This window comes from Mesorhizobium sp. ES1-4 (assembly GCF_020164745.1).
In the GTDB taxonomy this organism is placed as follows: Bacteria; Pseudomonadota; Alphaproteobacteria; order Rhizobiales; family Rhizobiaceae; genus Mesorhizobium.
Genome location: NZ_JAIUGV010000022.1, coordinates 1 through 57,671, shown reverse-complemented (window position 1 = coordinate 57,671; position 57,671 = coordinate 1). Strand labels below are relative to the sequence as shown.

The 57,671-nt window shown below is 59.7% G+C and carries 42 protein-coding genes and 1 pseudogene; 17 read left to right on the top strand and 26 right to left on the bottom strand.

The features are described from left to right. Nucleotides 1-181: 181 nt before the first annotated feature. A complete protein-coding gene (locus LB556_RS28650; protein WP_224570928.1) occupies nucleotides 182-424 on the top strand; it encodes a DUF982 domain-containing protein in 243 nt (80 codons plus the stop codon). Between the two features lie 432 nt (nucleotides 425-856). On the opposite strand, the gene LB556_RS28645 is transcribed toward LB556_RS28650, so the two are convergent. After that, nucleotides 857-1,132: a hypothetical protein gene (locus LB556_RS28645; protein WP_224570927.1), complete on the bottom strand. Its 276-nt coding sequence runs from the start codon at nucleotides 1,130-1,132 to the stop codon at nucleotides 857-859. A gap of 11 nt (nucleotides 1,133-1,143) precedes the next feature. After that, on the bottom strand, nucleotides 1,144-1,272 hold the full coding sequence (locus LB556_RS28640; RefSeq protein WP_224570926.1) for a hypothetical protein: 129 nt from the start codon (nucleotides 1,270-1,272) through the stop codon (nucleotides 1,144-1,146). Between LB556_RS28640 and LB556_RS28635 the strand changes: the two are divergent. Further along, nucleotides 1,258-2,049, top strand: a pseudogene (locus tag LB556_RS28635) (IS110 family transposase); the annotation flags it as partial. The gene LB556_RS28640 and the pseudogene LB556_RS28635 overlap by 15 nt on opposite strands. A gap of 649 nt (nucleotides 2,050-2,698) precedes the next feature. Here the strand turns inward: LB556_RS28635 and LB556_RS28630 are convergent. Next, nucleotides 2,699-3,283 (bottom strand): glutathione binding-like protein, encoded by a 585-nt coding sequence (locus LB556_RS28630; protein WP_224570925.1) that lies wholly within the window; start codon nucleotides 3,281-3,283, stop codon nucleotides 2,699-2,701. Between the two features lie 446 nt (nucleotides 3,284-3,729). Between LB556_RS28630 and petA the strand changes: the two genes are divergently transcribed. The 4 genes from petA to LB556_RS28610 all read left to right on the top strand — a co-directional run bounded on the left by petA (nucleotide 3,730) and on the right by LB556_RS28610 (nucleotide 8,199). Continuing rightward, nucleotides 3,730-4,206, top strand: a complete 477-nt coding sequence (gene petA / locus LB556_RS28625) for a ubiquinol-cytochrome c reductase iron-sulfur subunit (RefSeq protein ID WP_224570924.1) — start codon at nucleotides 3,730-3,732, stop codon at nucleotides 4,204-4,206. An 11-nt stretch (nucleotides 4,207-4,217) separates the two neighbouring features. Then, nucleotides 4,218-5,522 carry a cytochrome b gene (locus tag LB556_RS28620; protein ID WP_224570923.1) on the top strand — a complete coding sequence of 435 codons (1,305 nt, stop codon included), beginning with the start codon at nucleotides 4,218-4,220 and terminating at the stop codon, nucleotides 5,520-5,522. A gap of 140 nt (nucleotides 5,523-5,662) precedes the next feature. Further along, entirely contained in the window at nucleotides 5,663-7,231 is a 1,569-nt protein-coding gene (locus LB556_RS28615; protein WP_263485588.1) for a mechanosensitive ion channel family protein, read from the top strand. Beyond that, a complete protein-coding gene (locus LB556_RS28610; protein ID WP_224570921.1) occupies nucleotides 7,228-8,199 on the top strand; it encodes a pirin family protein in 972 nt (323 codons plus the stop codon). Before LB556_RS28615 ends, LB556_RS28610 begins: the two co-directional genes overlap by 4 nt. On the opposite strand, the gene LB556_RS28605 is transcribed toward LB556_RS28610, so the two are convergent. From LB556_RS28605 to LB556_RS28570, 8 genes are all read right to left on the bottom strand, one after another. Then, complete coding sequence (locus LB556_RS28605) at nucleotides 8,184-8,507, bottom strand: DUF1810 family protein (protein WP_224570920.1); 324 nt, start codon at nucleotides 8,505-8,507, stop codon at nucleotides 8,184-8,186. The two genes, LB556_RS28610 and LB556_RS28605, sit on opposite strands and share 16 nt — an antisense overlap. 42 nt (nucleotides 8,508-8,549) lie before the next feature. After that, a complete protein-coding gene (locus LB556_RS28600; protein WP_224570919.1) occupies nucleotides 8,550-8,831 on the bottom strand; it encodes a GNAT family N-acetyltransferase in 282 nt (93 codons plus the stop codon). A gap of 51 nt (nucleotides 8,832-8,882) precedes the next feature. Next, the gene (locus tag LB556_RS28595) at nucleotides 8,883-9,605 is read right to left on the bottom strand and encodes a sensor histidine kinase (RefSeq protein ID WP_224570918.1); all 723 of its coding nucleotides are present in this window, start codon (nucleotides 9,603-9,605) and stop codon (nucleotides 8,883-8,885) included. 209 nt (nucleotides 9,606-9,814) lie between these two features. After that, complete coding sequence (locus LB556_RS28590) at nucleotides 9,815-10,252, bottom strand: CBS domain-containing protein (protein WP_224570917.1); 438 nt, start codon at nucleotides 10,250-10,252, stop codon at nucleotides 9,815-9,817. Nucleotides 10,253-10,310: 58 nt separating this feature from the next. Then, nucleotides 10,311-10,958 carry a hypothetical protein gene (locus tag LB556_RS28585; RefSeq protein ID WP_224570916.1) on the bottom strand — a complete coding sequence of 216 codons (648 nt, stop codon included), beginning with the start codon at nucleotides 10,956-10,958 and terminating at the stop codon, nucleotides 10,311-10,313. Between the two features lie 69 nt (nucleotides 10,959-11,027). Continuing rightward, the gene (locus LB556_RS28580; protein WP_013896611.1) at nucleotides 11,028-11,429 is read right to left on the bottom strand and encodes a cupin domain-containing protein; all 402 of its coding nucleotides are present in this window, start codon (nucleotides 11,427-11,429) and stop codon (nucleotides 11,028-11,030) included. A 71-nt stretch (nucleotides 11,430-11,500) separates the two neighbouring features. Then, on the bottom strand, nucleotides 11,501-12,259 hold the full coding sequence (locus LB556_RS28575; protein ID WP_224570915.1) for an SDR family oxidoreductase: 759 nt from the start codon (nucleotides 12,257-12,259) through the stop codon (nucleotides 11,501-11,503). A 63-nt stretch (nucleotides 12,260-12,322) separates the two neighbouring features. Beyond that, nucleotides 12,323-13,111: an alpha/beta fold hydrolase gene (locus LB556_RS28570; RefSeq protein ID WP_263485581.1), complete on the bottom strand. Its 789-nt coding sequence runs from the start codon at nucleotides 13,109-13,111 to the stop codon at nucleotides 12,323-12,325. A 398-nt stretch (nucleotides 13,112-13,509) separates the two neighbouring features. On the opposite strand from LB556_RS28570, the gene LB556_RS28565 reads away from it, so the two are divergent. Beyond that, on the top strand, nucleotides 13,510-13,734 hold the full coding sequence (locus LB556_RS28565) for a DUF680 domain-containing protein (protein ID WP_224570914.1): 225 nt from the start codon (nucleotides 13,510-13,512) through the stop codon (nucleotides 13,732-13,734). A 209-nt stretch (nucleotides 13,735-13,943) separates the two neighbouring features. On the opposite strand, the gene LB556_RS28560 is transcribed toward LB556_RS28565, so the two are convergent. After that, entirely contained in the window at nucleotides 13,944-14,693 is a 750-nt protein-coding gene (locus LB556_RS28560; protein WP_224570913.1) for a glucose 1-dehydrogenase, read from the bottom strand. A 174-nt stretch (nucleotides 14,694-14,867) separates the two neighbouring features. Then, on the bottom strand, nucleotides 14,868-15,845 hold the full coding sequence (locus LB556_RS28555; RefSeq protein WP_224570939.1) for an alpha/beta fold hydrolase: 978 nt from the start codon (nucleotides 15,843-15,845) through the stop codon (nucleotides 14,868-14,870). 661 nt (nucleotides 15,846-16,506) lie between these two features. Between LB556_RS28555 and LB556_RS28550 the strand changes: the two genes are divergently transcribed. Next, on the top strand, nucleotides 16,507-17,373 hold the full coding sequence (locus LB556_RS28550; protein ID WP_224570912.1) for an alpha/beta fold hydrolase: 867 nt from the start codon (nucleotides 16,507-16,509) through the stop codon (nucleotides 17,371-17,373). Between the two features lie 141 nt (nucleotides 17,374-17,514). Here the strand turns inward: LB556_RS28550 and LB556_RS28545 are convergent, their stop codons facing one another. The 7 genes from LB556_RS28545 to LB556_RS28515 form a co-directional block, all read right to left on the bottom strand. Then, nucleotides 17,515-18,243, bottom strand: a complete 729-nt coding sequence (locus LB556_RS28545) for a response regulator transcription factor (protein ID WP_224570938.1) — start codon at nucleotides 18,241-18,243, stop codon at nucleotides 17,515-17,517. Between the two features lie 2 nt (nucleotides 18,244-18,245). Continuing rightward, entirely contained in the window at nucleotides 18,246-18,623 is a 378-nt protein-coding gene (locus tag LB556_RS28540; protein WP_141906326.1) for a response regulator, read from the bottom strand. Continuing rightward, nucleotides 18,620-19,267 carry a response regulator transcription factor gene (locus LB556_RS28535; RefSeq protein ID WP_224570911.1) on the bottom strand — a complete coding sequence of 216 codons (648 nt, stop codon included), beginning with the start codon at nucleotides 19,265-19,267 and terminating at the stop codon, nucleotides 18,620-18,622. Before LB556_RS28535 ends, LB556_RS28540 begins: the two co-directional genes overlap by 4 nt. Then, nucleotides 19,264-23,061 (bottom strand): PAS domain-containing protein, encoded by a 3,798-nt coding sequence (locus LB556_RS28530; protein ID WP_224570910.1) that lies wholly within the window; start codon nucleotides 23,059-23,061, stop codon nucleotides 19,264-19,266. The genes LB556_RS28535 and LB556_RS28530 overlap by 4 nt, the downstream gene beginning before the upstream one ends. Nucleotides 23,062-23,498: 437 nt before the next feature. Beyond that, a complete protein-coding gene (locus tag LB556_RS28525) occupies nucleotides 23,499-25,079 on the bottom strand; it encodes an MFS transporter (protein WP_224570937.1) in 1,581 nt (526 codons plus the stop codon). Continuing rightward, nucleotides 25,079-26,173, bottom strand: coding sequence for an HlyD family secretion protein (locus LB556_RS28520; RefSeq protein WP_411908626.1), 1,095 nt, complete (start codon nucleotides 26,171-26,173; stop codon nucleotides 25,079-25,081). Before LB556_RS28520 ends, LB556_RS28525 begins: the two co-directional genes overlap by 1 nt. 518 nt (nucleotides 26,174-26,691) lie before the next feature. Further along, nucleotides 26,692-26,940, bottom strand: a complete 249-nt coding sequence (locus tag LB556_RS28515) for a helix-turn-helix domain-containing protein (RefSeq protein ID WP_140659794.1) — start codon at nucleotides 26,938-26,940, stop codon at nucleotides 26,692-26,694. A gap of 132 nt (nucleotides 26,941-27,072) precedes the next feature. On the opposite strand from LB556_RS28515, the gene LB556_RS28510 reads away from it, so the two are divergent. The 4 genes from LB556_RS28510 to LB556_RS28495 all read left to right on the top strand — a co-directional run bounded on the left by LB556_RS28510 (nucleotide 27,073) and on the right by LB556_RS28495 (nucleotide 31,358). After that, complete coding sequence (locus LB556_RS28510) at nucleotides 27,073-27,645, top strand: hypothetical protein (RefSeq protein ID WP_224570908.1); 573 nt, start codon at nucleotides 27,073-27,075, stop codon at nucleotides 27,643-27,645. A 140-nt stretch (nucleotides 27,646-27,785) separates the two neighbouring features. Continuing rightward, nucleotides 27,786-28,061, top strand: a complete 276-nt coding sequence (locus tag LB556_RS28505) for a hypothetical protein (RefSeq protein WP_224570907.1) — start codon at nucleotides 27,786-27,788, stop codon at nucleotides 28,059-28,061. Further along, complete coding sequence (locus LB556_RS28500; RefSeq protein ID WP_224570906.1) at nucleotides 28,058-29,704, top strand: recombinase family protein; 1,647 nt, start codon at nucleotides 28,058-28,060, stop codon at nucleotides 29,702-29,704. Before LB556_RS28505 ends, LB556_RS28500 begins: the two co-directional genes overlap by 4 nt. Nucleotides 29,705-30,950: 1,246 nt before the next feature. Continuing rightward, nucleotides 30,951-31,358 carry a histidine kinase gene (locus tag LB556_RS28495; protein WP_224570905.1) on the top strand — a complete coding sequence of 136 codons (408 nt, stop codon included), beginning with the start codon at nucleotides 30,951-30,953 and terminating at the stop codon, nucleotides 31,356-31,358. A gap of 33 nt (nucleotides 31,359-31,391) precedes the next feature. On the opposite strand, the gene LB556_RS28490 is transcribed toward LB556_RS28495, so the two are convergent. Then, nucleotides 31,392-33,722 carry a response regulator gene (locus LB556_RS28490; protein WP_224570904.1) on the bottom strand — a complete coding sequence of 777 codons (2,331 nt, stop codon included), beginning with the start codon at nucleotides 33,720-33,722 and terminating at the stop codon, nucleotides 31,392-31,394. A gap of 136 nt (nucleotides 33,723-33,858) precedes the next feature. Beyond that, nucleotides 33,859-34,521, bottom strand: a complete 663-nt coding sequence (locus tag LB556_RS28485; RefSeq protein ID WP_224570903.1) for a response regulator — start codon at nucleotides 34,519-34,521, stop codon at nucleotides 33,859-33,861. A gap of 680 nt (nucleotides 34,522-35,201) precedes the next feature. Between LB556_RS28485 and LB556_RS28480 the strand changes: the two genes are divergently transcribed. The 4 genes from LB556_RS28480 (at nucleotide 35,202) to LB556_RS28465 (ending at nucleotide 49,205) form a co-directional block, all read left to right on the top strand. Then, on the top strand, nucleotides 35,202-43,721 hold the full coding sequence (locus tag LB556_RS28480) for a peroxidase family protein (RefSeq protein ID WP_224570902.1): 8,520 nt from the start codon (nucleotides 35,202-35,204) through the stop codon (nucleotides 43,719-43,721). Between the two features lie 77 nt (nucleotides 43,722-43,798). Beyond that, on the top strand, nucleotides 43,799-45,598 hold the full coding sequence (locus LB556_RS28475) for a type I secretion system permease/ATPase (protein ID WP_224570901.1): 1,800 nt from the start codon (nucleotides 43,799-43,801) through the stop codon (nucleotides 45,596-45,598). A 9-nt stretch (nucleotides 45,599-45,607) separates the two neighbouring features. Continuing rightward, nucleotides 45,608-47,890: a cadherin-like domain-containing protein gene (locus tag LB556_RS28470; RefSeq protein WP_224570900.1), complete on the top strand. Its 2,283-nt coding sequence runs from the start codon at nucleotides 45,608-45,610 to the stop codon at nucleotides 47,888-47,890. Between the two features lie 16 nt (nucleotides 47,891-47,906). Then, nucleotides 47,907-49,205: an HlyD family type I secretion periplasmic adaptor subunit gene (locus LB556_RS28465; RefSeq protein ID WP_224570899.1), complete on the top strand. Its 1,299-nt coding sequence runs from the start codon at nucleotides 47,907-47,909 to the stop codon at nucleotides 49,203-49,205. Between the two features lie 362 nt (nucleotides 49,206-49,567). Here LB556_RS28465 and LB556_RS28460 read toward each other — a convergent pair whose 3' ends face one another. From LB556_RS28460 to LB556_RS28450, 3 genes are all read right to left on the bottom strand, one after another. Further along, nucleotides 49,568-49,984 carry a hypothetical protein gene (locus tag LB556_RS28460; protein ID WP_224570898.1) on the bottom strand — a complete coding sequence of 139 codons (417 nt, stop codon included), beginning with the start codon at nucleotides 49,982-49,984 and terminating at the stop codon, nucleotides 49,568-49,570. Nucleotides 49,985-50,384: 400 nt separating this feature from the next. Next, entirely contained in the window at nucleotides 50,385-51,755 is a 1,371-nt protein-coding gene (locus LB556_RS28455) for a pilus assembly protein TadG-related protein (RefSeq protein ID WP_224570897.1), read from the bottom strand. After that, on the bottom strand, nucleotides 51,736-52,911 hold the full coding sequence (locus LB556_RS28450; RefSeq protein ID WP_224570896.1) for an EAL domain-containing protein: 1,176 nt from the start codon (nucleotides 52,909-52,911) through the stop codon (nucleotides 51,736-51,738). The genes LB556_RS28455 and LB556_RS28450 overlap by 20 nt, the downstream gene beginning before the upstream one ends. Nucleotides 52,912-53,009: 98 nt before the next feature. On the opposite strand from LB556_RS28450, the gene LB556_RS28445 reads away from it, so the two are divergent. Further along, entirely contained in the window at nucleotides 53,010-55,628 is a 2,619-nt protein-coding gene (locus LB556_RS28445; protein WP_224570895.1) for an ATP-binding protein, read from the top strand. A 569-nt stretch (nucleotides 55,629-56,197) separates the two neighbouring features. Here LB556_RS28445 and LB556_RS28440 read toward each other — a convergent pair. Beyond that, nucleotides 56,198-57,019, bottom strand: coding sequence for an SDR family NAD(P)-dependent oxidoreductase (locus LB556_RS28440; RefSeq protein WP_224570894.1), 822 nt, complete (start codon nucleotides 57,017-57,019; stop codon nucleotides 56,198-56,200). Nucleotides 57,020-57,671 lie beyond the last annotated feature (652 nt).

Genomic DNA, 57,671 nt, shown 5'->3' with positions numbered 1-57,671 from the left:
TAATCGGATACTAATGTGTTACCGTGTCGAAGGAGAGGCTGTGGATGCTCACCGGCTCTAGGCAGTTCCTCTCTAATGGCTCGCCCTTCGGAAGAGGCGGGCCATTTTGCTCTCAGCGGCAGTCGTAGACGTCCATCAGGCAAGTCTTGACGAATTTTAGCACTGCCGCATATCCGGGGCGATGCTCTGGTTTTCATCTCCGGTCCCGGTCAAGACGAAACAGATCGGAGTGACCCGCATGGTCAGCAATGTTGATGCGGCAGCCGAAGAGCTGCTGACGTGGGGAAACCACGGCCCCAAGTGGCGCGCTGCGGTGGATGCGTGCATTGCCGCTGCGGAAGGCACCGGCACGATCGAGAATGCGCGCAAAGCGTTCCTTGCCGCCGCCAAGGCCAATGGAATGCTGTCCGGCGGCAGCGCATAAGAAAGCCCGCCAGGAAAGGTCACTCGATGGCCCGCTGCCGCGTGGGCTTTGGGGGAAGCGGCAGCGGGCCATGGCGGGATAGAGGCCCGCCGAGCAGCAGAGACATTAGCTGCCGGTCGCATTCGTAAACGGCTCGGGCTCGATCTGCGACTTACGGATAGGTAAACTACCTGTGTACAGCTACAGCCCTGAAATTGTCTCCTTCACTGCAGCTAACAGCATTCCAATCGCGCCATCGCTCGATAGCCTCACATGTGAAGCGACCATGCTCAAACCGCCCAGGCGCCGGGCCTTTCGGTGCGCCGCCGCGCGCCCCATGCATTCGGCACGCCCGTTTACCTCGGACGGCAAGGGCTTGGCACTGCACTCCGCTGCGTTTGCTTTTCGCGTGACATCTCGAGGCGGCATGAGCGCTTTGCATGCGGTTATCGATCATTTTCTTTTGCCACCCCACCCGTACCCCACCCCCTGGGCGACGTTGCTTACAATGGCTTGGCCGCCGTCCTTGACCGTGACGTTCTTCACGATGACGCGCTGCTCGCCTTTGCTACGATACCGCTTCAGAGCCTCAACCTGGGCCGCGAATGTCCGGGCCAGTCTGTTCATGCTTCGCTCATAAGCCTCTAACTGGCTGTTGTTGGAGGGATTGGCCGGCAAGTTTGCAACGAGATTGGCGAACCTCATCATCGACATGTGGATGGCGGCCATCTGGGTAGCGATCAGCGCCTCCGCGGGGTCTTGCGGATCAATGCCACGCGCAATTCGAACTCTTCCAGCGCGAGCGCCAATTGATTGGTATCTAGGCGCTCGGAACGCCGACCGAACTGCGCCCGCTCGGCATCGCCCATGTCATCCGAACCGGCTGGTTCCGACAGGCCTATATCAAGTCGGAAAGCTGCTACCGGACGCGGCTTTTGCTGACCCACCGGCGCAATCTGAAGGCCAAGTTCCTCGATTTAGAGAATGCCATACGCCATTCGCTCAAGGCATTCGGCATCCGCCTGAGCAACGCCGGGCGAGGGGCTTTCGAGCAGGCGGTGCGCCAGGCTGTGGTGGACGATCCGCTGTCGTCCGAACTGATGGACGCCATGCTGTCGGCGCGCGCCGCGCTTTGGAGGCAGTACTGCCGGCTGCACGATCTCGTCGTAAAAAATGGTGGCACGCAGCGAACTGTGCCGACGCTTCATGGCAATCCCCGGCGTCGGCCCGTCACAGCACTTTCGTTCATGACGGCGATCGATGATCCGTCACGCTTCCGCCGCTCGCGCGACGTCGCGGCCTTCTTCGGGCTGACGTCGCGACGGTGGCAGTCGGGCACCTCGATCGACGTTCAGGGTCGCATATCGAAGCCGGCGATGCTGATGTGCGACGCTCGCTTTACGAGGCGGCGTCCGGCTTGATGACCCGCTCTAAGGGCTCCGACAGGGTCGAGAGTTGGGGCCAGGCGATCCAGACGCTCCTGCCACCGCAAGGCCGGTGTCGCTTTGGCGCGCAAGCTGGCGGTGATCATGCAGGCGATGTGGAGCGACGGCACGTTCTATGTCGGCGATCCGACGGCAAGGCAGGCGGATGCCAGCCGGCGTACCTATGACAGGGCCTGCAAGCTGCTCGGAGCGCATGGATGAGCAGAAGACCGACAGTTGAAACGCATGGCGCCGGCACGCCGACGGGCGACATCTGACACAAGAGATCCGCTCCGGCGGATGAGGACCGACGCAGACCAGGAACGACGGAGCGCACGTTATCTTTGCCTGCGGCCGCGCCGATCGACAGACGGCCGGACCGCGCCGGATTGCCTGTGACGCTGCTCCGTCAGTCCGATGGAAAAGTGCACCACGACAGTTCCAGTGCTGCAAATAAGCAGCGCAACTACCCCGTCGCAGAACGCGGAAGACTGCACGGCGCATCGGACTCAACGCCAGACTACGGAATCGTAGTATAGAGTATAGTATAGTGTATTATCGTAGGCTTGAGGAGGAACGACGATGGAATTCAAGTCTCGCAACAACGACCGATTAAGATGGCAAGATAAAAGGCCACACATTGTGCGGCGCTCGGTTGGCTGTTTTTGCTGGTGTTTTCCCCACTTCTCGCACATTGCGCGCCTTTGCTGCAATGTGCGAGTTTATAGTAAGTCATTGATCTCGTGTGGGAATCTACAAGGTGCGAAAGACTCCGCTGGCTAATGGAGGTTTGCAGCAACGGAAGCATGGACAAACTCCTTCGTAGTGTGTTGTGGCTGAAGGGTGGCACGACACGCGGCCGGTCTCGCACTTAGACGAGGCCCTCGCGCTTCATTGTGATGCGAACGGCCGGGCGGGCCGCAATTCTGGCGCGCAGCGCTTCCAAAGGAGCGGGAACAGGGACTTGGAAGCGGGCTGCCCAAAGCAGCATCACGAAAAGGTAGAAGTCCGCCACGCTGGGTTTCTCGCCGAACAGATAATCCGTCTTGAGACCGTTCGCGAAGAGATCGAGTTGCGCCGTAATCGTGGTGCGCGCCTTGGCCATTTCAGCATCGCTGCCTTGGTGCCACATGGGTTTGAAGCTTCGGTGTATTTCGGTAGATACGTAGGTCAGCGCTTCGAGAACGCGCGTACGACCCATCGGCCCTTCCACGCCGAGTGCCGGGTATTGCGCCGCTATCCAATCGAGGACCGCGACATTTTCTGTCAGCGTTTCCCCGCTATCCAGCACGAGGGCGGGAACATACCCCTTGCGCGTGACAGTGGTGAAATCATCCCCCGACCCCGTTCGTTTGGTTTTGAGATTGACCGTTTCGCGCTCGAAAGCGGCACCCGCCTCCTCCAGTGCGATGTGGTCGGCCAGGCTGCAGGCGAGCGGGCTGTAATAGAGTTTCACGGTTTTTCCTTTGTTTAAGTGCGGACGCAGTTCGTAAATTCACCGGGCGGAGCCGCGTCCTTGATGTTCTAGAAACTTTCACTTGCCGGGAAGGAAGGCTACGACACCGATAGGTAGGCGTGCCCTATGCCGAGGTATGATCAAGCTAAGCAATCGTTCTGCGATTGCCGCATGCAATGCCGGAATCCCGCTCAGGTGGCGAACGGCGACAGCCAAGAATTCAGAACCACCACGCCTGGCGTCCTCGACGCTCCGGTAATCATTCGCTCAGGAATCATAAACGAAAGTATTGGACGCACGTGCCCTTGGCACGATGGCCCACATCCCGCCACGGCCTGCATAGTTCAACTCGAAATGAGCAAGCGCGAAAGGCGAAGGCCGCGGCCGGGTTTCCCCGACTGACGCCGACGCACTGGAGCAGCTTTCCAATCAGAGGAGTCCTCATCATGGCCGAGCTTTCCGAAATCGAGACCGGCACTGCCGCATTGCCCGCCGAGGCAATGGCCAGGGTCGAAGTTGACGTCTCCTCGCTGATGCCGGGAATGTCGCTGGTCGTGCAATGGCGCGGCAAGCCCGTCGTCGTGCGCAACCGCACCGAGAAGGAAATTGAGGACGGCAAAGCTGTAAGCTTGGCCGAGCTCAAGGATCCGATCGCCCGTAACGCCAATCTGCCGGCCGATGCGCCGGCAATCGACGCAAACCGTGCTGTCCCGGGCAAGGAAGCCTGGATCGTGATGGTCCAGGTCTGCACGCATAGCGGCTGCATCCCGGTTGGCCAGCAAGGCGAGTTCAAGGGCTGGCTCTGCCCGTGCCACGGCTCGCAATACGATACTGCCGGCCGCATCCGCAAAGGCCCGGCTCCCGAGAATATGGCGGTACCCGTGGTTCAGTTCATTGCCGACACCAGGATCCGTATCGGCTGAGGGGGCATTCGATGAGCGACAAACATTCGAGCTATTCGCCCAAGACCGGAATCGAGCGCTGGTTCGACGCCCGCCTGCCGCTGCCGCGGCTGGTGCACGATAGCTTCATCGTGTATCCCGTCCCACGCAATTTGAACTACGTCTATACATTCGGCGGCATTCTCACGGTCATGCTGGTTTCGCAGATCCTGACCGGAATCGTGCTGGCAATGCATTACGCTCCCGATACCGGACTGGCTTTCGATTCAGTCGAAAAGATCATGCGCGACGTGAATTCGGGATGGCTGCTGCGCTCTCTCCATGCGAACGGCGCCTCCTTCTTCTTCATCGCCGCCTACGTCCATATCTGCCGCGGGCTCTACTACGGCTCTTACAAGGCGCCGCGTGAGCTGCTGTGGTTGCTCGGATGTACGAACCTTTTGCTGATGATGGCGATCGCCTTCATGGGCTATGTGCTGCCTTGGGGCCAGATGTCATTCTGGGGAGCCACGGTCATTACCAACTTTTTTACGGCCATCCCACTGGCCGGCGGCTGGTTCCAGCGGCTCCTGCTCGGCGGTTTCGCGGTCAGCAATCCGACGCTGAACCGCTTCTTTGCCCTGCATTACCTGTTGCCGTTTGTGCTTGCAGGTGTGGTGACCTTGCATGTCTGGGCGCTTCACGTCGTCGGGCAGAACAATCCAGCTGGCATTGATGTGAAATCGAAAACCGATGTCGTGGACTTCACGCCCTATGCTACAGTCAAGGACGCATTCGGCATCATCGTGTTCCTGTTCTTCTTCGCCTATTTCGTCTTCTACCTGCCGAACTATCTCGGCCATCCTGACAACAACACAATCGCAAATCCGCTGAAGACACCCGCGCACATCGTGCCGGAATGGTACTTCCTGCCCTTCTATGCGATCCTGCGCGCCATCACCTTCAATGTCGGACCGATCGACTCCAAACTCGGTGGCGTGCTCGCCATGTTCGGCTCGATCGCGGTGCTGTTCGCCGTGCCGTGGCTCGACAGGTCCAAGGTTCGCTCGGCCGTTTACAGGCCCCGGTACAGAGTGTTCTTTTGGCTCTTCGTCGCCAATGGCCTGTTTCTCGGCTGGCTTGGTTCGCGGCCGGCCGAAGGCACGTACATCGTCCTGTCTCAGTTGGCGACGCTCTACTACTTCGCCTTCTTCCTGATCGCACTTCCGGTGCTGGGCTTCATCGAAAAGCCACGCCGGCTGCCGAATTCGATTACCGAAGCGGTGCTCGAGAAGAACAGGGGAGCCGGCGCCAAAAGGCGGTCGCCGGGCCGGACGCCGAAAGTTGAGCGACGATGATCGTCTCTCCGTCTGCTTGAACATGCGCCGATAAAAAACGCTTTGGATCAAGCCGAGCCCTTACGTCGAAGCGGCGAGACAACTTCGTGTCGAGCGCCAGGAATCACCCTGCCGCAAGTTCGAAAACCAAGGTTGCGATTATGGTCGATCCAGGTCTGGCATTGAGCTGGTCGAGCTCTCCTCTCATCTACATCGTGTTGATCGGCCTGGCTGGAATTGTCGTCTGGAATCTCGTTCCGGGACGCTTCGCCAATGCGAGGCTGATCGTCCAACTGGTCTTTTTCCTTGCAATGTCGATCATGGTTCTTGAACTGCGAGTCGTCCCGTACGAGCCGACAGGAGGCGATGAGACGACCAGCCGAGCGATCCTCATCGGATCGGTCAAGCTGCTGTGGTGGATACATCTTGCCTGGGCGCTGATCGGGTTTGTCCGCATCTATGTCGTGTTCGAGCGAAAGTCGCATGAGGCACGCCTCCTCCAGGATGTCGTGGTCGGCATCGTCTACACGGGAATGCTCCTTTCAATACTGGCGTTCGTCTTTGCCGTGCCGGTCGGAACGCTCATCGCCACGTCGGGTGTCTTTGCGGTCATGCTGGGTTTGGCGCTCCAGAATACGCTTGGCGACGTATTTTCGGGAATCGCGCTTAACCTCGGCCGCCCTTACGTGCTGGGAAACTGGATCATTCTGAACGACGGAACCGAGGGCCGCGTCGTCGAGACCAATTGGCGCTCGACCCAACTCCTCACCCCGGCCCACAACGTCATCGCGCTTCCGAACAGCCTTGTCGCCAAAATCGGGGTGACAAATCTTAGCGGCCCAGACGAGAGCCATGGACTTGCCGTGACGATCAAGATGTCGCTGACGAAGACGCCGGCCGTCATCGTAGACACGATGCGCATGGTCCTGCTGAGCTGCAACTCGATCCTCCAGGACCCATCGCCCGCGGTTGCCATCACAAGCCTGGATGCGGCTGCAATCGGGATCGAGCTGTCATTTCGCGTCGCCAACCTTGATCAGCGGATTACAGCTCGGAACGAGATCTTCGATCTCGTCTATCGCCATTCAAGGTCAGTCGGCGTGCTGCTGGCTGCGCCACTTTCGGCTTCGGTGGTCATGACCTCCTCACCAAGTGACGGGACGGCGACCTCCCGAGGCTTCGCCGCGATCGACCTGATCAAGGCCATACCGATCTTCTCGGCCCTAACGGATGCCGAGCAGGAGTCGCTTGCCGCGGCGATCTCGGTTCGCAGCTACCGCAAGGGCGACGTCATTGCAGAACAGGGAGAGATGCTGCCGTCCCTCATGATTGTTCGGAAGGGCGTGATCGTCCGGCAACATGCCCAGGGGAATGCTAGCATGCAGGAGGTTGGTCGGCTTGCGCCTGGCGACTTCTTTGGCGAGACCGGCCTGCTCGCCGGTATTGGCGAGATGCCGACATTGCGGGCAATGACCCACGTCGTGGTCTACAAGATAGACCAGGAGAGCTTCGCGCCGCTGCTGCTCAACAGGCCCGAGATGGCCGAAGATCTAGCGGCAATCCTGTCGATGGGGACGTCGGCCTACGGGGAAACCGGCATGCCCGGCCAGCAGCACGAGAGCTCTAAATTCGCGCTCCTGAATGCCATTCAGGCTGTCTTCCAAACCACCCCGTTCAAGCACGTTCGAGCACCTGGCCGAGAGGGCAAGCAGAAGGATGAACATCCATGACCATTGTCCAAGGCGACATCGTCGGCATCGATTCACTCAGGCAGCCTGCTATGGGTGATTTTGCCGACGGTTTGAAGGTGCGGCGCGTATTGCCCTCCTCGAACCGCCTGATGATCGGCTCCTTCATCCTGTTCGACCATTTCGGCCCCGCGGTATTCGACGCGGGTCGTGGTTTCGACATGGGCCCGCATCCGCATATCGGGATCGCGGCCATGACCTATCTGTTCGACGGGGAGATCATCCATCGCGACAATCTCGGTGAAGTGCAGGCCATCCGTCCCGGCGAGGTCAACTGGATGACGGCCGGGTCCGGCATCGTCCATTCCGAACGCACGTCGCCAGAAGCCCGAACGCGGGGAAGCAATCTCTTCGGCGTCCAGGCTTGGGTGGCGCTCCCCTCCCGGCACGAAGAAGTTGCTCCCCACTTTGCGCATTATGGCGCTCCCGAAATCCCACGGATCTGTGCCGACGGGGTCGAGTTCACTTTGATCGCAGGGGTGTCCGACGGGTTGGTCTCTCCGGCAAGGACGTACTCCGACCTGGTCTGCGCCGAAATCGTGCTCACGGGCAGTGCGCGATATCAGGTGAAACCCGGATATCGCGAGCGTGCGATCTATGTTGTCTCCGGGGAGATCGAAGTCATGGGCCAACTTGGGACGTTCGGTGAAGGCGAATTCATCATGCTAGCGCCCGGCACCGAGATCGTGCTCCGGGCGCCTGCCTTCCATGCCGCGCGGCTGATGCTGATCGGCGGCGAGCCTCTTTCCGAACCACGTTATATCCATTGGAACTTCGTCTCCTCCTCAGTTGACCGGATTGAGCAGGCAAAGGCGGACTGGCGTGAAGGCCGCTTCCCGGGAGTACCAGGGGAACAGGGATTGATGCCTCTGCCAGGAGGAAATAGGGCGGTGACGGTTTCGGCGGCGGCCACATCCGCGCGTCGCCGGCGGCGTTATGACATCGAGTAGAGTTTGCGCATCGTACCCTCGTCGATTTGACCGTCGAACCATCTTCGAGATTGGAAAGTCGTTGCAGTGCGCCGACACATTCCCGATAACGACCGCCCAGTCGGCAGTTGGAGGTAAGCGCCTGCCTCGTCGAGTGAGGTGATCGCGTACGGATCGGCTTCAGTGTCGCTTCGCCCTGTAGCCAACCTCGGGAAGATCAACTCCATGTATGGAGTACACATCATGCTTCGACGCAGCATAGCCAGCGTATCGCCGTACACGGGATCCTGAGCGTTGACGAACCTCTGCAAATTATATTGGTCGTCCATCTCGACTCAGACCTTTTTGCAAACAGCTGTATTCGGGCCTGATCACCCTGCAACGACATCGGTGTATTCCGGATGCCTGGCGACGAAGCCGCTCATGAAGGGACACTTCAAAACCGCTTTGCGGCCGGTTTTGCGGATCAATTCGAAGGTGCCTTGCGCCAACCGCGACGCGACCCCCTGTCCGGAAAATTCCGAAGGCACTTCGGTATGGATCAGCGCAACCTTGCCGTCCTGGAGCGTATAGTACGCCACTGCGAAGGCTTGACCGGTGATCGGGAGCTCGAACCGATGCTGTTGAATGTTTTCTGTGACCTTTGCATGCATCTCTATCTCTTGATGTGCGTTGCTTGAGGCTGGATGTAGCTTGCCCGGTCGCTATCGCATCGCGGGCAAACGCAGCGTGACGGTTGTGCCTGCCCCGGGCGCGCTCTGAATATCGATGCTTCCGCCTGACTCTTCGGCAAAGCGCTTCACCATCGGCAGGCCGACGCCGCCAAGGCCCTGCGCTTTTGTGGTGAAGAAGGGATCGAATGCGAAGGCAATCGTCTCGGCGGTCATTCCCAAACCGTCGTCGGCGGTGGTGATATCCACCTGAGCGGCTGATGAGCCATCGAAGACCACTGCGGTTTCTATCGAGATCAGGCCCCCGTTGGGGGATGCATCGCGCGCGTTGAATACCAGGTTCAGAATTGCGTTCTGCAAACCCAGGCGATTGCACCTCACTGACGGCAAGTCCGGCGTCACTCGAACCTCGAGTCGAATCTTGGGATCCCACGCGCTTCGAATGAGGGTCTCGATTTCAGCCAGACAGGCGCCGACATTTGCATATTCGCTCTCTCGGGCGGAACTGATGGTCTGGCGGACAAGCGCGCCGGCTCGTTCCAGGGCAGTTCTGGCGCCCGAAATTACATGCCCAAGCGCTGGAGCCGCCGAGACGCTCGGGTCACGGGCCAGGTGATTCAATGCCGACGAGGCGACCTGGATGAGATTGCCAAGGTCATGAACGATGCCGGCGGTCGCTAGCTGAATGGGCAGGCCATCTCGGGGAATCTCGGGCGGGCTGTCGAAGACATCCACTTTCACTTCCGGACGAGACATTATAACCCTCATGTTTGCTCAGGCAGAATTCAGTTGCTTGAAGACGGTACAATATAGGACGGGAGTGGTCGATTAGATCGAGTAAGAAGCCGAACCATACTGCAGTATATGTCCCGCGATCTGCGGACCATCGCCAGTGCGGGACCAAACATCTCGCGAGACAGATCTCCCGCTCTTTCGTGCTCATCGCACCGTCGCGAGATTCTCCTCTATTGGTAGCCAACGCCCCCGATATAGTTGGTGAGCAGCCGCTCCTGGAGCTCTTCCTGTTGGAAGAGCGCCTTCATCGCGTCGCGGATATCGAGGACGCCTATCGGCTTAGCGCCGGCGCCGAGCACCGGTAGGTTCTGGAGCCGCTGTGTTGTCATGGTCTGCCAGACCGAATGCAGGTCGTCATCGGGCCCACAGGATACGAAAGACCGGCTCATCAGTGTCGATACCGGCGCTTCCGCCGGCCCCGAATTCGCCAGATGACGGACAAGGTCGGACTTGCTCAGCACGCCTGCCGCCTCGCCACTGCCATGGCATACGACAACCAGGCCTATGGCCGGCTTGGACAGCCATAGCGCAGCTGCCCGCAGCGACGTGTCGAGGTCGACCGCCGCAAGGCGCGCCGATGTTTCTGGATGTAGACTGTCAATTCGCATGATGCCCTCTTGAGGCGTCTCGCGGCCGCAGCCGGAGAGATCAGGTTCGAGTTTTCGCTTACTCTTCGAAGGTAGTGTTCATCACAAAATCGACGGAAGACGGCGCCTTGTAGCCGGCCACAAAGCGCTCACCGAAATCCCGGGTAAAGTTATCGTAGGTCGTTTCCGGGTTCACCTTGGCGATGTGACAAAAGCAGCGCGTCATCCGTCGCTTCATCTGAAGACGCGGAAATTCGCCGACGATCCTGGCTATTTCGGCGGCAGAGATGAGACTGTATTGCAGGCCCACGACATCAAGGCAGATGCCGGCTGTGCACAGCGCCACCTCGGCCTCCTTGTAGAGGCCGATCGACGGCGTCGAGTTGAGTGCGACGCTGTCCCATATCAACTGAGCACGACGCTCGTCGAAGCCGCCTTGCCGGACGAAGGCGCGAGCCAGATCGGCGCCTTCCACCTCGAAACGGCGCGGCCCAGCGAAGGTCTCGTTGAGCGTGACGTCGTGCAACAGGGTTCCGACGGCGACGACTTCGCCGTCGTGCTCAATGTTCTGGACCTGTGCGATCCGGACGGCGAAGAGCCATGATCGGACCACGTGGTTGAACAAATAGGGCTCACACAGCTGGCGGGCATGTTCGATCGCCCGGCCAACAAGCGGCGTATCGGGGACCGAAACCCCTGCAAGCGTGCGCCTGGCGATCGCATCCATTTGAGTGCCTTTCCTTTGCCGATTGTGTGCCCGGTTTGACGCCCTTGCCTTGGCAAGGGCGTCGTCAGTTTATTTCGCGTAAGTCGTCAGGTTGGTCTCGTTGGTATCGACGACGAAGACCGCAAGCAGGCGAGCGCGTTCCGTCTTGCTGGCGTTTTCACTGACGGCGTGATGGTCGCCCGGAAATTCCGAGAAGCTTTCGCCTGCACGGTACGTCTTCACGGGTCCACCGTTGACCTGGCTTCGGATCGCCCCCTCCAGCACCGTGGCATAGATGAACGCGGAACTGGGATGGGTATGCGCCGGCGATGTCCCGCCCGGCCCGTACTCGACGAGCACGGCTTTCAAGCTCTTGCCGGGCACATTTGGAAGCGCGTGGTCGTAGACAAGCTTCACGCTGTCCGCGTCTTTGGCCATTGCTGCGGTGACGGATGCGGCGGCGAGCGCTGCACAGAGGAGTTTCCTGATCATGTCTGATATCCTTGGTGGAATGAGGGCTAGAGAATGCTGGTCTGAGGGTCGCGAAACCGGCGTTCAGTTGTTTACGCCGGTGGCGTGTACCGGCTGAGCCAGTCGTCGAAGTGGATGGCGCCGATGCGCGCGTTCTCGCCGGGGACAAGGGTTTGATCGTCGATTGCCACTTGACCGTAGTAGAGAGCGCCAGGATCCGAGACGACTTTGCGCGGATCGTTGGTGGCCTTCAGGAAGTGCCCGATCAGTTCGCTCATACGAACGCGCTCCGGGCCGGCAATTTCGATCGTGCCGTTCACTGGCGCTGCAAGCGCGACGTCCGCCATTGCATCGGCAACATCGTCGGCCGCCATAGGTTGGAAGTACGCCGGTGACATACGGACGGTATCCCCCACAGCGCCGGTGTTTGCGATGGCGGCGGTGAATTCGAAGAACTGTGTGGCGTGCACGATCGTGTAGGGGATTGGGGACTCCTTGATCAGCTTTTCCTGAAGCAATTTGCCGCGGAAATACCCCATGTCTTGCAGCCGGTCGGTGCCGACCACGGACAGCGCGATGTGATGGCGGACGCCGGCGGCGGCTTCGGCTGCAAGAAGATTGCGTCCCGAGGCTGCGAAGAACTCCAGGGCAATCTTTTCCTCGAACGACGGCGAGTTCGCGAGGTCGACGACGACCTGCGCCCCGGCAAGCGCGACGGCCAGCCCTTCTCCGGTGACGGTGTTCACTCCTGAATTCGGTGACGCCGCAAGCACGTCGTGTCCCTTCTTACGCAGTCTTTCCACAGTCTTTGAACCGATCAGCCCGGTTCCGCCGATGACGACGATCTTCATTTCCAATCTCCTGTTGGGGGTGTTGATTTGTGGGTGTTGGTCGGATGACGACTTTCCGGCTAGCTATTCGCTGGCCGATGCGGCGTCCTCGATAAGTGAGGTGACCTCGTCGGGGTGAGAGATCATGAGCGCGTGGGAAGCGCCCTCGATGATGACCGTCTTCACGGCGTGCGCGCGCTTGGTCATGAAGCTCATGACGGCTGCCGGGATATTTCGGTCATCGGTGCCGTAGATCATGTAGGACGGCAGCGTTTTCCATGAAGCGACGCCCGAGGCCTCGGCCAGAGCTGCCTGCGCGATGGGGCGTTGGGTGGCCGCCATTAGCGACGACTGCTCTTCGGGAACGTCGGCCGCGAACTGGGCTCGGAATTTCTCCGGCTGTATGAAGAGGTCCTGGCCGCCGTTCGGCGACGCGACTGGAGCAAGCGCGCTTGCCAAAGTGCTGCCGGGAAACATGCTGGACAACGTGGCGCTCGATTCGCCCGTATCCGGCGCGAATCCGGCCACGTATACCAAGGCCTTCACATTGGTATTGCCATTGGCGGCTTCGGTGATCACGGGTCCGCCGTAGGAATGCCCCACCAGCACGATCGGTCCGGGGACCGACCGGATGATGGCCGAGACCGCCGCGGCATCGCTGGCGACGCTGCGGAGGGGATTGGCTGCAGCCTTCGCTACATAGCCGTCCCTGCCGAGTTTGGTTATGACCGCGTCCCAACTCGACGATTCGGCGAAGGCCCCGTGCACAAGCACGATCGTCGGCTTGGGCTTCGCTCCGGCCGCGTGCGCCGTCGCGCCACCCGCGACGGCAAGCGCGGCGGCCAGCGCCAGGATTCCAGTGACATTTCGCATTTGCGTTCTCCTTTGTCGGCCTTGCATTTGACCAATGTGGAGAAGGATGCGCCGATCCGGGGCGCCGACCTATTGTGCGGAATGGTCAGTCATACGATGCCAAGGTGCAGGATGGCTCATCGCTACGATCAGGTGACCTGGGTATGCGGGGCGCCGATCGACGGAAACGCGGGAGTTCGTGACCAATAGAAGTTCACTGAGCTGCCTCCAAACACCACTGCCGCCCCGGCGTAACGGCGAGACTCCCACCGCGAACGACATTGCTCCTGACCTTCGGCCTTCACAGCCCAATGCTTTCGTATGGATCAAACAGCCACATCGTCTGATCGCTCCGCAATGGCGCAGCATTTATATTGTTATTGTGAATACGATCAAAAATTAACCATGGAGTTACCAAAATGAAGAAGACATCTCTTGCTGCCGCAATCCTTCTTGTTGCAGCAGGAAACGCCGTCGCCGGAAGCGATCACTACGGATCAAACTCCCAGCAACCCGCAACTTCTTCCGAGAGCATGCACACCTCCTCGATCAGGAAGACGGGCATCGATGCCGGCGTGCAGGAGACCGTGCGCAAGCCGATTGCTCCCAGCAAGGACCCGGGGCAGGGCATCTGGGGTCACTAGCACCCGAAAATTGTAGAATCTGGAAGGACCGGGGCGTCGCCCCGGTCCTCTTCACGCTTTCCAAAGGACCTTGAGATTCGCCTCGAGCCCCTGACACAGGTTCTGAGGCCGGGGAGCTATAGAACCACCTTTCACCCTTGGATCTGGCCGGGTGGGATGGCGCTCGACGCTCGACAATCAAACGGCTGCAGCGACTTGGTTACCCCGGCTCAAAGCAATGCCATTCCGCCGTCGACCCGCAGATTGACACCGGTGACAAAACTGCTTGCGTCCGATGCCAAGAACAGAGCGGCTTTTGCCAGTTCTTCCGGCTGGCCCATTCGACCAAGGGGAATTGCTTCCGCCATGGACTTCTGGAAGGAAGCACGCATTTCGGCCGGTACACCCAATTTGTCGAGAATAGCCGTATCGACGGGGCCGGGGCTGAGCACGTTGACGCGTATGCGACGCGATTTCAGTTCTATCGCCCAACTGCGCGCGAAGGCGCCGATGGCTGCCTTGGAGCCTGCATAAACGGCATGGCCTTCCAAGACCTTCTCGCTGGCGATTGATCCCGTCAGTATGACTGCGCCGCCATCGCGCATCAACGGGATCAGTTTCTGCACGCCAAAAAAGGCGCCGCGCGCATTGATAGAGAACTGCGCATCGTACTCGTCTTCGGAAACTGCCGACGAATGCGTGATGGTGTTCACGCCTGCGTTCGCCATATAGATGTCGAACGCCCCAAACCTTTGATGGATCTGTCGTGCGACATCCTCGTGGTGCGCCACGTCGGCTACATCACCCTGAATGCCCAGTGCGCCCGCTCCGATCTCGGAGACTGCCTCCTCGACGGCACGCTGTCTCCGGCCGGTGATTACTACCTGCGCCCCCTCCGATGCGAAAGCTTTCGCCGCCGATAGCCCAATCCCACTGTTTCCGCCGGTGATCAACGCAGTTTTTCCTGAAAGTATACCCATTTGAATTGCCTCTGATGATTTTTACGAGAGCCGCCGCAGCTGCCAACCGCAGTTCTCAGCGTGAACTCGGACGCTGTGACCAGGAAGCATCTCCAGCAGCCATCGATGCTAAGTTTTCAAAACTAGGCTGGCCGCACCGGTATGGTGCGGCCAGCCTAGACCGCTGCCTGAGCACTAAGCTTTGATGAAGGCGAGCAGATCGGCGTTGACCTGATCCTGGTGCGTGGCTGTGATGCCGTGGGGCGCCCCAGGGTAATATATGGCCTTTGCACCCTTGATCAGCCGCGCCGACTTGACTGAAGAATCCTTGACCGGGACGATCTGGTCGTCCTCGCCATGCAAGATCAACGTCGGTATATCGAATTTCTTGAGGTCTTCGGTGAAGTCGGTTTCGGAGAACGCTTTGACGCATTCATATGCATTCACGAGACCGACCTGCATGCTCCAGAGCCAGAACTGATCCAGAACCCCCTGGGAGACCGTGGCGCCTGGCCTGTTTGCACCATAAAACGACCGTGCGAGGTCCAGATAGTGCTGCGAGCGATCCTTGAGGAGGCCAACCCTTATGCCGTCGAACACTTCGATCGGCAGACCTTCCGGATTGGCCGGCGTCTTCACCATGATCGGCGGAACAGCGGCGATGAGAACAGCCTTGGCCACGCGTTCCGTCCCGTGCCGTCCGATATAGCGAGCGACCTCGCCTCCCCCGGTTGAATGCCCGACCAGCGTGGCGTCCCGGAGATCCAGCGCCTCGATCACGGCTGCAAGATCGTCCGCGTAGCCATCCATGTCGTTGCCGGACGTGGCCTGGCTGGAGCGGCCATGGCCGCGCCGGTCATGCGCAACCACGCGAAATCCGTTATGGGCTAGAAAGAGCATCTGCGCGTCCCAGGCGTCGGAATTCAGCGGCCAGCCGTGTGAGAAGGTTATAGGAGGACCCCTACCCCAGTCCTTGTAGTAGATTTCCGTACCGTCCTTGCTTGTGATGGTGCTCATCGTTTTGCGTCCTGATTGAGGGGTGGGAACATGCGGGTTTTGCTGGGCGCCAGATGACGAGGCGACTGGCAGTCCCACTATGACCGCCGCTGAAAAACTGGCCAACAAGACGTCGCGGCGGGTTGCACCGAGGGTGAAAAGTCCATCCGTACTCATCATGTCCATCCTTGGTGCTTGGCTTCTAGAGTGGCTCACCATCACGATCACCGGATCGACCTGCACGGTCGCTTTCGGGGGAGGAGCGGGCGAAAGAGCGGCGACGCTCGATGATCGTGATGGCTTGCAAGGGAGAAGATGCGCCGATCCGACCCGCAAACCTATTCTACGGAAGGATCTGACATATGATGCCAAGGTGCAGGGTAGCCACGCTGAGGTGGAACTGTCACTGAGATGGGCTGAAATTGACAGACGTTAGTGTCAAGCGCGATGAGCCGCCCGTGCGGCGGCCGTTACAAACAAGGCCCATCAGCCGTGTAAGGATTCCTTCCCAAACGAGAAACGGCTGATCACGAGCACGTCACCGCCCGAACGGATCGCGACAAGATTCGCCAATGTGGTCCTTATATTGCGGGATCAACTCGCCGCGGGTCTGAGGCTTATATTACGTATACCGCATGCGATTATCAGAACAAAGATCTGGTAGCTTTCGTTCTATAGACATTAAGCAGCATTTGCCGCTCTTGGAGCCCTTTGGAGCTCACAATCCCGGAGTGCTTTTAATGCGCCTTGGCTTGCTTTCTGGTTTCCTCGTTGCGACCCTTGCCGCCGCGCCATCGACTTCTGCCAACGCCCGAGCTCAGACACGCCGCCCGGACAATTGACTGACCTGTCGGCACGTATCGTCGACCGCAAGGCCGACGTAAACGGTGTAGTGTATCACTATTTGCTGGCGGTAGGTGGCCCGAAAACTGTTGTGTTGTTGCATGGTTGGGGCACGACCTCATACATGTGGCGCTTTGTAATGCCACAACTGGTGGCGCGCGGTTACACGGTACTTGCGCCCGATTTGCGCGGTTTGGGTTACACCGCCAAGCCTGCGACCGGCTACGAAAAGGCGTCGATTGCTGAGGATATTAGCGCACTGGTCAATCAGTTGAACCTTGGTCCGGTCGTCAATCTTGTCGGCCACGATATGGGTGGCATGGTCGTTTATTCCTATGCGGCGCAGCACCAGGAGGAAGTCGCCACACTGGCCATCCTAGACGTCCCGCTGCCTGGCATCGAGCCGTGGAACGAATTGATCCAAGGCCCCCGCACTTGGCATTTTCGTTTCCATTCCGTGCGCGACGTGCCGGAAATGCTCATTGCCGGTCGCGAGCTAGAGTATTTAAGGTGGTTTCATAATGCAGAGGGGGTAAATACTCGCGTGTTCGACAACGAAGCCGACGAAGTCTACGGCCGTTCTTATGCCCAGCCTGGCGCATTGCGCGCAGGCTTCGAGTACTACCGGGCTTTCCCCCGTGACGAAGAACAGAACAAAGCTTTTGCAAAGCACAAGCTGACGATGCCGGTGCTCGGTATAAGCGGTTCGGGTGGCTTGGGATCGATGTACGAAGACCATCTCCGCCATGTCGCCGAAAACGTACGCGCCGTAGTCGTCGAGGGCTCAGGCCACTGGGTCTCGGAGGAGCAGCCAGTTGCCGTCACCAAGGCCCTGATCGAGTTCCTGCCATCAGTATACTAAGCTTCGCTGATGGCTGAAGGCACAACACCGGGTTACATGCGGCGGTTGTCGCTCGCTCTAACCTTTATAAAGTGTTGTCTGCGTCAGGATCGCCCTGGGCCGGCTATTTTTAACGAAAGAAGCGCCAGCGGCCGGGCGATCCTATCGGACGGAGGCGAGGTTCACCCCTTCGAAAGTCCTGGCCGCGCCGGCCTCGCGCATTGACGGGGGCAGCGTTTCCCAGGCCCGGATCAGCTCACCGATGGAAGCAGCTTCCATCTTGCGCATGACATTGCCGCGGTGAAGCTTGACGGTCACTTCACTGATGCCGAGGTCGAAAGCGATCTGTTTGTTGAGACGCCCGCGCGCCACTTCATGCAGAACTTCGCGCTCGCGCGGGGTCAGCGTCTCGACGCGCTCGATGTTGCGCTTGACGACCACCGCATCCGCCCGCCGCTTGGCATCCACCGCAATGCCCGCGATCACGGCGTCAAGGAGTGTTTGGTCGCGCACCGGTTTGGTGAGAAAATCCACAGCGCCCGCCTTCATCGCCTGGACAGTCATCGGTATGTCGCCATGCCCGGTCAGGAAGATGATGGGCTTGGGATTGCCGTTTGTCGCAAGATGGTGCTGTAGATCGAGACCGCTTGCCCCTGGCATGCGCACGTCGAGGATCAAGCAACCGGGGCTGTCCAAGACGTCCGCGTCGAGCAATTCGCGGGTCGAGGCAAAGCAGACCGGCTCAAAGCCCATGGACAGGATCAACTCCGATAGTGCTTCCCGAACAGACGCATCGTCATCGACAATGATGACGAGCGGCTGCTGCGGCTCAGCCTTCCGCTGCCGTGACACCGGCGTCGATCTCTGCAAGAGCGGTTGGTCAACTCTCATGTTCATCCCTCGGTTTCTTGGTTGCGTAAAGCTTCGCTCACGGCTGCAAGTAGGGCCTGGCCGTCGAAGGGCTTGCGGAAAAATCCGCTGATGCCTTTGGCACGGTACTGATCCGCTATCTCATGGCGTCCGGTGATCAGGAAAACCGGTAGGTCTGCACGCGTCTTCTTGACCAAGTCACGAAGTTCAAAGCCGTCCGTCCCAGGCATCCCGATATCGGTAATGAGCAAGTCGACGTCGGAGAGCCCGCTGACGAGGAGTGATCCCGCCGACGAGAAGCTGCGGGGAGCATAGCCCGCAGACTCCAAAAGGTTCTCGAGCGACTCGAGCAATCTTGGGTCGTCATCGACAATCGCCACGACAGGTCGCACCTTGCTCACACTCCGTTCCCTCCCGTTCGCCGAGAGTGGCTGATCGGTATCTCCAACCGCTCCGCCATGCGCACGAGATCAGCGAGTGATGCCGCAGCCATTTTCTGCATCACGTTCCGTCTATGGATTTGCAGCGTGACCTCGCTGATCCCCAACTCAGCCGCGGCCTGTTTGTTGAGCAGGCCACTCACAACCAGCGGAAGCACCTCGCGTTCTCGCTGCGTGAGCTCTTGATAGCGTTGCTTTAACACGGTGAGCTCGGCGCGCTCTGATCGCCTTTCCCGATCCTGGGCGATCGCTGCCCGGATCGCAACCATGAGGTCCGCATCGCTGAAAGGCTTTGTCAGGAAGTCCACAGCGCCGTGCTTGATCGCACGCACCGAGGACGGAATGTCTCCATGCCCGGTTATGAAGACGATCGGGGGATGATCGCCCTCGGCGATCTGCTTCTGCAGATCGAGACCGTTGATGTCAGGCAATTCCACATCGAGGATCAGGCATGCGGGGACGTCCGGCTTGTCGGCAAGGACATAGTCGCCGGCCGATCCGAACGCTACGGCTCGCATGCCATGGGACTCCAGAAGCTCACCAAGTGCTTCCCGAATACGCACGTCATCATCGACGATGAAGACCATTTGATCGTGGGGCGTCATGCTGCCGCTTTCATTTCAACGGGCATCGTGAAGACGAACGCCGACCCGTGCCGCTCGCTCTTCTCCACCCACAACCGTCCGCCATGGGACTCGACGATCGAACGGCAGATCGCGAGTCCCATGCCCATGCCGTTCTCTTTCGTCGTAAAGAACGGCTCGAATATCCGATCAGGAAACTCAATGCCCGGGCCACAATCGCTAATCTCGATCTGGATCGCGTCCCCTATCCGGCGCACGCGAAGTCCAAGAACCTTGTCGCCTGTAACAGAGTCCATCGCCTCGATCCCATTGCGGATGAGGTTCACCAGAACCTGCTGAATCTGCACCCGATCGAGCGCGACAATAGGAAGGTCGCTTTCGACATCGATATCCAGACGAACACGGCGCCGCACCGCCTCCTCGGCGATGAGGTCGCGCGCCTCCGCGATGACGCTGTCGAGTGCTGTGTAAGCCATCCCGTCCGCAGATTGCTTGAATAAGGCGCGGATGCGGCTGACGACATCCGCGGCTGAGTTGGCGTCACGGATAATACGCTCCACAGTCTTCTGCGCTCGCTCGATATTTGGCGGTTCGGCCGTGAGCCAGCGCTGGCAGGCATATGAGTTGGCGACAACAGCCGCCAGAGGTTGGTTCACCTCATGCGCTATAGAGGCTGAAAGCTCGGCGAGACTCGCCGCCTGGCTCGCACGTGCAAGTCTCTCTTGCGCCAGGCGCAGCTCTTCTTGCGTGCGAACTTCACCGTCGATGTCCAGACAGACGACGTTCCACTGAACAATCGCCCCTTCTGCATTGCGCATCGGTGCCGCGCGCGTATCGACCCAGCAATATTCGCCATCGAAGCGACGCAGACGGTGCCTCCGCGCATACGGTTCGCCAGTGGCCAACGAATGAGCATAGTTCGCTTTGACGCCCGCCAGGTCGTCAGGATGAACGCCTTCGTCGAGTGTCCCGGATAGGCGGGATTTTCCCTTACCGTCCAATATCTCCAACTCATATCCGAGGAACTCGCGGAGCTGACGGCTTCGATATATCGGCTCACCATTCGGTGCGGCGCAATCGATCATCACCGGCAGCGTTTCAACCAGCTGCCACAGCGAACGTTCTCTCTCGCGCAGCGCCACCTGTGCGCGCATCTCCTCGTCGATGTCGATGGAGACCTGGTACCAGTGAACGATGGCTCCGTCCCGATCGCGCAGAGGCTCGCAACGCCCTTCTATCCAGCGATAGCTGCCGTCTTTCCAACGCCGGCGATACCGCATGATGAAGGAGTCGCCAGTTTTGAGGCAGTTGGCTGACCTATTGAGCACCTCGGGAGCATCTTCGGGATGAATCAGCTCTTGCGCCACCCTGGTGAAGTCTTCGAAGTCCGCTCCGTAGATGCCGAGATCCTCCAAAGACCGCCTATTGACGTACGCAAGCTTGCCATCTGGCGTCCAGCTCCAGATGTGGACCGGCAAGGCATCGACAAGCTGCTGGAGCTCGCGCTCTCTTTCGCGCAATGCCTCCTGCGCCCGCATCTCGTCTTCGATGTCGATTGAAGCCATATACCATTGAACGATCGCACCATCGGTATCCCTTAACGGTTGCGCTCGAGCTTCTATCCAGCGGTAGACGCCATCCTTCTCGCGTCGACGAAAGCGGTTCATAAAAGGCTGGCCGGACGCAAAGCCATTCGATGCCCTCCGAAACATTGTCGGAAAGTCTTCAGGATGGGCCAGGTCCCGGGCCAGGGCATCGAAGTCATTGATGTGCGTCGGTGGCGAACCGACCTTCTCCAGGTATCGCTTGCTGGTGTAGGTGATCCTGCCTGAAGGGGCAAAGCTCAGGATATTCACGGGCACGGCGTCAATCATTTGCTCCAGTTGCCGGTTGGCTTTCCGCAGCGCTTCTTCTGCCCTCACCTGGTCGTCGATGTCGTGCGAAAGACCGTACCACTGTACGACAGCCCCACACTCGTTTCGCATCGGTTCCGCACGGCCTGACATCCATCGAAAGACACCGTCAGCGCGACGCAGGCGATAGTTCAGGGAGAAGCTCTCGCCGGTGGCGACGGAGTGGTTGATCGCAGCTTCCAGCTTGGCCACGTCATCGGGATGTACGACAGCCGTAATGGCCGCCTTCAGACCGTTTCCTCCCCCATTCTCGTATCCTCCTACGTCGAGGCCGAGATACTCAACCATTCGCTTGCTGAAGAAGACCGGCTCGCCCGACGCAGACAGGCGCCACAGGAAGCTCGGCACCATGTCAACAAGTTGCGAGAGTTCCCGCTCTCGGTCGCGCAACGCTTCCTGTGCGCGCATCTCGTCGTCGATGTCGATAGAAATTGCATACCACTGAATGATCGCGCCGCTGTGATCACGCAGCGGCTCGCCGCGACCATCCACCCAGCGGTACGCTCCGTCCGCACGGCGCATTCGATACTTCATGGAGTATGGTTCGCCAGTAGCCAGGGATTGGCGGACTGTCTCAAGGAGGCCTGCCGCGTCTTCGGGATAGACGAGGGACTGTATGGCCGCCGCCAGCCGGGTCATCCCCGGCTTGTCCAAATCCGCCACACCGTCGAAACCGAAGAAATCAAGCAAACGTCTGTTGAAGAAGATCGGCTCGCCTTCAGGAGTCAGACGTCTTATCTGGACTGGGACCATGTCGACGAGCTGAGAAAGTTCCCGCTCGCGACCGCGCAGCTCCGCCACGGTTTTCTTGTAGACATCGTTGTCGAGCGCGATTCCGTACCATCCCGTGATACGACCCTGGCTGTCGCGCGCGGGCCGCGCGGCGGTTCGGGCCCATACATAGGTGCCGTTTGCGCGCCGAAAGCGAAACTCGACATTGAAATGATCGCCGGTCCTCAGACAATGGCGCCAGATAACCGCGATCTGCTCATAGTCGTCTGGATGAAGCAAACGCTTCCAGGCGGTGTACCCCTCGTTCAATGGAGCGTTCAGATCCTCCAGCGTCACCCCGAGGGAGCTCAGCGCGAATGGATGCAGGTAGATCCATCTACCCGCTGCATCGAACGCCCATCCGTTCCCGAATATGCTTTCAACGATTTTCGCCGATGGAATTGGCCCGGCATTGTTCTCCATCAAGAGATCCAGGTCCGCCCCGGAAAGCGGCTCCCCGTCTGTCACCAGATCATCAATGTCCACACTGACACTGTAGCCGGGCTCCGATCGGGTCTCGTTCCAGCGATAACTTCCGTCGGCCTGCAGTTGCCTGTGCCTCGTTACTTGGGGGACACCCGTCCAGAAGGCGCGGGCGACTGCATGCGCCGCCGCTGTCCGGTCATCCGGATGGACGAGACTCAGAGAATGGAGAGCGTCGGAGGCGGCTTCCTTCTCAAGTGCCGCACTGATCACATCGGCGAATCGCTCTGTGGCTGCGGACGGCGCATCGCCTTCAATTAGTGTGCCATACCATGCGACGGCGTTACCTTCGCTATCGCACAGCGGCTGTCCGGAGCTTCGACTCCAACCGTAAGCACCGCTCGCGCGCAAAATGCGGTGCTCCACATTGTAGTGCTCACCTGTCCGCAGGCAGCGACGCCACTCGGCCACGGCTCGGTCATAGTCGTCTGGATGGATTAGCCGCTTCCAACCCGCGGAGCCATCTTCTGGCCAAGTGTTGAACTCCTCCAGCGTCGTGCCGAGAAGCGATAGCGTGCTGGGAGTAACATAGCTGAATCGGCCGGCCGCGTCTGTCGCCCACCCATTGCCGACCACGCTTTCGATGAGCCGAGCCGCCCGCAACGCTTCCGCGTCGGGATCGCTAGGCGAGTTGAACGCTGTCGTCATTGTCTTCTCCTACCGGACAATGAAAGGCGGAGACTGTCAGCGCCTTCTTTAACTCTCATCGTTGACCATCTGGGCTCGCGAATTGGTTCATCATCTTAACCGGACCACGCCGCAGCCGCACCTCATGGAAATCCATGAGATGTGAGTGACCTAACTTTCGGGGTGAGGCACCTAGACGTCCCGATTGAAGCTACAGCGCCTCAAACAAGGCCTGGTCGGCTCCCCGTATAGCACTTACTCTCAGTAGCTGGGATCTGGGCTGACGAACCAAAACTCACCATAAGCAGCGCCGCGCCCCAGCCGCATCTCATGGAAATCCATGAACCGCAGCGCGACGCGGCCGCGTGTTCATCCCAGTCTGGTCTAGTGGACGTGGCTCGCAAGATTCAAGTTAGAAGCTATGACGATAAGGACATCTGTTCCAAAATGTAGGATGCTCATCCAGTTTGATTCCGCCGGGGAACTTTGCGACTGAACAGTTGCTTGGCGCCAATCAGGCATGGCGCAGCAACCGCGAACAGCAACACCAGCGCGAAGAAAGCTTCGTCGAACGAGATCGTGGAGGCTTGCCTTTCAAGAGAGCGCTGCAACAATGGGAAAGCGATCTTGGGCGCCGCTAGAATGTCGGCACCGTTCGAAGTGAGAATGTTCGCAGTGGCCCTCAAGCGCTGGTCCAGGGTCGGATCGCCACCGACAAGGTGGGTGGACAACATCGTTCGGTTGAGAGCGTTCTGGTGATCGATATACGTTTGCAAGAGCGCCGTGCCGATCAGACCACCAGCCTGCTTGCCGAGATTGAACAGCCCTATTCCAAACGGCAGGATATCGGCAGCAAGTCCACGCAGCGTAACCAGCGTCAGTGCCACGAACAGAAGACCGAGACCTGATCCTCGCAGAAACAGGGCCGGGGTCAGGTCGGGTGTGCCGCTACCGCTCGTCGAACCGGAGAGGAGCCACATGGCTCCGGAGAAGAGCAGGACTCCAAACGGAACAAGGGCGATCGGGTGAACTCCGGCCTTTTCGATGAGGAGGCCGGAGAACAGAAGTCCCAGCGCCAGCATGGCTCCGCTGGGCAGCAGAAGCACACCTGCGGCCGTGGCCGTAAAATCGAGAACGTTGAGGGCAAAAGCCGGGATGAGATAGGTGCTGCCCGAAAGAGCAAAGCCCGCGACGAGGCTGACAAGAAACCCAAAGCGAAAGTCCGGATCGGCGAAAGGCGCGACCGCCTGAAGTGAGCCTGAGCGGAACCGGGCCTCCCGGACAACCACAAGGCCGGCGGCCGCCACACCGATGGTCGAAAGGCCGATGATCGCCATGTCGTCGAACCAATTGAACCTGCTGCCCTGCAGCAGCACGTATGTCAAAAGCGCGGTACTGATGCCGAGCACAATGACCTCGACGACGGGGAGCGTGGTTGCCCGCCAGTATGTCCGATTGCCATCCGCCGCCAGAAGGACAAGGGCGGCGATGCCGAGCGGGACGTTGGCGAGGAATATCCAGTCCCAGGAGAAATGATCGACCAACCAGCCCTGCAGGGCCGGCGTAATCGTCGTTGGAGCCATTACGGCGCCCACGGCAAAAACGGCTTGGACAATCGGCTGATGTCGAGACGGGAACCGAAAAAACAGCAGCGTCTGGCCAGCTACGAGAATTGTGCCGCCAGCCAGCCCCTGGACGACGCGGAAGACACAAATCCAGATAAGATCCGCCGAGAGCGTCATTGCCGCGCAACCCAGCAGAAGCATCACGACCCCCGCACGCAGGCAGGCGGTCGGCCTGGCGGCTGTGACAAACATCGGAGCGACAAGGAAGGCCGTCAGCTTGGCCGCGATGAATGCGATGTCGACCATGGCCAGTTCATCCGGCGTTGCGTAGATGTCGCCGAGCATGTCGATCCGGCCGATGGACAGTGCAGTGGATGCCACTGCATCCATGAAGGCGGCCAATACAACACCAGTTGCGACAAGCCAGGCCCACAGCAGGGTATCAGGATGGCGGAACGCTCTGGTGCGGTGCATCACTGTACCGGGCGTCCGTTGGCACTGTCGCCGGACGGCATTTCCAACGCTACCACGGGAACGTCGCCCGCTCCGAGGGCGATGGCAACGCGGGCGGAGAGCCCCGGCACGAGGCGGCCAGGCAACGGGTTTCGTATCATCCTGATCTTCACCGGCACACGCTGGACAACGCGGATGAAATTTCCGGTGGCATTGTCCGGCGGCAGCAGGCTGAACGCCGCGCCGCTGCCGGGAGCGAAGCTTTCGACAATACCGTCGATTTCTTGATCTGGATATTCATCGACCGTGACGCGTACCCGTTGGCCAATCTCGACCAAGCTGAGCTGCGTTTCCTTGAAGTTGGCGACGATCCAGACATCGTCGACGGGAACGATGTCCAAGGCCCCATTCCCTGGAGTGACATAATGGCCGACACGGATTTGCCGATTGCCGACGATCCCGTCGACCGGGGCTCTCACGACCGTGTTGTCGAGGTCGAGCATAGCCAGATCGAGAGCGGCCTTCGCCTGTGACAGGGCCGCGTGCGAACCGGACAATTGTGCTTCCAAGACGCCGAGCTTCAGCCTTTGAGCCAGCAGATTGGCTTCTGCGCCGTCCAAGGACGCCTTTGCCTTGTCGTAGCTGGCTTGTGCATCCTGCAGTTTCTGATCGCTGGCAGTGCCGTTCTTCTGCAGTGTAACATAGCGGGTCAGGTTGGCACGGGCGAACTGGAGGTCGGCGGCGGCTGACTGTTTCTGCGCCTCGGCCTGCGCGATCAATGCATCTTGCAGTTTTTGGCTTGCGTCGATGTTGGCGATTTCCGCCCGCCGGGCGTCGACATTGGCCTTCGCCTGCTCCACCTTGGCCTTGTAGTCGCTGTCATCGATGCGAAACAGAACGGCGCCCTTCGAAACGCTAGCATTATCTTCCACGTCGACTTCGACGACATAGCCAGCCAGCTTGGGAGCGATACTTGTGATGTCAGAGCGCAGATAGGCGTTGTCGGTCCTTTCCTCGTACCGACCGATCGTGAACCACTGCCAGCTCCATATAGCTGCCCACGGCATCACCACGAGCGCGACGAAGGCGATTGCAGTCTTGCGAGATGGGCTCATGATTGCTTCTATCTCAATTCGACGCGCCGCTACCGAACAGGATCGTCGACTTTCCGGGATCAAGATCATCGGCAAGGCTGCAAGTCGCGGCTACGCAGTAGGGGTTCACGAGAATGTCTCCGGGCCGCTGACAGAAGGTCCTAATAATCGCGGATTTCAGTGCGCCCGCGCCATCACGCGAACGAACACCTCGGCTCGCCCTGATCGGTAGTTCATACTGACCCTCGGCACAGGGTAGATACCTGGCGCGACCGGACCTCCAAGGTGGCCGCTGCATGTGTCAGCTTTCGGGAAACCCGCAAAGTGGGTTCTGCGTCCAACTTGGGGCGCGAAGCAGCCGCTCGCACGCTACAGCGCCTGTTAATGGCGCGCGGGCGAGCGGCTTCCGCCAAGAACATTCCTATGAACTGAATTCAGGGCGCGCTTCCAACGTCTTCCTGCGTCAGGCCGTTCTCCCGCAGAATACGCGCAGAATTAGCTGACGCATGGCCATGGGTCCGTCAACCTTATCAACTTCTCTATTCGTCAGGCTCAGACTTCGATCTCTGCGGGTCAGCTGAGGGTCGTTTCAGCAGTTCTGCGACATCCACACCCAGCACTTCAGCCAGTCGGTCAACGACGTCGATGCTCGCGTTGTACACGTTGCGTTCCAACGCGCTGATATAGGTGCGATCGATCCCAGCCCGGTGCGCAAGCTCTTCCTGTGACAGGCCTCTAGCCCGCCGCAAGGCTCTTAGGTTTTGCGCGAACGCTTCTCGGATTTCCATGAATCCGACACCAGCGCCTTGCAGAGTATTTCACCACGGAGTATTCTCTACAAATCACATTTCGGAAGGCCGGGCTCCTTCATGGTTTTGGACCCACTGAGTGAAACTTGCCCCGCGAAAGGAGACCATGCTGTGGCAGCGAAAAAGCCGAATGTTCTCGCCGCAAGCCGCAACGACACGGAATTGCAACCGGCAGCCCTACGCGATCCCGCACTTCTGCTGGTGAGCGATTGGAAAATGGCTCGGTACATCTCCCTGCTGCTATGTCGCGTGCAGCAGCGGTTGGAGAGCCAAATCATAGTCAATCCCAGAATTCAGGGATTGACCGCAGATTCTCCAACGCGAGTTCGAGACCGACCGGCGCGCATTCTCGGTGGTCCACAGGAGTACGCGGTTGCGCGGGAGGCAGAGGTCTTTGCGATGACCGAAGCTCTTAAGCTTCAAGATTCTATCCCTGAGGTCGCGGCAACGTCGCTCATTGGCGTCATCGCCAAGTTAGAAATGATCGTCGGCGCCGACCGGGATATTGGTGATCCTACCGACTTCCCGTGGCCGCATATAGCTTCCGTACTGCGTGACTTAAGAGCGATCGCAGGAGGTTTGCCGGTTGGACACCGTAGCCGGGAAAGGACGCGGCGCGATGTTGCCAAGCATTGGGAGTCCGCAGTCAAGCTGGTCGCTGCGCTGGGAGAGTACCGTTGGTGATGTAGCGGTCTTCTGAAACGCCGAAACCGCACGGCGCACGTCATTGCGCGCTATGGCCCTACGACATGAACGTCGTTCTTTCCTTCGCCGTCTAGAGGACTCTGATGGCAGGTCGATCCACCATTGGGAGAGCGACCGCGATGGCAGAGGAAACGAGGACTGGCTTAAAGGCTTTGGTTCCGGCGAACGACAACGGCGATCTCGTCAGCCCCGAAGATCGCCCCGAACTCACGGCCGCGGCCAAGGTGGATCGAGCGGTGCTGGACATCGCCCGGCTGATCGGCCGGCAGTTGGCACGGGAGGCATCCGAGGCGCGGCTGGCGGCCAACGACAATCGGCCGGGCCGCCGCGAGGGAGAGGGCAGGGCGCCGGATGGCAAACCCGTTGAGAAGAAGAGAGAGGATCTGCCGCCATGACCCGTGTTGCACTCTATGCCCGCTACTCTTCCGACAGCCAGCGGGATGCCTCCATCGCGGACCAGTTGAGGCTGTGCCGAGAGCAGGCGGCGCGGGAGGGCTGGAGCGTGGCGGGAACTTATGAGGATGCGGCAATCTCCGGTGCCAGCACAGTGCTGCGGCCGGGCATCCAGCATTTGGTGCGCGATGCCCAGCGCGGCCGCTTCGAGGTGGTGCTGGCCGAGGCGCTCGATCGCATCAGCCGCGACCAGGCAGACGTCGCTACCCTCTTTAAGCATCTCAAATTCGCCGGCGTTACCATTGTCACCTTGGCCGAGGGCGAGATCAGCGAGTTGCATGTCGGCCTCAAGGGCACGATGAATGCTCTCTTCCTCAAGGACCTTGCCCTCAAGACCCATCGCGGCCTGCGGGGAAGGGTGGAGAAGGGTAAGGCCGGGGGCGGGCTGTGCTACGGCTACCGGGTGCTGAAGAAACTGGATGCCGCAGGCGAGCCCATCCGGGGGGACCGCGCGATCGTGCCGGAGGAAGCGACCATCGTGCGTCGAATCTTCCGCGAGTTCGCCGCCGGCAAGAGCCCGAAGGCGATCGCCGTCGACCTCAACAAGGAGGGCATTCCCGGCCCGCTTGGCCGGCACTGGGGCGACACCAGCGTGCGCGGGCATGTGATCCGGGGAACAGGCGTCATCAACAACGAGCTCTACACCGGTCTCCTAGTTTGGAACCGCCTGCACTTCGTCAAGGATCCTGCCACGGGTAAGCGCGTCTCTCGGGCCAATCCGCCAATCAAGTGGATCCGCACCGAGGTGCCGCATCTCAGGATCGTCGACGACGAATTGTGGCAGGCCGTGAAGGAGAGACAGAAGTCCATCGCCAGCCAGTTCGAGGCGGTGACGATCGCCACGCGCAAGGCCCGGGCCAGGAAGCTGCATACCATGAAGCGGCCGGTCTCCCTCCTTTCCGGCTTGCTCACCTGCGGCAGCTGCGGCGGGCGCTACGGCCTGTTCACTCGCGACCGTTATGCCTGCCTCAACCACCAGCGCCGGGGCATCTGCGACAATGGCCGCTCCATCACCCGCGAGAAGATCGAGCAGCGGGTCCTCGCAGGCCTGAAGGAAAGGCTGGTCTCGGCCGATGCCGTGGCGGAGGCGATCAGAGCCTATGCCCAGGAGACCAACCGCCTCAACCAGGAGCGTCGCGCGCAAGGCGAACAGGACCGCAAGGCGCTCGACAAGATCGAGCGCGCCATCGCCGGCATCATGGCTGCGATCGAGGATGGCCTATACCAACCTTCCATGAAAGCGAGAATGGAAGACCTGGAGAGGCAGAAGGCGGAGATCACCGCGCGTCTGGCGGTGACGCCCACTGACGTGCCTGACCTGCATCCCAACATCGCCACTCTTTATAAGAAGCGGGTCGAGCAACTCACGCAAGCGCTTGCCGATAACGATGATGGACGTCCAGCCGCCGAGGCGCTGCGCTCGTTGATCGGAGAGATCGTGCTCATGCCCGGTGACAAGCGCGGCGAGGTCCATGCCGAGCTACGCGGCGAGCTTTTCGGCATCCTCGAACTCGCCAAACCTGACCCAAATGAACAGCCCGACGATGTTATGACAAAAGGGGTTGCGGGTCCCCGCAACCAATAACAAATCGGCCCGCATGGCAAACCGCCAGCGGGCCGTTTTGTTGTTGGACTGGTACGCAATCGCCGCGGCCCCACCGGAGGGCATCACCGCGTCGAGAAGCCGCGCGAAACGGGAGCGCGAGCGGGCTCAGAGCCAAGAGCGATCCGGGCCGGATGCCCTGAAGGCGGACCATCCATTTCCGGCCGAAAAGCGGCCGACACAGGTTCCACAATCGGCCATCGACTGGGGTTCTTGGAAGTTTTTCGAACGTTCTGCCTTTGCACCCCCAGTCGAATCGCGAGCGCTTGTGGGAGAGGTTCGAATATCGGAGCGACCCGTGGCATAGCTTGATCCAGTGCCTGTTCGCCGCACCGGGATTCAATTCAGGGAGACCGCTACATCGCGAATACCGCTATCGAAGACGTGTTCTTTTACCTTGGCGGCCTTTCGGCGCAGGGGTAAGATTCGTAGATGAGCGCTTACAGGGACGCCGCCCCGCATCCAGGCAACCGGATCGCGCGCCGGATCGCGCGGCCGCATCATCGCAGCGCGATCAGATTTCGGCGCCGTTGACCTGGACGTTGCCGGACGTCGGCCGGCTCAGCGCGCCGATTTACCCGCATCGGAGCAACTGACAGTCGCGGCAGACCGGCCGGTCGCCGGCCAGAGGTCAATGCCGCGTATCGCCGGCATCGGAACGAACGACCTCGAAAGTCCTGCAGGTCCGCGGCATACGAAGATCGTCAGTTTTGGCCGCAGATGCGACCGTGCGGTCGCTGCCGGACGACGCGCGCCAGGTTCGGGAGAAACTCGATGGCCGTCAGCAGGCTTCGGCGGCGCTCAATGCCGCGTGGCCCTGGAACTTTCGGCCCCGGTCCGACCGAGGCTGGCTGTCGTCGGTGCGCCAAAACTTGCTTTGCAAAGGGTACCGAACCCAAGCCGTTGCCGCCGGTCGGCGATGCATGTATTTTGCCGCGTAAGATAGAGGAACAGATGTGCGACGCTTATTCCCAAATACCAGTGTTCGGGTGCAGAGCCAATTTATACATCAAGATTGTTGATAGTTTTGCCAAAGCTTATTCCCTGCTTTGCGCTTGCCGCGAGGAACGACATGCCGGGAAATGGTAACGGAAAGCCGATTGGACTTACGGCTCGCGCCTGGCAAGCAGTCTATGCAGCTGCAAGTGGAGTCAATCGGGCTTGCCTTGGACGTTCGCCTTGGGTGACTCGGCGTTGCGTCCTGCTCGTCGCCGTCGTTTCCATTTCGATGGTTGCCCTCGGCTGGTGGCTGGATCAACACATTACCGGAGCAGCTGGTGCGGAGCCCGGTCTGGACGCTGTTCCCGGCAAAACACAGGCGCTTGCGGCAGTCGCTCTCGCATGGGCCGTGATGCTCGGCGCAATCGTTTTCGTCTTCGGGCGCGCCGATCTCGCCGACGGTTATAGGAATACACCCGCCCACAGCCTGGACTACGAAGGGATCGGCCAGCGCATTCATGATGGCCCCGCACAAATGCTCACCTATGTGATACTGCGCCTCGACGAAATCGAAGACATGTTGCCGGACACCGAAGGCAGGACGCAACCCGTGCCCAGACAGATGATTCAGGATGTGAAGTCGGCGAGCGTGGATGCGCTGAACGATCTCAGGCAGATCTCACGGCAGCTGCCGTGACAACTGAGTCTGGGAGGGCACTGACCGGCAGGGCTATTCCGCAACTGGCGCCAAAACTGCGGCGGTTTTGTTCGTTGCTTTGAGGGTAATTCCCAAGACGTGAAAGAGCTCGTCCCGTTTGAAGGGCTTGCTTAGAAAATCATCCATTCCTGCCTGCAAGCAAGCTTCGCGGTCGCTGGGATACGCGCTGGCCGTTAAGGCAATGATACGGGACCGGCGGCGTTCGGCAACCGATGTCGCCTCAATCTCCCGAATCCTGGAAGCGGCACGCATGCCGTCGAGCTTCGGCATCGAGCAGTCCATCAGAATTGCATCAAAACGAGTTTGGCAAGCTGCGGCGACCGCCTCCTCTCCATCGCGGGCCACTTGCACAACGCAGCCAAACTGCTGAAGCGTTTCTTCGAGTAGACCGCGGACACGTTCATTGTCTTCCGCTAAAAGAATGTGCATCCCTGAGCCTACCACAGTCGTCAGGTTCCGCTTCGACTCCGGCAGATTTTGTGCTTCGCATGCCGCGGCGGCTTCGGCCACCGGGTCGGCGGCGATGGTGAACCGGAAGTGAGCGCCATGCGGATGAGCCTCATTGACGTCGATTGTGCCGCCGAGCCGCTCGACCAATTGGCGGCTGATCGCCAGCCCAAGTCCGGACCCGTCCGAATTGGCACCGCGATAGAATTCCTGAAAGATATGCTCACGATCATCTTCCGCGACACCCGAGCCCGTGTCGATGACGTCGAAGGCGAGAACACCGGATACGTCGCTGCTGACCCGCACCGTCACTCCGCCCGCATCGGTATGCTTGAGACCATTCGCGATCAGGTTCACCAGGATTTGGCGAATGCGTGCCGGATCCGAGCGGTGGCGGGCAGGCGTGTTCGGGGCGCTTTCGACCACTATCGTCAATCCCTTCCGGTCGGCAACGGCCCGCATCATGTCGCATGTTTCCGATAGTAATGCCAAAGGCGCGAATTCAACCGAATTGACGGTCAGCGCACCGTGTTCGATAGCCGAAAGATCGAGCACCTGGTTGACGATGTCGAGCAATGTCTGGCTGGCGTGATCGATGATCTCCAGTTTGGCCCGCGCGCTTCGGTCGGGCCTGCTGGTTCTCAGCAACTCCGTCGCACTGACGATCGCATGCATAGGGGTCCTGATTTCGTGGCTGACCCGGGCAAGAAACTGGGTTTTGGCCGAACTGGCCTCTTCGGCAATTTTTTTGGCATTGGCCAGTTCGGCTGTGCGCTCCTGAATGCGCAATGCCAGATCTCGATTGTGCCTTTCCACCGTTGAGCTCCTATGCGCGAGCCACCGGAGCAAGGCAGTCAAGGCTACGCTCCCCAAAATCAGGATGATGACCTCGGTTTTAAAACGCTCATTGATCGACTGAACGGCGGGTGATTTCAGGAAGACGGCCGTCGGCACCGCAGACCAAAGGCTCCATCCTCCCGCAACGTCTGGAAAATCGAGCGGCACGGAGTCAGCATAGGCGACGTGCTCGAGACTGACTTCACCTCGCGGCGAGACCTGCTTCCAAAGTTGACCTTGACGGGCACCCCTATAGAAGCCGAGCCTGTCATTGCCTAGCGCATAGCCATCGTTCGGCAGAATTTCTGTAAGGACGTTGGACAGCACGACCGCCGTGACAATGCCTCGCAGTTTTCCGTCAAACCCGAAGAATGGAACCGAATAGACAATGCCCTTACGGTCGTTATCATCGGGCGCGGTTGGCGAGTAGTGCGTGTTGTCACAGGTAATGACCTCTCCACTGGCAATTGCAGGGTAGTTGAGGTTTGAAATTATATTTTCGTTGTCATATCTAGACGCCAAGTAATCGAGCTGCTGCCTCATGGCGCGATATTCAAATATCTCAACCTCTTCTATCTTACTTTTCTTCGTGAAGGTTGCGCTGCCCGGATTTTGATCGGCGTTTCTCCCAACTATAAATTCGTCGAACGTCATCAGCGGCGCCTCTGGCGTCACCGGGTCAACGTCGACGCGATCCGGGTCGAAATTGGCCGGCACTATGTAAAGTTCCGACACTGAAAGGTTTTCCGCCAGATTGTTGTAAATCTCCTGGGCGCTGACTCTCGCGTCCTCTTGCAAGGAATGAGATTCCGAACTCAGCGCTCGCACCGTCGGCAGACGGGCGATCGTCCGAATACCTTGATACATCTGGCGAAAGCTGCCCTCAATGTTAACGGCGACAGCTCGGCTCTTGGCTTGGTTCTCCGCCTGGAATGCGTGCATGGCGGCCTTTACGTCCATTTCCCTAGCGGCGCTGAACTGAAGCCAAAGCAAATATCCGATGGCGACCAGCACTAAGTAGCCACCCAACTCGATCCAAGAGAGACGCGCGTGGCGCATTGATCTGGGTCTCCCGCAGCAGGCCTTCACTCGTTTGGCATCATACCGCAAGACCTGGCAACGCCTCCCGTCGGTATCCGCTCGGTATCCCAGTCGGCCTCGAGACGGCACCGCATAGAAGGCAGTCCCTAACGCGTCAATTTTCCAGAGACGGACTTACGCCGCGCAGCTTTTGCGCCGCAATTACCGCCGAAACGCGGTTTGTGACTCCGTACTTCTGTAGAATGCCAGACATGTAATACTTGACGGTCTTCTCACTTATATCCAGTTTCTCGCCAATCTCTCGATTGGTAAGACCCTCTTCGACGGCTTTCATGATTTGAGCTTCCCGGTGGGTAAGCTGATCGATAGAAGACGTCTGCCGGACGTTCAGCTGTGCTGCCTGCAGCAGTTTTGTCGCAAATTCAGGCGAAACGAATGACTCGTCGTTGACCACGGTCCACATCGCTTTTTTAAGATCACCTGCGCTCACCCCCTTGAGCACATAACCTTTGGCGCCGGCGTTCAAGGCGGATATCGCGGTGGCTGCCAAATCGCAGACTGTCAGGATCACGCATCGGACGGAGGGTGTTCGGGCGACAATATGCTTTAATGCTTCCAGTCCGCCTCCCGGGATCCCGAGATCGAGAAGCATGATCTGCGGTCGCCACCGTTCGGCGATTTCCAAGGCCTCACGCGCGGTGCCGCCTTCGGCAACGAGATTGAAACCCGCCTCGCCTGAAATGACAGCGCTTAGACCCCGTCGAACGATCGGATGATCGTCGACAATGGCAATTGAAACCCTATCTAGATTGCCCACGCTCCTACCCCAACGCACAGCCCAAGCGTCCGACGTCCGTAGAGCCCTAATCCTGCATAGAAACGCCAAAACCCGCCAAACGCCCAACTGAATATAACGCCTGGCTTAAATTGGAGTCAACGTATGTCAAAGTATGTCAAATTTTAACGAGGGATGCTGAGCCGGCCAAGAAATTTAGACCTAAAAACAATGGATATCTACAGAAGTAGAGTAAATATTTAAAATCAGATGTCAAGTACCTCCAAGCATAATTCATGGCGATTTGGTGCCATATTGCCCCGGGGATCTCGGAATTGACATGTGGAAATTGCGAGCGTGATTAAGCCAGCGATCCAACGGGAACGCAGATATAGGCTGCGTGCCGTTTATCCCAAACTCGAGGTCATTTGGAACGGCGTGCACTAGTTCCCGACCTTAGTCAGGATTGCGTCCCGACCTAGGTCTGAATGAAACTGGACTATCCGTCAAAAAAGACCGGTCCTTGCGTCGAGAACTTCACTCGACGTCCGACAATTCCCAATCCGGGTCGACGTGCCATGCTTAACGGAAGGTTAACGTGGGCAATATGCAAGTCGGGCGCATACCGTTCAAATCTGCATTAGTCACCGCAGCCGCCGGCGCCGCGTGGCGTCCCATGAATTTCCTGTGCCGTTGTCACGGCAAACGAATGGAGAAAAGCAATGCCTTCCATCAAGCCGTTCGACATCACGCTCAGTGATATCAACTTCCTGCTCGACCAGATGCGCGATGCCATTATCATCACCCACTACGATGCGACCGGCGAAGCGATCTACGGCTTCATGGATTCCGACGGTGCGACGCACGACCTCGGAACCTTCGGGAACTTCACCCAGAACGGCGACCCGGTGGACCCGCTCGGTATCATCGACCCGGTCACGGGACTTTCGATCTACGACGGCGCGCGCGAAGCAAGCGGCTTTCGCATTCCGATCGGGTTTTTCAACAACCTTGTCGACTTCTCCCGCTGGACCTGGGGCGCCACCGACAATCCGTTCCCGCGGCTCACCGTCGCCGACTACAACAACTACGTCGCCCAGGTGTCGCTCAACCCTGCGCTGACGAATTCCGAGAACACCGGTTGGCTCCAAACGCACACGTTGACCGATACCACGGTCCTGGCAGAGAGCGGCCTCGGCGGCGACACCACCTACGGCGATCTCAACAAGACCATCGTCGACTACACCCCGCGCATGATCACGCAGATGATCAGTTCGTCCTACGGCGCGCCGGGCGCCGCGACGGCGGCCGGGACCGGCACATACGCGCTGACGGACGCGGCGGGAGGCGTGATCAATCCTGGCCTGCTCATTGTCAGCACGGGCAGCGGCCTGGTGGCCTTCCAGTTCTATAACGGGCAGTTTCAGGCCGATCCCACACAGAGCAATCTAGTCGGCGTCGACATCCGTGCAGGCCGGACCATGGCCCAGGTCGTGTCGGCCATGCAGGCCGGTCTGCAGGCTTCGACGGGCGACACCGACGCCACTGTCGGTCTGGACGCCAATGGTCACCTCGCGATTTCGCTGGGCAATCCGCAGGCTGGCTCCATCGCCATCTTCGACTACGCCAATCTAGGACTTGGCGGCATTTTCGATCCGGTTATCGACGAAAACGCCAGCGCCATGATTCGCATGGGCGTCTACACCGACGTGGTCACCTCGGAGAACGTTATCGGGGTCAATGGGCTCGAGACCATCACCGAATATATGGTCCGCAACCTCAACACGCTGCCGGGCGACCCCTCGACCAGCGGCATCTTCACGCTCTTCGGGCAGTTCTTCGACCACGGCCTCGACTTCATCAACAAGGGCGGCCAGGGCTCCAAGATCATCATTCCGCTGTCGCCCGACGATCCGCTCTATCGTGCGCCCGGTACCAATGGACCGGCGGATCCCGGTAACTCGACGATCACCATCTCCCGGGCGACGCCCGACGGCTACACGGTCGATGACTACCACGGCCGGCCGCTTTCCATCGCCGGCGCCGACAACATGTGGAATACGGCCGACGACCTGTCCGCCCCCGGTGCGGACGGGGTCTATGGGACCGCCGACGACGTCCACGCACCGGTTGCCGCGCCGACCGGCCCGACCACCTACACCAATCACACCTCGCCCTTCATCGACCAGAGCCAGAGCTATGGTTCCGACACCCAGACGACCTACATCCTGCGCGAATGGGTGGAGGATCCTAACAACCCCGGCACCTACATTCCGGGCATGGAGCTGTTCGATGGGCACGTTACCCAGGACTACCACAGCACCACGTTCAATGATCTTAGCGCCGACGGCCTCAACGCCACGGGCGACCTGACCGCGGGCACCACCACGCGCACCCTGCCCACGCTCAACGAACTGCGCGAGCACCTGCGCGACACCATGCGCGACGATCTCACCTGGGACGACATCAACAACCTGCGGGCCCGCGACGACCAGGGCCATGTGATCGATGCAAACGGAGCGGCGGCCGCTGGCGGCTTCACCTACACTGGTGAAGCCCTGCTGCTCGACATCAACCCACGCTTCGACGAAGGGCGGCTCCACCCCAATGACGGCAACGCCACCACGGATTTTGATAGCAACGAAGGCGCTCGCGTCGACGCCGCGATCGCGCTGATGAACCGCCACATGGCCGATGTCGGCCGCGGCGGCGACGTGCTGTCGTTCGGGATCAACCCCGCGACAAACCAGAGCGAGCTGAAGCTGCACCTCGGGTCCGACCTGAACATGGGACCGGGCGGTACGCTTCCCGCCGGCATGGACCTTTACGGCGCCTATGCGCTGGCCCCGTGGGTGAACTTCGCCAACTTCTCGATCGCCGAGAACGCCTCCGACATCATCTTCGACGAATCTCTCGATCATCCCGAGGCGATGTCGTTCTACAACGCCGTCGGCGAAATCATGATGGCTTCGATCGGCGACCACTACGTCGCCGGCGACGGGCGGGCGAACGAGAACTTCGGGCTCACCGCCATTCACCACGTGTTCCACGCCAACCACAACGTGCAGCTGGTCAATCTCGAGAAGATGGTGCTGGCGGCGCCCGACGTGGACGCCCGGCACGGCTATCAGACCGCCGTCAGCGACGGAGCCGACGGCTATTTCCACGATAAGGACGGCAACTACACGCTCACCGACCAGAGCAGCGTGCAGACGGCTTCGATCGACCAGATTTCCTGGAACCAGGACAAGATGTTCGAGGGCGCCAAGCTGATCAACGAAATGGAGTATCAGCACGTCGCGATCGACCAGTATGCGCGCCTGGTGACTCCGGACCTGCCGGAATTCGTAACCTACGACAACGACATCCAGTCCGACATCTCGCTCGAATATTCGCAGGCCGCATTCCGCTTCGGGCACTCGCAGCTGCGCGAGACGATCGACACCATCGACCCCAATGGCCTCGTCACCAAGTGGGCCCTCGAGGCCGCGTTCCTCAACCCCACGGCATATGCCAACACTGGGGCCGAGAACATTCTTCGGGGCATGTCGCAGCAGTTGACCAACGAGGTCGACGAATTCGTCACCCCGGCGATGCAGCAGACCCTGCTCGGGCAGCCGCTCGACCTCGCGGCCATCAACATCGCCCGCGGCCGCGACGTCGGCATGCCGACCCTCAACCAGGTTCGCGCGCAGCTCCACCAGGCACTGGTGGACGAACGTCTGGCCGACCCGACGACGCCGCACCACACCAACCTGATCGTCGACGCGCTGAACCCCTACACCAGCTGGGCCGAATTCAACTCGCAGATGCAGCATCCGGAATCGATCGTCGACTTCGTCGCCGCCTATGCCTTCGACGGCGATCTCGACAAGGCGCAGGAGCTGGTGGATCTGGAGTCGGGTGCCATCGCGTCGAGCAGCGGCGCCATGGGCTGGACGGTGCAGGATGCCGTCGGGTTTTTCAACAATAGTTACTCCGGAGGCGACGCCAGCCTGCTGGCAGGCCAGCATACCTTCGACAACATCGACTTCTGGATCGGCGGCCTCGCCGAACTTCATGTCTTCACCGGTCAGCTCGGCACCACCTTCAACGCCATCTTCGAAGACCAGATGGAACGGCTGATGGATGGTGACCGGTTCTACTACCTCTACCGGCTGGGATTGGCACTGCCGATCGATCCGGACCTCGGACATGCCATCACGACGGAGCAGTTCAAGGACATCATCGAGCGGACGACGGGTGCGCTGCATCTCAACGGTGACGTGATGGGCTGGTCCGATCACACGTTCGAGCTTTACAAGAACGCCTCGCCCATCGTCGCGATCGCCGGCGAGAGCATCCATGACGAAACCGGCGCCACGGTCGCAGCGGTTGGAGGAGAGATCAAGTACCAGCTCGATCCATCGACCAACACGTGGGTGGCCATCACCAACTTCGCCGCCGAGGAAGCCTATAAGCAGATCGTCGACCGACATGCGACGGACGTGAACGGCATCGATGCGTTCAGCTCCACGGTCAATCATGGCGTTGGCATCTACTCCGGCTCGGGCAGCGGCATCGCCGGCGACGGAACGATGCTGACGAAGTCCAACACCGACCTAGGGATCACGCGCCAGTATATCGCCGACTTCAGGCCCGACATCGGCGAGAACCCCGACGGCACGCCCTCTTCGGGCTACAATTCGCACGAAACGTTCGCCGGCACCGACTACGACGACTGGCTCGATGCGGGCAACGGCGACGACACCATTTACGGCGATAAGGGCGACGACGTGCTCGACGGCAAGGCCGGTGCCGACCACATCTACGGCGGCGATGGCCAGGACGTCATTTACGGCGGCGACATCGAGGACTTCCTCGATGGGGGCGCCGGCGACGACATCATCTATGCCGGCACCAGTGCCGGCGCGCTGGACGTTGCAATTGGCGGGCACGGCAATGACCGGATCTACGGCGAGGCTGGCATCGACGAACTCTATGGCGGCGAGGGCGACGACTACATCGACGCCGGCGGCGACACCGATCTCGCCTTCGGCGACGCCGGCAACGACATCATGTTCGGCGGTGACGGCCCGGACGAACTGCGTGGCGGCGAGGGCGACGACATGCTCTCGGGCGGTTCTGGCTCCGACCAGCTCAAGGGCGAACACGGCGACGACATCTTCTTCGGCGGCATCGGCCAGGCGGCCCAGACCGGCGACAGCGACGAGAACCTCGGTGACACCGGCTTCGACATAGCCGCGTTCAGCGACACGTCCATCAAGCTCGATACGGCCGCAGATCTGCGCAATCTCAACCTGACCGGCGCGCCTGGCGGTACGGCCTTCGAGCCCTTCAACCAGCTCTGGACCGACCTCGAAGGCGTGATCGGCTCGAAATTCGACGATACGATCATCGGCGCCGACAATACCGGCACGGTTGATGCCGAAGGCGTTAATTCAGGCGACAACTGGCTGATAGGCGGTGGCGGCAACGACACTTTCAATAAGCGGACGCCGGACTCGAACGGGAGCGTTGGCGGCAGCGGTTTTGACGTCATCATCGGCGACAAAATCCGCCTCGATACTCTGATTGGCGCCTATGCCGGCTACGATCACAGCCAAAAGGACGCGAACGGCAACATCATCCACAGCTACAGCGGAACGCTTGGAGACGGCCTGCTCGACAATGCGGCGCTGGGCACCGAAATGTTCGCCAAGCACTTTACGGAGATGCTCAAGACCGAAGACCGCAAGGACCTGGTGCTCGGCGGCGATTCAGGGAGCGCCGGAACCAGCGACGTCGCCATTTTCACCGGCAACAAGGCGGATTACTCGATCGATATCATTAGCCATGATTTCGGGAATGCCGATGGCCTGGTGACCGCCTATAAGATCACGGACAACCGCGATCCGAACGCGACCGACGCCAACGGCGTTGTCATTCCGACCGATGGCACCGACCTTGTGGTCGGAGTCGAGGTGCTGCGGTTTGTCGACGGGGACATTCACCTGCCGCTGGTCGCGCCGACGCTGGACCTGACCGGTGATCACACCGTAACAACGACAACCAACGGGCAATACCGGGACAACTTCACCAACGCCGCGTTCGACAATAGTGACGGTACTACTGCTTGGTCCTCGACGCCATGGCAGGAAACAGGGGATAACGGCAGCCCCACCGGCGGGCAAATTACCATCGACAACGGGAACAACAATGTTCTCCGCTTCGGCGACAATGGCGATGGAGCAGCAATCCAAAGAACTGTTGGCCTCGCTGGCGTGACCAGCGCGACCGTCAGTTACTCTTATAACGAAAACAGCTTCGACACTGGCGAGACCGTTAGCGTCCAATTCAGCGACGACGGGAGTTTTGGCGCTGGCCACCTCCAGACGATCCAGACGATCCAGACGATCAATGGCAGCTCAAGTTCCGGGAATACCAGCAACGTAGCGCTGAACGGCGTCCTGTCCGCGAATTCTGCGATCCGCTTCGTCGTCGCCGGCACGAACAACAACAGCTCCAGCGACGCGGTGACCATCGACAATCTCAGGATTGACACGGCGACCACGGCGAGCACGAACATCGCCGGCGCGCCCGGGAACGACTACGCGACGAGCTATACAGAGGGCATATCGCGTGTGGGAATCTCTTCATTCTCCTCGATCACCGATGACGGAACAACCTTGGCTTCCGCGAAGGTCGTCGTTACTAACGCGGTTGCCGGCGACCTGCTCAGGATAGGAAACTCCAACGCCAGCAGCGGAAATCTTGGGGGTGGCGTCAGCTATTCGGTTACTTCGAACGGTGGGCAGGTCATCCTCGCGATCAGCGGGTCGGCTAGCCTTGGGCAGTATCAGAACTGGATCGACCAGGTACGCTTCTACAGCACCTCCAACAACCCGACCAACGCAGATCGGCTAATCCACGTCACGGTCAATGACGGGATGATCAACAGCAACGTCGCGACCACGACGATCCACGTGACCCCGGTCAACGATCCGCCCAGCGCGGGGACCGACTATGTCGTCACGAATCAGAGCACGTCCGGCTCTCCGGCGAGCTTCAACGCGGCCTGGTTGCTGGCCAATGATACGGACACGGATGGGCCCAACGCGCTCTCGGTCACGGGCCTGAGCGGCCAGAGCGGCTTGAGTGCAACGCTGAACAGCGGCGTGGTGAGCACCTACAACATCACCGGCAACAACGACCGCTTCAACTACACCGTCACCGACGGGCAATCCAGCAGTTCGGGGCAGGTCAACGTCAGCTTCGCCACTGGAACCACCATCAGCGGCAACGACGGCTTCCTCGGCCTCGTGCCACGCAACGAGATACTGGTCGGCGGGAGCGGCAACGAGACGCTGGACGGTAACCGCGGCGACGACATCATTCTCGCCGGCGGCGGTGACGACACCGTCGTCTGGAACGCCACAACCTTCTTCGGTATCGATGTTCTCGACGGCCACGACATCGTCGACGGCGGCGCCAACGGCCCCACTGGCGATCGCTTCGTCGTTACCGGCAACAACACCGCCGAAACCTTCGCGATCTACTCTAATACCGACCACTGGGACGGAAACATCTCGAGCGTAAGCAGCGCGGTCCATGCCGGGTTCACCGGGCTGAACGTGAACACCGAGATCGTCGTCACCCGCAACGGCACGATCATTGCCGAACTCGACAACGTCGAGGAGATCACGATCAACACGCTCGACACCACCGCCAACAACGGCAACGGCGGCCCGGATGGAGGCACGAGCGGAGGCGATACGATACAGGTGGTCGGCAACTTTACAGGCACAAGCCTGAACTACTCCACCATCACAGTGAACGGCAGCGATGGCGACGACACGGTCGATATCTCCGGCCTGACATCCGATCATCGTATCGTCTTCCATGGCGCCGGCGGGACGAACCACGTCATTGGCGACCTGCGCCCCCAGGACGTTGTCGACAATGTTGCGCCTGGAAACGGAAATGCGCCTGGCAATGGGGGCGGCACCTCACAGGGTGACGACGACGATGACGACAACGAGCATCAGAACCGTGCGCCGGTCGTGAACGGACCCATCGTGCTGCCTTCGCTAGCCGTCAACACGCCGATGCTGATCGCTGCGGCGATGCTCCTGGCCGGAGCCTCGGATGCCGATGGCGACTCCCTGACCGTGACCAACCTCACGCCGTCTTCGGGATCGGTCACTCAGGGCCCGGATGGCTGGACCTTCACGCCCGATACCGACGACAGCAGCCAGGTGAGCTTCACCTACGACATCAGCGATGGCCACGCTTCCGTTCACCAAACTGCATCTCTCGATCTGGTGGCAGTTGCAGCAGAGGGCGAGGGGACCGATGCGCCGGTGTCGGGTGGCGATGCTCATCTCGGCACCGACGGTGACGACGTCATGATCGGCGGACCCGATGCGGACGTGCTGAGCGGTGGACAGGGCGATGACGTCATTTTGGGCAATGACGGCGCAGACACGCTGCTTGGCGGTGCCGGAGACGACCTGATCAAGGCTGGCGCCGGCGACGACGTCGTCTTCGGCGGGGCCGGCAACGACATTATCTTCGGCGGCGACGGCCACGACATGTTGTTTGGCGACGCGGGCGACGATCGCATCTTCGGCGACGCCGGGAACGATACCATCGAAGGCGGAGCCGGGAATGACACAGTCTATGGGGGCAGTGGCGACGATCGCATCATCGCCAATGTCGGCGACGGAGACGACGTCTACTGGGGCGAGGATGGCCAGGACACGCTCGACTACGCAGCCATCAGTGCCAGCTTGACGATCGATCTGGGCAACGGGCTGCTGCATCACGGCAGTGTCTCCAGCGCGCAAACCGGCCATGATACGATGTTCGGCTTTGAGAACATGATTGCCGGTTCCGGCGATGACACGATCATTGCCAATGACGCCGCCAACATCATGGATGGCGGGCTTGGCAGCGACACCTTCGTGTTCGGGTCGGCAGCTGACGCCAATGGCGATACGATCGTGGGCCTCCAGCCGGGTGACAAGATCGATCTGTCAATGATCGACGCCGACACGAGTGCGGCGGGCCACCAGTCCTTCGTCCTCTTTGCGGGGGCTGGTTTCACCTCGGCGGGCCAGGTCATGGTCAGTTACCAGATGGCCGCGGACGGTGAACACACGCTGGTCAGCGGTGAGATCAACGGAGACGGGGCGGCCGACTTCGGCATCGACGTTGCCGGTCACCACGACCTCGACGAAACCTCGTTCAAGTTCGCCTGAACATTCTGGCCGCCGGGGGAAATCCCTGGCGGCCGTTCAAGTCTGCAGACGGTTTAACGTGGTTGGGGTTGGCTTTCATGAGTACTCAAAAGAAACGCGCGCGTTCTGCTGTCGATGTCTCGCAATACATCGGCAATTATCGCGGGCTTGCAGTCTTTCTGCTTTGCCTGTCGGGGGTCATCAACCTTCTGGCGTTGACCGGCTCTTTCTACATGCTGCAGATTTACGACCGGGCCTTGCCCAGCGGCAGCGTGCCTACGCTGGTAGCCTTCTCGGTGCTAGCCATTGGACTCTACCTTTTCCAGGGCCTGTTCGACGTGTTGCGGTCCCAGATTCTCGTCCGCTATGGAGCACGCCTCGACGCCAGGCTTGCCCCGCTTGCCCATGCGGTGGTTATCGAGATGCCGCGCTACGGCTATTCCACGTCGGAGGCGCTCGAGCGAGGGCGAGACGTGGATACGGTGCGCGGCTTCATATCCAGCCAGGCCCCTGTCGCCTTGTTCGACCTACCATGGATGCCGCTGTTTTTGGGCTTTGTCTACCTCCTCCACCCCATGCTTGGATTGCTGACAGTCGGTGGCGCCATAGTCCTCATTGCCTTGACCGTCGTTACCGAAGTGCTGACGAGAAACGTCGCCAAGGACATGCATCGGGCCGCCATCGTGCGTTCGAACATCGCCGACGCACATGCGCGCAATGCCGATATCCTCAAGGCCATGGGCTTCGGTTCTCGTGCCGTGTCGCGCTTTGAAGTCGCCAATGACAAACATCTCAATCTGCAGACCAAGACCAGCGATGTGACAGGGTCGTTCAGCGGCCTCGCAAAAGTGCTGCGCATGATGCTGCAGTCGGCGCTTTTGGGTCTTGGCGCTTATCTGACCATGAAGGGCGAACTCTCCGCGGGTTCCATCATTGCGTGTTCGGTCGCTTCCGCACGCGCGCTCGCTCCCATCGACATGGCTATCGGCAACTGGAAGGGCTTCGTCGCTGCCCGCCGAAGCTTCAGTCGGCTGAAGGAAACCCTTGCGGCCATGGACGATGAGTCCCGGATCATCGATCTTCCAGCACCCTGCCAAACGCTGAAAGTGGAAAAGGCAACTGTCGTTGCGCCTCATACCGGAGCGGTTCTTCTGAGTGACGTTTCGTTCGAGCTCAAGGCCGGCGATGCGCTGGGACTGATCGGCCCAAGCGGCGGCGGCAAGACATCGCTGGCGAAGGGTATCGTCGGTGTCTGGCCGCTGCTGCGCGGTGCGGTCAGGCTCGACGACGCCGATCTCGATCAATGGCACAGCAACCAGCTTGGTGCGCATGTCGGATATCTGCCGCAGGATGTATCGCTGCTGGAGGGAACGATCGCCGAGAACATCTCGCGTTTCGATCCGCAAGCCGATGCACGCGGGATCGTTGCCGCTGCGCGCGCGGCCGGGGTCCATCAAATGATCGTTCGGCTCAGCCAGGGATACCAGACCGAACTCGGGCCAAACGGGACATCCCTTTCCGCCGGCCAGCGCCAACGCATCGGCCTTGCGCGGGCTCTCTACGGCGACCCTTTCCTTGTCGTGCTCGACGAGCCGAATTCCAATCTGGACTCCGAAGGGGAGGTCGCGTTGACGGATGCGCTCAAGGGCGTTCGTCAGCGTGGTGGCATCGCCATTGTGATTGCCCATCGCCCAAGCGCTCTGGCAGCAGTCGATCTCGTCGGACTGATACAGAACGGCAAGCTCGTGGCGATGGGCCCGAAGGATGAACTGATCCGCGAACCCGCTCGCGTCGCCCCAATACCCGGGTCAGGCGGTCCGGTGCGCGCCGCCCCAATGCCTAGGTCTGGCGGCAAGGTGCGCACCACGTCGGCCGTTGCGGCCGCGCAAAAGGATTGACGAGCAAAAATGGACGACCGGCTCGTACTTGGACTGCCCAACCACGAGGAGCTCGACGCTCCGAAGAACCGTTTTGCGCTGCGTGACGGGCGCTCGCGTGTCAATTCGATCTCCGCATTTCCATTTTTGATCGGCGCATTCGCGGTGCTTCTCAAAAAGATGTTCGAGACGGACCAGAACCCTCCCGACAAGCACCAGGGTGAACATTCTGACCAGAAAATAAACGGCGGCGATCATGCATCCGACGCTGAGCAAGACCCGGTTCTGACGCAGATCCAAAAGATCGGCGATGTCGCAGACTATCTGCGAAGTCTCGCCGAACCCATAAGCGTCAATGTTGGCGACCTCAATTTCGACGTCTGGCAGCCGCATCGGCCCTGGGGCGTGCAAGGACTGCACCCGAATGTTCGCGCTGGCGTCGGCCACAGCATCCACGGTCCGGGCGGCCATGGAGGCCCACCGCCACCGGTTGCCAACAACGACAATGGCGGGGGATCCTCACCTCACGGTGGCCCTTTGCCAGGCCAAGGCGGGGGCGATACCGGTGTCAGCGGCTCGGGTTCGGGCGGCCAGGGGGGCGGCAGTGGGGGACAGGGAAACCAGCCTGGCCAGTCCGACCCCGGGCAGGGCTCGCCCGGGTCGACAAAGTCAAATCGGCGGCCGGTCTTGACCGGTCCGGTCTTTCTTTCCGATGGCATGATGAACCTGTCGATTATCATCACCATGGGAGAGCTGCTAAATGGCGCTAGCGATCCCGACGGGGATAATTTGATTGTGCGTTCGTTGGAGGCCGACAGTGGCGAACTGCGCCGCATCGGATTGGAACGCTGGCTCTATACGCCCGAACATGACCAGACCGGACCCGTCACGTTCCACTATCAAATCAGTGACGGTGTCGAGACCATCCAGCAGAGCGCGCACCTCGACGTCTCCGAGCCTGCGGGCGAATCGATGGCCGGCACTGACGGCGACGATGTATTGATAGGAACGCCTTACAATGATCTGATCGATGCCCGCGGCGGCAACGACATCGTTTATGGGCGCGAAGGCAATGATACGATTCACGGCGGCGATGGCGACGACCGGCTCATCGGCGGCGACGGCAATGATGTCATCTGGGGTGGCCGCGGCAACGACGTCCTTTTTGGCGGCCGTGGCGACGATTCCCTCTTCGGCGGCGAGGGCAACGATATCCTGTATGGCGATGCCGGGAACGATCTTCTGCTTGGCGACGAAGGCAATGACCAAATCCATGGTGACGATGGCAACGACGTCGCCGCCGGCGGCTCGGGCGATGACATACTGTATGGCGAAGACGGCGACGATACGCTGGACGGTGGCGACGGCAACGATGCCCTCGATGGCGGCGCCGGGACCGACCTGCTGATCGGGGGCAACGGCGACGATACGATCGTCGGTGGCGACGGCAACGACCATCTGCTAGGCGGCGACGGCGCCGACTCTCTGCATGGTGATGCGGGCGACGATACGCTGGACGGCGGCGATGGCAGCGACCTGCTGGATGGCGGTCAGGGGGATGACACGCTGATTGGCGGTGCCGGTGACGACACCATGAGCGGCGGCCAGGGCAATGATTTGCTTTATGGCGGCGACGGCGATGACCATCTGAGCGATGGTGCAGGTCTCGACTATGTCGACGGCGGCGCTGGTGACGACGCCTTTTTTCTGTCCGAAGATTTGCTGATCGATATCATGCATGGCGGCGATGGACAGGATACCCTCGACCTTTCGGCCAATGCCCAGGATACCCTTGTAGACCTGCCGGATGGGCTGGTCTTCCTCGATGGGGTCGAAGAAGCCCATATCTTCGAAATCGAGAGCATCGTGGGCGGCCATGGGCGAAACACGCTGGTGGCCAACGATGCCGTCAATGTCATGGTTGGCGGCGGTGGCAATGACACCTTCGTGTTTCGCTCGCTTGAATCCCTGGAAAACCAAGGCGGGCCACGCGATCTGATCATGGATTTCCAGACCGGAGATCGTATCGATCTGTCACGAATATCTGAAGATCTCAATGACTTTGCCGGCCAAAAACTGTTCTTTGCCGGCGCCGCCTCGGCGGCACCCGCCGATCTCGGGGCCGTGACTTTCGGCTTTCAAACGCTCGACATTGATCATGAGATCACCATCGTCTCCGGGAATCTCGACAGCGACCCCGACGAAGAATTCTCATTGACCCTGGACGGCCATCACCAGCTGACGGCACAGGACTTCATTCTTGAAGCAAAGCACGGCGCCATGATGCCTGGTCTGGCGTCGGCGACAGCATAGACGATAGGGGGCAGACGTGGACAAGAATATCGAGAAGAAAATACGCCGGCCGCATTACACCATTCACTCGAGGGTGGCGGTCTCCGGCCTCCTGGCGCTTGGTTTGATCCTGGGCTGTGGAGGCTGGGCGGCCAATGCAAAACTGTCGGGTGCGATTATTGCACAGGGTAAAGTCACCGCGAAAAAGCAGTTGAAGATGATTCAACATCGTGATGGTGGCATCATCGGCGCAATTGAAGTCGCCAATGGCGATGCAGTGAAAGTCGGCGACGTTCTGATCCGTCTAGACGAGACGCAGACCAGAGCGGAGTTGGGCGTGCTGAGTGAACAGTTTCTGGAATCCCAGGGGCGTGCGGCACGTCTGCGCGCCGAGCGCGACGATATGGATAAGATAACGTTCGATTTTGCGCCGGACGCAGATCCACAGACCATCATGGATGGCGAGCAGCGACTGTTTGCCAACAATCGCGCGACGCGTGTAGCCCAAAAGGCGCAGCTGAAATCGCAGATCGACCAGGATGAGGAACAGATCAGGGGGCTGGAGGCGCAAAAGGCGTCCAGTAAAAGCGAGCGTGCCCTAGTGGCTGAAGATATAGACCGTTTGGCACCCTTATTGCGCAAGGGGCTTATCGAAGGCGACAAGACCCGCACGCTGGAACGGGACCTGGTGAAGGTTGATGGCCATATCGCCGAGGTCGAGTCCGACATCGCGCGGGCCAAGGGCGCAATAAGCGAGGTCAATCTCAAGATCATAGAGCTCGAACAGCAGGTGAAGACCGATGCCCAGCGCGAATTGCGCGACGTCGAGGCGAAAGTCGCCGAATTGGACGAGCGGATTGTCGCGGCAAGAGATCGCCTCTCACGTATGGAATTGCGTGCGCCGATTTCGGGGACCGTGAATGACCTCAAGGTCCACACCGTCGATGGCGTCATCGCGCCGGGTGAAACCGTGATGTCGATTGTGCCCATCGATGACGAGCTAGTCATCGAAGCACGCGTCGCGCCGACGGACATCGACCAGGTATCGATGGGCCAGGATGTAAAGCTGCGCTTCTCGTCGTTCAGCCAGCGCACCACGCCGCAGATCGATGGCCGCGTGAAAGTTGTGGGAGCTGCGGCAAGTATCGACGCGCAGACAGGTCAGGCCTATTACCTTTCAACCATTGCAATCGGTGATGTCGACGGCCTCGAAGGCAAGCAACTCGTGCCCGGCATGCCGGTCGAAGTGTTCCTGCACACGAGAGAAAGATCGGCGCTGTCCTATCTGGTCAAGCCATTCACCGATCAGATGAATCGAGCGATGCGCGAAGATTGATGATCTTGAATCCGTTGTCGAGCTTGGAGCGACGGCCAGATCGGGGTGAGTGGCCATACCCCGAGAGCTGCCAACGCCTGTATCCCGGCCCCCGCCCCAGGCGTTGGCAGCGACCTATTGGGTCCTTCCCTCTCCTTGAGAAGAGGGGTTGCAAAATGATTTGGGAATGACCGCCATGCCGTGAACAATCCACATCGTAAGCTCTGCGAGGGGTCGTGTTGGCCACCCTGCTGACCACGAAGGACCAGGCCTTGGCGCGAGGAGGTGCTCACCCAACCAACCGCCCGATGCGCGAGGACGTGGCTGCTAACGCTGTAAGTGGACGGTGCTCGACGTTTAGTGCCACTATACGCGCGGCGGCATCATTCCGACGCCTTGCGCCATTTGATTTCATTATCCAGAAGCCCCCTCATTTCCTCAGTCTCTTTTCGCGCAGCTTCCAATCTTTGATACATTTTATCGACCTTGCCTCGCTCTCGATACAATGGCCAGGCCAACAATCCGAAACCGAAAATTGCCACGACGATCAACCCGCCTCTCAAAGGCTGCGCCGGGGCAAGGCCGTGCAATGCAATGACAATGCCGCTGAAGATGAGGCAAAAGATCATGATGGCGATGCTTCTGCCAAGCGCCGCACACAGGATCGAAGCCAGCAGTAAAGTGAGAGCGAAAACCGGCGACGTTGCGACGTCGGCCATGATCGAGCCGAGCCACCATGAGATCGCCGGCGAAACCGAGTTGTAGAACCAATCTTGCAGGGACCCAAGAATCTCGGTCATGCGGCGCCCTTTCGCACAATCGTCGGAGATGATTGGTACTCTGCCATGTCTGACTTGGGAAGGCTTGCGAACATGAGGAGGCATGCAATCGCTGGTGTTATATAACCCCGCAAAGTTGCGATGGATCCTCGTTGAATCCCGCTGGCCAATGCTCAGTCAGTCGTTCGAAGGGAGCCGTCTATGCCGCCTGAATTGCGCTTGCGGTCACAGGGAAAAAGAAGCGGCTAAGCCTTGATGTGAACACTCCCCGTACATTTTGGGGCCAGAAGCGGAGAAAGCGGTCATCGGCAATCCGCCACAAACAGTAGACGCAGCCTAGACTGGATCGAATGCTGTGCGCCGACAAAGTGGCTTATTTCGGCGAGTCCCGCGCCATCATCAGGCGCCGCATCTTCTCGCACTATTGACTGAGAACGATTCGTCCACTCTTTGGACCGATGCCGTCAGGGACTGGAACTCTCGAGCTCGCATAGTTGGAGTTAATGATCAGGGTCGCCCCAGCTGTCACGTGCATTTTGTAGGCAATGATTGCAGTCCACGCAGACATTGTGCCGACGTCCGAGATGCATTGCTCTGAGACCGGCGTGGTGAGCGTTTGATTGTTGTCGCTGTCACACAGGCCATCGCCATCCTTGTCGCCGCCAACGGTAAGATTGTCACCGGGGAGATAGACGGTGCCGATCAATCGACCCGCATCCCTGCTTTGGATGTTGAAATCTCGATGCTTGTTGCCGACCTGTCTAGCGTAAATGAGAATGCCAGACATCAGCCCCTGTTCCGGTGCCGAGAGAGATACGTTCGAGTCGTTAGCGAACTTCAAGACGGCTTTCTCACCGATGAAGACGAAGGCGATGCCGCTCCCATTGATCGCGGATTTGCCGTCGACCGAAAGCTCCCCATTTCGGATGACATATACCCCCGGTGAAAACGTGACGTGCGCCCCTCCAGAAATCTTCAGCCCCTGGCAGTACGTTCCTGGTGACAGGGTGAGCGCAGCGTTCTTGACCTCGAATTTGTTGAAATCGCACTGTGTGGAGAGAGAACCGTCTATCTCACTGGCGCGTGAAGCCAGCGGATCGGATATTGCCGGGCAGTCGGTAATTGGCAGGGGCGAGTAATTTCTGGACGATCCAGCATACCCTCCCACGGAACAAGACAACTTCGTCGTCAGGCTTGACGTGTTTTTGACGGAAAGGCCCTTGGGGTCGATCGAGCCAGCGTAAGCGGAGCAGCCCGGAGCCGAGACATCCGCGTCGCCTTCGATTTTCAGCACCTCGGGACCATTTGGCGCCTGCGCGATTATGCAGATCGTCTCTTGCCCCGTCCGCCGGGCGGTGGCGCTGACCGTTATCTGCGGACTTCCAGTGAAATAGCCCATCAAGAAATAGCGATAGTGGTCTTGACTGAGCGTTACCGTTACCTGGCGCGCCTCTTCGTTGACCGACGTCGTATATTCAAAGGTGGCGCTGCTGAAACGGTTCGAGAGGTTGCTCCGGATGACAGCGCCGGCTATTTCCTGCGCGGACGAAGCGCTCCACCCTTTCATGGAGGCTTCACGTACAGCGGCGAGAGCCGTTGCGTCAGCGGCGTCCTGCAGTTCGCTCTTGTGATGTTCATAGATCAGGAAATCCAGACCACCACCAGCAGTGCCCAACAGGAGCGGCGCCAGGACCGCCACACCAAGCGCAAAATTGCCAGAGCTGTTTCGAGTCAGTTCGCCAGTCAGCCTGATCACAAAGAGCAGCAGGTGTTTAAACGGCGGCCGAAACATTGCACTTTTCCCAGAGCAAATTCTCGATCTCGGCGCGAGGCAACGGCTTTGAGAACCAGTACCCTTGGATGACTGGGATGCCGACCTGTCTTGCATATTGATACTGAGTATCGGTCTCCACCCCTTCGCCGACTACGTCCAGTTCGAGGTCGCGGGCCATGGATAGCGTGGATGTGACAAACCCTTGCGTGACGGGGTCATCCGTAGCCATTCGGAGCAACGGCCCGTCGATTTTCAGTTCAGTGAACGGGCACAGCCGCAAGATCTCGAAATTCGATCCGCCGGTGCCGTAGTCATCGAGAGAGACTTGGCATCCCGACATTCTAAGGCGACTAAGCCCTTCAATGACGCGGGTCACATCTTGCGGCAATGTGGTCTCGGTCACTTCCCAACATACGACTTTTGGGTCGAGCCTGGCCTGGCTAACCAAGGAAATGAGTTTGTCGACCGCGTCACAGTCTTCGACAACAGAAGTATCGAGATTGATGGAGGTGCGCCGGAGACACCCCCTGGCTCTCCAGTGCTGCATGTCGCCCATCACGACCTCGGCTATGGCAAGCGTTGTGGAAAGGAGTTGATCGCGCTCCTGAATCAGGCCGAACAGCTTCCCCGGACCGTAAATCCTGCCATCGCGCCCACGGCCGCGTATGAGAGCTTCCAACCCAACAACGTCGCCGTTCCAAGTATCGTGCTGGGCTTGGTAGTAGGGGACCAATTCCAGATCGTCGAGGCTGCTTGGAAGAGCTGTCGAACGTATTGCAAGGTCTGCTTGCTCAGTGCTCTGCGACAACAGGAAGGCCAGTTTCTCACCTGACACGGGCTTCCTGAGCACTCCCAGAACCCGCAGTTGCAGCAGGCGCCCCATTTGACCGGCAGAACGGAGAACCGCATCGGCTTCTCCACTCGAAATGATTACAGCACCACGGAAGCCAAGTTCGGAGGCTTGCCTGAGGAAAGCCAACCCGTCGAGCCCGGGCATGTTGAGATCGAGCAAGATCAGCCCAAAGGGAACGCCTTGTCTTATGCGTTGCAGCCCGCGGATCGCTGAGTCCACGCACTCGATCTGGTGGTAGCCGAGCGACGCGACGATCTCCTCCGTCACGGCGAGAAAGATCGGATCGTCATCGACGATCAAAATCGGCGTTGCGATGTCCATCGGTTCACCCCACGAATTCAACAGGATGCACGAAACAAACAAACAAAAGCTTACGTCGAGATTGCAAAATTTTAAGGTTGATCTCGTATTTTCGACCAATGGCGAAGACATCCCTGTCCATTCGATCGCGACTCGTGCGGGTGGTTGTAACCGTTATTTTTGGCGGCATGCTGAGTTCGGTGACCTTCTTCACCCTGCATGACTTCCGGCAATCGATCATGGCAGAGCAAGCGCGACTTCGCAGCTCCGCAGCGGCGTTCGCAGCCGCCGCTGCCAACGGCGTCAGAGCGGGAGACGCCCGAGAAGTTCTGCTTGTGCTGCGCGCGATCCGTGAATTGCCGGACGTTCGGTATGCGGCAGCCTACGACAAGCAGGGGCTGACCGTGGCCGAAATTGGTCAAGCGACTGAGCTCGTTGGCAGGGATGGCTCGCTCGATGCCTCGAACCTCACAACCTTGTTGACCGCCCAGAACCTGAGCGTCGCGGTGGATATTCATGACCGGGGCGAGGTGGTCGGCTCAATCAGTTTCGTGGCTGAAATTTCAAGGCTCCGGCAAGACTATCTCATGACATTTGCGATTTCCCTCCTTGTCGGGCTGGGACTAATCGCGCTGACCGCGCTAGTGGCACGCCGCCAAATTGGCCGCGTCATTGCGCCTTTGGGTGAACTCGCCCGAGACTTTGCGGAGATTGGACGACGATCCGATCTAACCCGCCGGATAAACAAGTCACGAGATGACGAAGTGGGCGTCCTCGTCGACGCTTTCAATGAAATGTTCTCGCAAATCGAGCGCCGGGATGCCTTACTTCAGAACCACAGGGACGCTCTCGAGCATACCGTTGAGGTCCGCACATCGGAGTTGCGGGCCGCCAAGGACGACGCTGAGCGCGCCAACGCCGCCAAGTCGGACTTCCTCGCCACCATGAGCCATGAAATCAGGACACCCATGAACGGCATGCTCGTCATGGCCGAGATGCTCTCAGTCGCACCGTTGGCTCCCAAGCATTTGCGTTACGCCGAGGTGATCACACGTTGCGGGAAATCTCTGCTCCACATCATCAACGACATCCTCGACTTTTCCAAGATCGAGGCCGGCAAACTCTCGTTCGAGTCGATTCCTTTTTCGCTGGATATGCTGATCGAGGACGCCGCAAGCCTGTTTGCAGAGAGAGCCAGGGAGAAAGGCCTGACGATAGCCATCTTCGTGTCTGCTGGGGTGCCAGCCAAACTAGTGGGCGACCCGACACGCCTGAGCCAGGTTATCGGCAACCTGCTCAACAATGGTCTCAAGTTCACCGATGAAGGAGGGGTGCTGATCGAGGCCAACTGCGTGCATTCTTCTGGTGAATGTGCGCAGATCGAGGTTCACGTTCGGGACACCGGAGTGGGCATTCCCGCCGACAAATTGGAGCGAATTTTCGAGCGGTTCTCCCAGGCCGACCAGTCCATAACGCGGCGTTTCGGGGGCACCGGTCTTGGCTTGTCGATTTCGCGAAGGCTGGTGGAAGGGATGGGGGGCGAAATCAGTGTGAGCAGTCGATCGGGGGAAGGGTCCGACTTTCACTTCACTTTGGCGCTGCCGATCGCTGAGCCCGCTAAAGAACTCATCACACTGTCCGGGCATTCTGTTGCGATTCGCTGCAATGAGCTGACGACGAGGAGCCTAAAATCGGCCTTTGCGGAGCGGGGTGCTGAGATCGTCGAGGACAGGGCGGAGCTGACTATATGCGATGCTTCTGGAATGAATGAAGAAAATGCCGGGCCTGTCATCTATCTCCGCACATTTGCTGACACCAAGCACCCTGTATCGGGCCAAGTACTCGCCGAGATCGCCGCACCGGTCCGGCGCGTTGAAATAGACACCATCGCCACCGGTTTGAGAACGAGTAACTGGTCGGCCGGGACAAAGAGAGTGGCCGCCAGCGAGTTCTCCGCGCTACCCGATCTCCGTCATTTGAAAGTGCTTGCGGTCGACGACAGTGCCGTGAACCGAGAGGTGTTGAGCGAAGCGCTGAGCGCCTTCAAAATCGTTACTCAGCTTGCGGACAGCGCGTACGAGGCTATCGAGAGCTACAGGGATGCTGCCTTCGACATTGTGTTCATGGACTGCTCGATGCCGGGAATGGACGGCTATGAAGCCACGGCGCGCTTTCGCGAAATCGAGAGATCTGAGAACCGCAAGCCCGCGCGGATCATCGCATTGACCGCTCATGTGAGGGGAGATGAGGCACAGCGTTGGCAAAGCGCGGGAATGGACGCCTATATGTCCAAGCCTTTTACTATCGCGCAGATGCGCTCCGCTATCGAGGCGAGCCAAGCTTCGGCGGATCCGCGGGATCGAAAGGCCGATGATGCTGGGAATGTGCCGCTCATCTCGCCAGACGCTTTATCCATGTTCAGGTCGCTTTCCGGCCCAGCCGGCGACAGACTTGCAGCAAAGGTGTTTGGACTATTCCTTGCACACGCACCGGTTGCTTTCGGCAATTTGCGCCAAGCCGTAGACGACCGCTCCAACTCGGTCGCAACTCTCGCTCATGCGTTGAAGTCAATGTCTCTTAGTGCCGGTGCCGCCAGGGCGGCGATGCTCTGCGATCAGCTTGAAAACGCCGCCAAGGCTGGTGCTTTGCCAAATACAGCCCTACGCGATTTGGATGGGGTGCTGCTGAGCACATTGGAAGCGATGAACTCTTATCTTTCAGCAGCAGCGGCGGCATAGGACTGCTCTCGATCGCGATCCGCACAGCCACAATATGTCTCGCTTCATCGTGCAGTCTGCCCGGCGTCGAGTTTAGCCCGGACAATAGCGGCGGTGCTGTCGTGCGGCTGCGAAGTGACCGTCGCAGAGCATCCACCCCTTAAGGTTTCCTCAATATAGATAATTTAGCATTTGCGAATGCGTTTCTTCCTTCTGCTTTTTTGCTGGGCAGCATTCTTCGGTTGGGACTTTGCTACCAACCATGGCGAATTCACGACTAGCCTTGGTATGCGAGTTGCCCACCTGATCCACGTGGTTTCGGGACGTCTGTGAAGATGTGCGCCCGGACTTATCCTTCAGCGGTGATGACGATTGATTAGCTGAAACCAGCGCCGGGCCGACCACACCGCGCGGAGGCGCAACGAAACGGCCTGTGCGCATCCATCGCACTTCCTGGCGACGGTCGCGCCATCGCCGACACTGGCCGCAGACCGAAATCTCCACAGTCATCGACCTGTGACCCGCAGTTTTTTTCCTCGGGGACTTTCGTACGCCTGACGGCACCCGAAACTCTTCGCGTCAGTTCTTGCTTATGGAGTGTCGCGGACCGTGCCCGAGAACAGCACCGAGCCGCGCTGCTCGAGAAGCGAACTCGACGTGTAGTCCACGATCGAGAGCCCCCCATCGGCGACCAGGGTCTGACCCGTGATGAATGAAGCTTCATCGCTTGCCAGGAACGCCACGGCCGCAGCGATTTCAGCCGGCGTCCCCATCCGGCCGAATATGCTTGGCGGCACCGTCCAATCGCCGGCGCTACCCGAAGCTGGCGCCTCTATATCGGTTGCGGTGGCAATCCAGCCAGGGCTGACGCAGTTCGCCCTGATCCCGAGGGGAGCGCCTTCAATTGCCAGCGAGCGCGTAAGCGCTTCGACGGCCGACTTGGCGACGCAGTACAGCCCCCAATTGCCGTGCAGTGTGGCGGTGGACGAGATGTTGACAATCGCGCCTCCGCCGGAATCCCGGATCAGCGGCATCGCGTAGGAAGACACAAAATAGGTGGAGTCCAGGTTGGCGCCCCGCATCTTGTCCCATCTCACTCCGGGACGATCGTCCGGCTCAATGCCGCTGCGGCGCGAACCAGCACCGGCGTTGTTGACCACGACACGCAGCCGCCCCCAACGGCCGATCTGGCCGATCAGTTCCTCGACTTGATCCTCCTCGGACAGATCGCATGCGAAAAAGCGCGCTTCGCCGCCGATCACCCCTGCTTCCGCTTCAACGGCGCTGCCCTTCTTGCGATCGCGGCCTGCGAAAGCCACCCTTGCTCCCTCTCTCAGGAAATATTGAACGATCCCGCGCCCTATCCCCGAATTCCCGCCGGTCACCAGGACGTCCTTGCCTTCGAACCGCATGGTCATCTCCTGGTCGCCACTGGCGGGCAGACGTGCACCAAATGCGGCATCTCTGATCCCCTCTCCGTAGAATGGCGTGAATAAACCAGGATATATCTCGTCATTCAAATCAGCATGAACCACAACCGACAAAGGATTAGGCATCGATCGTTGGGACGGGTCTTCCGGATGAACGCCGCAACGGACCCACGACGCCCGCGCTTAGGCCGACAGCTGCGCGCCCGACCAGGATCAAAAGCCTGACGATGTTATGCGCGGGCGTCGCCGGCGATTGCCTGAATTTTGTCGCTGACATCCGCGACCATTGCCTGGGCCCGTCGACTTTTCCACAACGAGGCACCGAGCGGGTCGAGATTACGCCTGAGCAGCGGATTGCTGCTATCCGCGGGCGGTCAGCATTGCCTTTGCGTCCGGATGCGAGCAGGTGCTGATCGTGAGCATCTTCCACGCAGGCCGAAATATCACACTGGAATTGCGTAACCAGCCGTGGAAGCAGCGCCGAAACTCAGCCTAGCCAACTCACGATTTTCGGCCCCGTGGATATCTCCACCAGAAATCGAAAAAACTTGGGAAAGCGGTGTTGACAGTTTTGGTTGGTGGCGACTATATACGCCTCACGAACGAGGGCGGTGCGCCGCTGGCGACGAAGAAG

Coding starts and splice junctions, on each gene's coding strand:
- LB556_RS28650 (WP_224570928.1), top strand. CDS start 182: ATGCTCTGGTTTTCATCTCCGGTCCCGGTCAAGACGAAACAGATCGGA.
- LB556_RS28645 (WP_224570927.1), bottom strand. CDS start 1,132: ATGGCCGCCATCCACATGTCGATGATGAGGTTCGCCAATCTCGTTGCA.
- LB556_RS28640 (WP_224570926.1), bottom strand. CDS start 1,272: ATGGGCGATGCCGAGCGGGCGCAGTTCGGTCGGCGTTCCGAGCGCCTA.
- petA (WP_224570924.1), top strand. CDS start 3,730: ATGGCCGAGCTTTCCGAAATCGAGACCGGCACTGCCGCATTGCCCGCC.
- LB556_RS28620 (WP_224570923.1), top strand. CDS start 4,218: ATGAGCGACAAACATTCGAGCTATTCGCCCAAGACCGGAATCGAGCGC.
- LB556_RS28615 (WP_263485588.1), top strand. CDS start 5,663: ATGGTCGATCCAGGTCTGGCATTGAGCTGGTCGAGCTCTCCTCTCATC.
- LB556_RS28610 (WP_224570921.1), top strand. CDS start 7,228: ATGACCATTGTCCAAGGCGACATCGTCGGCATCGATTCACTCAGGCAG.
- LB556_RS28605 (WP_224570920.1), bottom strand. CDS start 8,507: ATGGACGACCAATATAATTTGCAGAGGTTCGTCAACGCTCAGGATCCC.
- LB556_RS28600 (WP_224570919.1), bottom strand. CDS start 8,831: ATGCATGCAAAGGTCACAGAAAACATTCAACAGCATCGGTTCGAGCTC.
- LB556_RS28595 (WP_224570918.1), bottom strand. CDS start 9,605: ATGTCTCGTCCGGAAGTGAAAGTGGATGTCTTCGACAGCCCGCCCGAG.
- LB556_RS28590 (WP_224570917.1), bottom strand. CDS start 10,252: ATGCGAATTGACAGTCTACATCCAGAAACATCGGCGCGCCTTGCGGCG.
- LB556_RS28585 (WP_224570916.1), bottom strand. CDS start 10,958: ATGGATGCGATCGCCAGGCGCACGCTTGCAGGGGTTTCGGTCCCCGAT.
- LB556_RS28580 (WP_013896611.1), bottom strand. CDS start 11,429: ATGATCAGGAAACTCCTCTGTGCAGCGCTCGCCGCCGCATCCGTCACC.
- LB556_RS28575 (WP_224570915.1), bottom strand. CDS start 12,259: ATGAAGATCGTCGTCATCGGCGGAACCGGGCTGATCGGTTCAAAGACT.
- LB556_RS28570 (WP_263485581.1), bottom strand. CDS start 13,111: ATGCGAAATGTCACTGGAATCCTGGCGCTGGCCGCCGCGCTTGCCGTC.
- LB556_RS28565 (WP_224570914.1), top strand. CDS start 13,510: ATGAAGAAGACATCTCTTGCTGCCGCAATCCTTCTTGTTGCAGCAGGA.
- LB556_RS28560 (WP_224570913.1), bottom strand. CDS start 14,693: ATGGGTATACTTTCAGGAAAAACTGCGTTGATCACCGGCGGAAACAGT.
- LB556_RS28555 (WP_224570939.1), bottom strand. CDS start 15,845: ATGAGTACGGATGGACTTTTCACCCTCGGTGCAACCCGCCGCGACGTC.
- LB556_RS28545 (WP_224570938.1), bottom strand. CDS start 18,243: ATGAGAGTTGACCAACCGCTCTTGCAGAGATCGACGCCGGTGTCACGG.
- LB556_RS28535 (WP_224570911.1), bottom strand. CDS start 19,267: ATGACGCCCCACGATCAAATGGTCTTCATCGTCGATGATGACGTGCGT.
- LB556_RS28530 (WP_224570910.1), bottom strand. CDS start 23,061: ATGACGACAGCGTTCAACTCGCCTAGCGATCCCGACGCGGAAGCGTTG.
- LB556_RS28525 (WP_224570937.1), bottom strand. CDS start 25,079: ATGCACCGCACCAGAGCGTTCCGCCATCCTGATACCCTGCTGTGGGCC.
- LB556_RS28520 (WP_411908626.1), bottom strand. CDS start 26,173: ATGAGCCCATCTCGCAAGACTGCAATCGCCTTCGTCGCGCTCGTGGTG.
- LB556_RS28515 (WP_140659794.1), bottom strand. CDS start 26,940: ATGGAAATCCGAGAAGCGTTCGCGCAAAACCTAAGAGCCTTGCGGCGG.
- LB556_RS28505 (WP_224570907.1), top strand. CDS start 27,786: ATGGCAGAGGAAACGAGGACTGGCTTAAAGGCTTTGGTTCCGGCGAAC.
- LB556_RS28500 (WP_224570906.1), top strand. CDS start 28,058: ATGACCCGTGTTGCACTCTATGCCCGCTACTCTTCCGACAGCCAGCGG.
- LB556_RS28495 (WP_224570905.1), top strand. CDS start 30,951: ATGGTTGCCCTCGGCTGGTGGCTGGATCAACACATTACCGGAGCAGCT.
- LB556_RS28490 (WP_224570904.1), bottom strand. CDS start 33,722: ATGCGCCACGCGCGTCTCTCTTGGATCGAGTTGGGTGGCTACTTAGTG.
- LB556_RS28480 (WP_224570902.1), top strand. CDS start 35,202: ATGCCTTCCATCAAGCCGTTCGACATCACGCTCAGTGATATCAACTTC.
- LB556_RS28475 (WP_224570901.1), top strand. CDS start 43,799: ATGAGTACTCAAAAGAAACGCGCGCGTTCTGCTGTCGATGTCTCGCAA.
- LB556_RS28470 (WP_224570900.1), top strand. CDS start 45,608: ATGGACGACCGGCTCGTACTTGGACTGCCCAACCACGAGGAGCTCGAC.
- LB556_RS28460 (WP_224570898.1), bottom strand. CDS start 49,984: ATGACCGAGATTCTTGGGTCCCTGCAAGATTGGTTCTACAACTCGGTT.
- LB556_RS28455 (WP_224570897.1), bottom strand. CDS start 51,755: ATGTTTCGGCCGCCGTTTAAACACCTGCTGCTCTTTGTGATCAGGCTG.
- LB556_RS28450 (WP_224570896.1), bottom strand. CDS start 52,911: ATGGACATCGCAACGCCGATTTTGATCGTCGATGACGATCCGATCTTT.
- LB556_RS28445 (WP_224570895.1), top strand. CDS start 53,010: ATGGCGAAGACATCCCTGTCCATTCGATCGCGACTCGTGCGGGTGGTT.
- LB556_RS28440 (WP_224570894.1), bottom strand. CDS start 57,019: ATGCGGTTCGAAGGCAAGGACGTCCTGGTGACCGGCGGGAATTCGGGG.